Source organism: Methylorubrum sp. GM97 (assembly GCF_024347855.1).
GTDB classification, from domain to species: Bacteria; Pseudomonadota; Alphaproteobacteria; order Rhizobiales; family Beijerinckiaceae; genus Methylobacterium; species Methylobacterium extorquens.
Map to the genome: position 1 here is coordinate 4,822,013 of NZ_AP025942.1, position 57,195 is coordinate 4,879,207.

44 protein-coding genes and 8 pseudogenes (1 of these 52 running past the window's edge) are annotated in these 57,195 nt (G+C 66.3%); 21 read left to right on the top strand and 31 right to left on the bottom strand.

The window, feature by feature from the left end; genetic code table 11:
* Window positions 1-450 carry the start of a methyl-accepting chemotaxis protein gene (locus MSPGM_RS22460; RefSeq protein WP_261925986.1) on the bottom strand. The gene continues 1,191 nt to the left of window position 1, outside the view, so the window shows 450 of its 1,641 coding nt (coding positions 1-450); its start codon is at window positions 448-450; the stop codon falls past the left edge of the window.
* Window positions 451-654: 204 nt separating this feature from the next.
* On the opposite strand from MSPGM_RS22460, the gene MSPGM_RS22465 reads away from it, so the two are divergent.
* Window positions 655-1,107 (top strand): hypothetical protein, encoded by a 453-nt coding sequence (locus MSPGM_RS22465; RefSeq protein WP_261925987.1) that lies wholly within the window; start codon window positions 655-657, stop codon window positions 1,105-1,107.
* Between the two features lie 127 nt (window positions 1,108-1,234).
* On the opposite strand, the gene MSPGM_RS22470 is transcribed toward MSPGM_RS22465, so the two are convergent.
* The gene (locus MSPGM_RS22470) at window positions 1,235-2,776 is read right to left on the bottom strand and encodes a sensor domain-containing diguanylate cyclase (protein WP_261925988.1); all 1,542 of its coding nucleotides are present in this window, start codon (window positions 2,774-2,776) and stop codon (window positions 1,235-1,237) included.
* Window positions 2,777-4,075: 1,299 nt separating this feature from the next.
* Window positions 4,076-4,201 carry a hypothetical protein gene (locus MSPGM_RS22475; protein ID WP_261925989.1) on the bottom strand — a complete coding sequence of 42 codons (126 nt, stop codon included), beginning with the start codon at window positions 4,199-4,201 and terminating at the stop codon, window positions 4,076-4,078.
* A gap of 353 nt (window positions 4,202-4,554) precedes the next feature.
* Between MSPGM_RS22475 and MSPGM_RS22480 the strand changes: the two genes are divergently transcribed.
* Together MSPGM_RS22480 and MSPGM_RS22485 are read left to right on the top strand one after the other, a co-directional pair.
* Window positions 4,555-5,022: a hypothetical protein gene (locus MSPGM_RS22480; protein WP_261925990.1), complete on the top strand. Its 468-nt coding sequence runs from the start codon at window positions 4,555-4,557 to the stop codon at window positions 5,020-5,022.
* Window positions 5,023-5,101: 79 nt separating this feature from the next.
* On the top strand, window positions 5,102-5,341 hold the full coding sequence (locus tag MSPGM_RS22485) for a hypothetical protein (protein ID WP_056116401.1): 240 nt from the start codon (window positions 5,102-5,104) through the stop codon (window positions 5,339-5,341).
* Between the two features lie 295 nt (window positions 5,342-5,636).
* On the opposite strand, the gene MSPGM_RS22490 is transcribed toward MSPGM_RS22485, so the two are convergent.
* On the bottom strand, window positions 5,637-5,999 hold the full coding sequence (locus MSPGM_RS22490; RefSeq protein WP_261925991.1) for a response regulator: 363 nt from the start codon (window positions 5,997-5,999) through the stop codon (window positions 5,637-5,639).
* Window positions 5,996-7,858: a sensor histidine kinase gene (locus tag MSPGM_RS22495; protein WP_261925992.1), complete on the bottom strand. Its 1,863-nt coding sequence runs from the start codon at window positions 7,856-7,858 to the stop codon at window positions 5,996-5,998. Before MSPGM_RS22495 ends, MSPGM_RS22490 begins: the two co-directional genes overlap by 4 nt.
* Window positions 7,859-8,627: 769 nt before the next feature.
* On the opposite strand from MSPGM_RS22495, the gene MSPGM_RS22500 reads away from it, so the two are divergent.
* Window positions 8,628-8,900, top strand: a complete 273-nt coding sequence (locus tag MSPGM_RS22500) for a hypothetical protein (protein ID WP_261925993.1) — start codon at window positions 8,628-8,630, stop codon at window positions 8,898-8,900.
* Between the two features lie 563 nt (window positions 8,901-9,463).
* On the opposite strand, the gene MSPGM_RS22505 is transcribed toward MSPGM_RS22500, so the two are convergent.
* The 11 genes from MSPGM_RS22505 to MSPGM_RS22555 form a co-directional block, all read right to left on the bottom strand.
* Window positions 9,464-11,839 (bottom strand): PAS domain-containing protein, encoded by a 2,376-nt coding sequence (locus MSPGM_RS22505; RefSeq protein ID WP_261925994.1) that lies wholly within the window; start codon window positions 11,837-11,839, stop codon window positions 9,464-9,466.
* A gap of 71 nt (window positions 11,840-11,910) precedes the next feature.
* Window positions 11,911-12,453, bottom strand: coding sequence for a chemotaxis protein CheX (locus MSPGM_RS22510; protein ID WP_410007699.1), 543 nt, complete (start codon window positions 12,451-12,453; stop codon window positions 11,911-11,913).
* A 95-nt stretch (window positions 12,454-12,548) separates the two neighbouring features.
* The gene (locus MSPGM_RS22515) at window positions 12,549-12,932 is read right to left on the bottom strand and encodes a response regulator (RefSeq protein ID WP_261925995.1); all 384 of its coding nucleotides are present in this window, start codon (window positions 12,930-12,932) and stop codon (window positions 12,549-12,551) included.
* Between the two features lie 110 nt (window positions 12,933-13,042).
* On the bottom strand, window positions 13,043-13,246 hold the full coding sequence (locus tag MSPGM_RS22520) for a hypothetical protein (protein ID WP_261925996.1): 204 nt from the start codon (window positions 13,244-13,246) through the stop codon (window positions 13,043-13,045).
* Between the two features lie 47 nt (window positions 13,247-13,293).
* A complete protein-coding gene (locus MSPGM_RS22525) occupies window positions 13,294-15,567 on the bottom strand; it encodes a chemotaxis protein CheA (protein WP_261925997.1) in 2,274 nt (757 codons plus the stop codon).
* Entirely contained in the window at window positions 15,564-15,929 is a 366-nt protein-coding gene (locus MSPGM_RS22530) for a response regulator (RefSeq protein WP_261925998.1), read from the bottom strand. Before MSPGM_RS22530 ends, MSPGM_RS22525 begins: the two co-directional genes overlap by 4 nt.
* Window positions 15,930-15,959: 30 nt before the next feature.
* Window positions 15,960-16,823, bottom strand: coding sequence for a CheR family methyltransferase (locus tag MSPGM_RS22535; RefSeq protein ID WP_261925999.1), 864 nt, complete (start codon window positions 16,821-16,823; stop codon window positions 15,960-15,962).
* 4 nt (window positions 16,824-16,827) lie between these two features.
* Window positions 16,828-17,304 (bottom strand): HEAT repeat domain-containing protein, encoded by a 477-nt coding sequence (locus tag MSPGM_RS22540; RefSeq protein ID WP_261926000.1) that lies wholly within the window; start codon window positions 17,302-17,304, stop codon window positions 16,828-16,830.
* A 94-nt stretch (window positions 17,305-17,398) separates the two neighbouring features.
* Entirely contained in the window at window positions 17,399-18,505 is a 1,107-nt protein-coding gene (cheB, locus tag MSPGM_RS22545) for a chemotaxis-specific protein-glutamate methyltransferase CheB (protein ID WP_261926001.1), read from the bottom strand.
* Entirely contained in the window at window positions 18,502-19,977 is a 1,476-nt protein-coding gene (locus MSPGM_RS22550; RefSeq protein WP_261926002.1) for a chemotaxis protein CheW, read from the bottom strand. Before MSPGM_RS22550 ends, cheB begins: the two co-directional genes overlap by 4 nt.
* Window positions 19,970-21,901: a methyl-accepting chemotaxis protein gene (locus MSPGM_RS22555; protein WP_261926003.1), complete on the bottom strand. Its 1,932-nt coding sequence runs from the start codon at window positions 21,899-21,901 to the stop codon at window positions 19,970-19,972. Before MSPGM_RS22555 ends, MSPGM_RS22550 begins: the two co-directional genes overlap by 8 nt.
* 309 nt (window positions 21,902-22,210) lie before the next feature.
* On the opposite strand from MSPGM_RS22555, the pseudogene MSPGM_RS22560 reads away from it, so the two are divergent.
* Window positions 22,211-22,897 (top strand): annotated as a pseudogene (locus MSPGM_RS22560) (inorganic diphosphatase).
* 183 nt (window positions 22,898-23,080) lie between these two features.
* Here MSPGM_RS22560 and MSPGM_RS22565 read toward each other — a convergent pair.
* The 4 genes and pseudogenes from MSPGM_RS22565 to MSPGM_RS22585 form a co-directional block, all read right to left on the bottom strand.
* Window positions 23,081-23,398, bottom strand: a pseudogene (locus MSPGM_RS22565) (histidine kinase); the annotation flags it as partial.
* A 243-nt stretch (window positions 23,399-23,641) separates the two neighbouring features.
* Window positions 23,642-25,642 (bottom strand): PAS domain-containing sensor histidine kinase, encoded by a 2,001-nt coding sequence (locus MSPGM_RS22570; RefSeq protein ID WP_261926005.1) that lies wholly within the window; start codon window positions 25,640-25,642, stop codon window positions 23,642-23,644.
* 363 nt (window positions 25,643-26,005) lie between these two features.
* On the bottom strand, window positions 26,006-29,419 hold the full coding sequence (locus tag MSPGM_RS25415; RefSeq protein ID WP_315974096.1) for a PAS domain S-box protein: 3,414 nt from the start codon (window positions 29,417-29,419) through the stop codon (window positions 26,006-26,008).
* On the bottom strand, window positions 29,406-29,600 hold the full coding sequence (locus MSPGM_RS22585) for a type II toxin-antitoxin system ParD family antitoxin (protein ID WP_261926006.1): 195 nt from the start codon (window positions 29,598-29,600) through the stop codon (window positions 29,406-29,408). The genes MSPGM_RS25415 and MSPGM_RS22585 overlap by 14 nt, the downstream gene beginning before the upstream one ends.
* A 546-nt stretch (window positions 29,601-30,146) precedes the next feature.
* Here MSPGM_RS22585 and MSPGM_RS22590 point away from each other — a divergent pair.
* From MSPGM_RS22590 to MSPGM_RS25565, 3 genes and pseudogenes are all read left to right on the top strand, one after another.
* Window positions 30,147-30,353 (top strand): type II toxin-antitoxin system ParD family antitoxin, encoded by a 207-nt coding sequence (locus MSPGM_RS22590; protein ID WP_261926007.1) that lies wholly within the window; start codon window positions 30,147-30,149, stop codon window positions 30,351-30,353.
* An 83-nt stretch (window positions 30,354-30,436) separates the two neighbouring features.
* Window positions 30,437-31,624, top strand: a pseudogene (locus MSPGM_RS25560) (PAS domain-containing protein); the annotation flags it as partial.
* 75 nt (window positions 31,625-31,699) lie between these two features.
* Window positions 31,700-33,243 (top strand): annotated as a pseudogene (locus MSPGM_RS25565) (ATP-binding protein); the annotation flags it as partial.
* A gap of 134 nt (window positions 33,244-33,377) precedes the next feature.
* Here the strand turns inward: MSPGM_RS25565 and MSPGM_RS22600 are convergent.
* Window positions 33,378-34,328, bottom strand: coding sequence for an ATP-binding protein (locus tag MSPGM_RS22600; RefSeq protein WP_261926008.1), 951 nt, complete (start codon window positions 34,326-34,328; stop codon window positions 33,378-33,380).
* Here MSPGM_RS22600 and MSPGM_RS22605 point away from each other — a divergent pair.
* Together MSPGM_RS22605 and MSPGM_RS22610 are read left to right on the top strand one after the other, a co-directional pair.
* Window positions 34,284-34,631 (top strand): hypothetical protein, encoded by a 348-nt coding sequence (locus MSPGM_RS22605; RefSeq protein ID WP_261926009.1) that lies wholly within the window; start codon window positions 34,284-34,286, stop codon window positions 34,629-34,631. The two genes, MSPGM_RS22600 and MSPGM_RS22605, sit on opposite strands and share 45 nt — an antisense overlap.
* Window positions 34,632-34,897: 266 nt before the next feature.
* A pseudogene (locus MSPGM_RS22610) lies at window positions 34,898-35,086 on the top strand (integrase core domain-containing protein); the annotation flags it as partial.
* 544 nt (window positions 35,087-35,630) lie between these two features.
* Here the strand turns inward: MSPGM_RS22610 and MSPGM_RS22615 are convergent.
* Window positions 35,631-35,831 (bottom strand): hypothetical protein, encoded by a 201-nt coding sequence (locus MSPGM_RS22615; RefSeq protein ID WP_261926010.1) that lies wholly within the window; start codon window positions 35,829-35,831, stop codon window positions 35,631-35,633.
* A 274-nt stretch (window positions 35,832-36,105) separates the two neighbouring features.
* Window positions 36,106-36,948, bottom strand: a complete 843-nt coding sequence (locus MSPGM_RS22620; RefSeq protein ID WP_261926011.1) for a GGDEF domain-containing protein — start codon at window positions 36,946-36,948, stop codon at window positions 36,106-36,108.
* A gap of 625 nt (window positions 36,949-37,573) precedes the next feature.
* Here MSPGM_RS22620 and MSPGM_RS22625 point away from each other — a divergent pair.
* Window positions 37,574-37,705 carry a hypothetical protein gene (locus tag MSPGM_RS22625; RefSeq protein ID WP_261926012.1) on the top strand — a complete coding sequence of 44 codons (132 nt, stop codon included), beginning with the start codon at window positions 37,574-37,576 and terminating at the stop codon, window positions 37,703-37,705.
* A 381-nt stretch (window positions 37,706-38,086) separates the two neighbouring features.
* A complete protein-coding gene (locus MSPGM_RS22630) occupies window positions 38,087-39,472 on the top strand; it encodes a TadE/TadG family type IV pilus assembly protein (RefSeq protein ID WP_261926013.1) in 1,386 nt (461 codons plus the stop codon).
* Window positions 39,473-39,991: 519 nt separating this feature from the next.
* On the opposite strand, the gene MSPGM_RS22635 is transcribed toward MSPGM_RS22630, so the two are convergent.
* Window positions 39,992-40,492 (bottom strand): MucR family transcriptional regulator, encoded by a 501-nt coding sequence (locus tag MSPGM_RS22635; protein WP_261926014.1) that lies wholly within the window; start codon window positions 40,490-40,492, stop codon window positions 39,992-39,994.
* Between the two features lie 914 nt (window positions 40,493-41,406).
* On the opposite strand from MSPGM_RS22635, the gene MSPGM_RS25420 reads away from it, so the two are divergent.
* Window positions 41,407-41,733, top strand: coding sequence for a DUF6538 domain-containing protein (locus tag MSPGM_RS25420; RefSeq protein WP_003604550.1), 327 nt, complete (start codon window positions 41,407-41,409; stop codon window positions 41,731-41,733).
* 69 nt (window positions 41,734-41,802) lie between these two features.
* Window positions 41,803-42,048: a hypothetical protein gene (locus MSPGM_RS25425; protein WP_315974097.1), complete on the top strand. Its 246-nt coding sequence runs from the start codon at window positions 41,803-41,805 to the stop codon at window positions 42,046-42,048.
* A gap of 66 nt (window positions 42,049-42,114) precedes the next feature.
* Here the strand turns inward: MSPGM_RS25425 and MSPGM_RS22645 are convergent, their stop codons facing one another.
* Complete coding sequence (locus MSPGM_RS22645) at window positions 42,115-42,720, bottom strand: TetR/AcrR family transcriptional regulator (protein WP_003604554.1); 606 nt, start codon at window positions 42,718-42,720, stop codon at window positions 42,115-42,117.
* 88 nt (window positions 42,721-42,808) lie between these two features.
* On the opposite strand from MSPGM_RS22645, the gene MSPGM_RS22650 reads away from it, so the two are divergent.
* The 4 genes from MSPGM_RS22650 to MSPGM_RS22665 all read left to right on the top strand — a co-directional run bounded on the left by MSPGM_RS22650 (window position 42,809) and on the right by MSPGM_RS22665 (window position 49,291).
* Entirely contained in the window at window positions 42,809-44,074 is a 1,266-nt protein-coding gene (locus MSPGM_RS22650; RefSeq protein ID WP_015857510.1) for an efflux RND transporter periplasmic adaptor subunit, read from the top strand.
* Between the two features lie 99 nt (window positions 44,075-44,173).
* Window positions 44,174-47,368 carry an efflux RND transporter permease subunit gene (locus MSPGM_RS22655; RefSeq protein WP_261926015.1) on the top strand — a complete coding sequence of 1,065 codons (3,195 nt, stop codon included), beginning with the start codon at window positions 44,174-44,176 and terminating at the stop codon, window positions 47,366-47,368.
* A gap of 460 nt (window positions 47,369-47,828) precedes the next feature.
* Window positions 47,829-48,431: a TetR/AcrR family transcriptional regulator gene (locus tag MSPGM_RS22660; protein ID WP_015857511.1), complete on the top strand. Its 603-nt coding sequence runs from the start codon at window positions 47,829-47,831 to the stop codon at window positions 48,429-48,431.
* Between the two features lie 176 nt (window positions 48,432-48,607).
* Complete coding sequence (locus MSPGM_RS22665) at window positions 48,608-49,291, top strand: type 1 glutamine amidotransferase domain-containing protein (protein WP_261926016.1); 684 nt, start codon at window positions 48,608-48,610, stop codon at window positions 49,289-49,291.
* 19 nt (window positions 49,292-49,310) lie between these two features.
* Here the strand turns inward: MSPGM_RS22665 and MSPGM_RS22670 are convergent.
* Window positions 49,311-49,523: pseudogene (locus MSPGM_RS22670) on the bottom strand (amidase family protein); the annotation flags it as partial.
* On the opposite strand from MSPGM_RS22670, the pseudogene MSPGM_RS22675 reads away from it, so the two are divergent.
* Window positions 49,523-49,708: pseudogene (locus MSPGM_RS22675) on the top strand (amidase); the annotation flags it as partial. The pseudogenes MSPGM_RS22670 and MSPGM_RS22675 overlap by 1 nt on opposite strands.
* A 260-nt stretch (window positions 49,709-49,968) precedes the next feature.
* Here MSPGM_RS22675 and MSPGM_RS22680 read toward each other — a convergent pair.
* The 3 genes from MSPGM_RS22680 to MSPGM_RS22690 all read right to left on the bottom strand — a co-directional run bounded on the left by MSPGM_RS22680 (window position 49,969) and on the right by MSPGM_RS22690 (window position 53,795).
* A complete protein-coding gene (locus MSPGM_RS22680; protein ID WP_015857512.1) occupies window positions 49,969-50,655 on the bottom strand; it encodes a zinc metallopeptidase in 687 nt (228 codons plus the stop codon).
* Window positions 50,656-50,875: 220 nt separating this feature from the next.
* Window positions 50,876-52,492 carry an FAD-dependent oxidoreductase gene (locus MSPGM_RS22685; RefSeq protein WP_003604154.1) on the bottom strand — a complete coding sequence of 539 codons (1,617 nt, stop codon included), beginning with the start codon at window positions 52,490-52,492 and terminating at the stop codon, window positions 50,876-50,878.
* A 403-nt stretch (window positions 52,493-52,895) separates the two neighbouring features.
* On the bottom strand, window positions 52,896-53,795 hold the full coding sequence (locus MSPGM_RS22690; protein ID WP_015857515.1) for an AraC family transcriptional regulator: 900 nt from the start codon (window positions 53,793-53,795) through the stop codon (window positions 52,896-52,898).
* A 163-nt stretch (window positions 53,796-53,958) separates the two neighbouring features.
* On the opposite strand from MSPGM_RS22690, the gene MSPGM_RS22695 reads away from it, so the two are divergent.
* The gene (locus MSPGM_RS22695; protein WP_003596229.1) at window positions 53,959-54,537 is read left to right on the top strand and encodes a DUF308 domain-containing protein; all 579 of its coding nucleotides are present in this window, start codon (window positions 53,959-53,961) and stop codon (window positions 54,535-54,537) included.
* Window positions 54,538-54,581: 44 nt separating this feature from the next.
* Here MSPGM_RS22695 and MSPGM_RS25430 read toward each other — a convergent pair.
* Together MSPGM_RS25430 and MSPGM_RS22705 are read right to left on the bottom strand one after the other, a co-directional pair.
* Window positions 54,582-54,683: pseudogene (locus MSPGM_RS25430) on the bottom strand (LysR family transcriptional regulator); the annotation flags it as partial.
* Between the two features lie 42 nt (window positions 54,684-54,725).
* Window positions 54,726-55,988 (bottom strand): flavin monoamine oxidase family protein, encoded by a 1,263-nt coding sequence (locus MSPGM_RS22705; RefSeq protein ID WP_015857516.1) that lies wholly within the window; start codon window positions 55,986-55,988, stop codon window positions 54,726-54,728.
* Between the two features lie 326 nt (window positions 55,989-56,314).
* Between MSPGM_RS22705 and MSPGM_RS22710 the strand changes: the two genes are divergently transcribed.
* Window positions 56,315-57,022, top strand: coding sequence for a DJ-1/PfpI family protein (locus MSPGM_RS22710; RefSeq protein WP_003596236.1), 708 nt, complete (start codon window positions 56,315-56,317; stop codon window positions 57,020-57,022).
* Window positions 57,023-57,195: the final 173 nt, after the last annotated feature.

A 57,195-nucleotide genomic window follows, 5' to 3' on the forward strand; every position in this document is an offset into this window, starting at 1 on the left:
CTCGACGCGCTTCACAACGGACTCGACGACCTTCCGGCGCGCCGGACGAACCTCGGTGTTGGACACCTTGGAAGCCTCGGCGTTGTTGTTCTTGAGGCCGAGCGAGATCGACCGCTCCGCGGCAGCAAAGAACGCGTTCAATTCCTCCTTGATGCCGAGATTCGTCGTACGGCGAACGTCTGTGTCAGCGAGCCCGATGAGGCGATCGATGGCGGTGAGTGCCTGCTGCTTGGAGATCTTGTAGTTCTCGGCCTGAGCGGCCATCGCCGCATCTTCGGTCTCGATAATCGTGTTCTTCTCGCTGATGGACGCCTCGTCGAGGGCGACGTTCATCTGCAGGGACAGGACAGCACGTGCTGAATTGATGTCGACGATGCGCTGCGTGTTCTCGGACAGTGTCGCCAGTTTGTCGCGAGCCAGCACGATGATGCCGGCGGAGACGATGAGCATCACCGCGGCTGGTATGGCCAGTTTGCCGAGCAGCCGGAGATTAGTGAGTCAGGACATGGACGACTTCTGAGGGGCAAAGGCGCTGCATCCGCGAGCTGCCCTTTTGCCTACGGATGAGGCAGCATCACATTTCGTTGGCTAACAACCTATTAACATCAAGAGTATTGTCTTGCCGCCATAACATAAGTAGAGCAATCTCGATCATTGCGTGATATTCATCCATTTTACGCGTTCAGGGTTGTGCGCTGGAATGAAGTTTTCGCAAATTGCGATTCTCACTCTGTTCCTCAACCTGATGTCACACTCAACGATAACATACAGCCGTCCTGGCCTGAGAGCGTATTTGAAGTGTTTAATCCAGGCAGGATTGATGCGGGCGTTGGCGGCCATGAGACTGGCGATGCAGGCGAGCCTTCCGGTTGCGACGTCGCGGTGGATGGTGCGCTCACGGTGCAGGCCGCCTCAACGGCTGAGCGGGTATCAGTTTGGAGAAAGGAGTCTGGCGCGTACTCACCGCATCGCTATGCGCACGTCCAGCGACACGGCTTCGAAATCATGTCCGGGATCAATGACGTAAATCCCCGTCTGCGCACGGTCTTCATCAAGGGTCCAGACGGCGCCATCATCGAGCTGCTGCAGCGGTTGCCCCGTCCCTGAGGCAGGCCGCAGCTGTCCAATCCAAGACCGCTCGTCAGCGCAACTCGGAGTCGGACGGTTCAATCAGCCAGCACTGTACATCCCCGATTTGCACCGCACTTCCGGGGGTCTCGAAGCCTGCATCGGTCTATCGGGCCCTCACCAGACGAGGCTCGCGTGGCATGCTCTCGGCGTGACCCGTCGGGCCAGAGGCACACCGGGTTTGGTTGCGCCCGCCTGCCTTCGCCTCGTAGAGGGCCGCGTCCGCCGCCCGGTACAGCGCCTCCGCCGGCTCCCTGGGCGAGCCGGAGCCGGTCGCGAGGCCGATGCTCACCGTGACCGCGCCGGCTCCGATGCCGGCTGAGGGCAAGGTGAGCGCCGCAACCGCCTCGTGGACCTTACCGGCGATGCGCGAGGCACCTTCCTCGTCCGTGTCCGGCAGCAGCAGGACGAACTCCTCGCCGCCCACTCTGGCCACGAGGTCGTCGGGCCGGTTGACGCTCGCGGAAAGACAGCAGGCCACCGCCTTCAGCACCTCGTCGCCGACGGCGTGGCCGTAGCGGTCGTTGTAGCGCTTGAAGTGGTCGGCATCGACGACGAGCAGCGACAGCGGCTTGCCCTTATGCCACGCTGTCTTCCAGGCACGCTCCGACACCTCGTCGAAGCGGCGCCGGTTCGGCAAATCGGTCAGGGCATCGGTCCGCGACAGCCGGGCGAGTTCCGCCTGCAGCACAGCGCGGCGGCGAAGATCCTGTCCGTACAGCAGAGACAGGAACACGGTCAGGCCGCATAGAACCAGGACCACGCTGCTGATGACGAGGGCCTTGAGGCGCCAGCCGGCCTCGATGTCGCGAGTGGCGAGTGCAACGTTGAGGACAAGTGGCAGGTCGCCGACCCGGTTGAAGGTGTAGTGGCGCTCGACCCCGTCGCGCACCGAGGTGCCCACGAAGCTCCCGGAGCGCTCGGCCACAAACCGCCGGAAGGTCGAAGCACCGGCGATGTTCACGCCGATGTCCGCCTCCTCATAAGGCTGGCGCATAAGGCGCGTGCCGTCGCGCAGGTAGAGATTGATCGCGCCGTCCCGACCGAGGCCGATCTGGTCGAAAAGGCGACTGAAGTAGTCGAGCTTGAGGCCCGCCAGGACCACCCCGCTGAAGGAGCCATCGGGCTTGTCGATGCGGCGGCTCAGCACCACAATGCGCGAACCCGTTAGTCGGGAGAACAGCGGCTTGCTGATGTGCAGGCCCAGGTTCGGATCGGCCTTGTGGGCCCGGAAGTAGTCGCGGTCGGCGTTGTTCAGACGGCGCGCTGGGACCGCCCCGGCGTCCAGGACACTGTCGCCGTGCTCGTCGAGGACGAGCATCACGCCGAGGTCGCGCGCGGTCCCGGCACGGTCGAACAGGACGAGCTGGCGCATCTCAGGGCTCAACGCGTCGAGGCCGGGGACCCGGAGATTGTCGACGACCGCCTGCAGGGAGAGATCGATGATCTCGACGTTGCGGGCGATGTCGCGCTCGATGACCTGGAGCAGGTTCTTCGAGGTCTGCTCGGCCTTGTCCCAAGCGTCCTGCCGCAGGTCGAGCAGCATCAGCCCGGAGACGACGAGCATGCCGACAGGGGCCAGCACGCCCAGCGCGATCCAGGTGCGGGCGGAGCGGAGCCGTCGCGCGAGGCGTGGCGGCAGGACCATCGGCGGGCTCTCCCAAGCTTCTTCGTCGTTGCTTGGTATCTGGAGCCTGCCGCCTAACCGGCGATTTCTCCGGACGCCGCTCCTGGCCCTTCAACGTTGTCGTGACTAACGCCGCGTTGAGGAGGCCACGAGGATTCTCATCGTCCGCGGGACTCGGTTGCGCGGTGTTCGAGGCGGACACCGGGCGGTCGTCGACCCGCGGTCGCTGCCCGCTTCTACCCGGGGGGGCGTGGCCGAGACAGGAACGCTGGTATGGGCGACCCAGCGCAGGCCGACGCACGACGAGTTGGTCTGGGCCTGGCCCGCGCGGGAGGGAGCGGGTCCAGCCGAAATTGCACGCGGCTGGTGGCAGCCGGCCATCGATATATTGCGCGAGGAGCGCCGCCGGACGGCATCCCTGGAACGCGCCTGTGCATCGCGTCGGTCCGGAGCGATGCGATCATTCTTATCGGACCGCGAACCGCTTAGCTTCACTGGCAGCGAACCTCATGATGATGTCGGCGAACCCACGTTTGAGAAGGGGCTGGTGGCCGGCCGGCCGAACGTCGCCTGCGCGGGGGCGGAAGCGGGAGGATTCAGGCGACTTGCTCCGAGTTGAAGGCTTTGTTGCCGGGCCAGCAGCCGTCCCCAAGTCTGAGCGCTCTGAAGCCACGCCTCCACATCCGAGTCTGCTCACGCACCCACAGCGGACCTGCCGCCGCACGAGGGCGAATGTCTGCAAGTGGCGCGGAGCTGAATAAGGCGGGGGCGAACTCCTGACCCCAAGCGGATTTCGAGCGTGTGTCAGCCGAAGTTCTGCATAGGGGCAGAAAGCGGACGCGGCGCGAAGCGGCTTAGCGCAAGCCGCAGGCTGGAGTGGCTGCGGCAGCGGACCGAGTTAACGCTGTTCTGAACGAACCTCCGGCTCTTCGGAGACAAAATTGCAAGCGCGAGGTTCCTTCTACGGCCACGCCTAGAGCGTGGGCGAGAAGGGAGTGAGAGCGCTGAATCACACCTTGCGACATGGGGACGAGCCCGTGCTCAGTCCCATTGCCTGGGCGCTGATCGAGCTGGACGAGATCGGCTATGTGGTGACTTGCACTTCGGCCGCCCCGACACCGCGGTGGCGCGTCGACACGGGCTCCGTGATGACATCTCGCCAGATTATCAGCTTCGCAATCGAGGCAACCGCGCACGCATCGAGCCGGCTTCAGCCCTCGTCGGCGAGGTCGCCCGCGAAATAGGCACGAGGGACGACGACCGCATGGCCGAGATGCGGAAGCGGATGCTCGCGGCGGCCAGGTGAAGCGCAGCCGGACTTCACTCTGCGGCCTTGCGGGCGCTCTGCAAGACAGCGGTGAGCGCGGCGCCCGCGTGCTCGACGCTCATCTTTGCGAAATCGCCCAGCTCGGCCGGGATCGCGAAGCTTGGCTCCGTGGTGGCCATGATGCCCCTCCAAACTTTGCGCCGCCGAGCAGTTGCTGTGGTGCCAGACCTGCATGGTGCCTCGCGACGTAACCGTCAAGCTGAATGAAGCGGCTCATACCGTTATAGCAGTTCGGCTTTCACGCTTGAGATTTCAGGGTACCATTTTGCTGCCGTCGTATACTTTATGCGAATTGATGCTCATTGTGCGCAATCATGATGTGCCGGATCGAATTGCGTAAACTGCGAAAGTTGTCACTTAATATTTGTTTGTTCTGCAAGAAGCTGCGCGCATAAGCTTGTAAATTGTACCTTGGTATGAAATGAAAGCTGCAAGCCTAGCGAGATAAAGAAGTCGCAGGCGGGGGCGTCAAATGTTTATCGATGAGTGCGATCTCTCGCCGCCTGACCGTGGCTGGAACTACGAACCTTCGCGTGCTGAGCTGCTCCAGAAGATATCCGCTCCTCTGTACACAACCGATGCCGAGGGTTGGCTGACGTACTACAACGATGCCGCAGCCGAGCTGTGGGGCCGTCACCCTGTCATCGGTGAGGAGCGCTGGTGCGGCTCTTGGCGCATCTACGATACTGACGGCAAGCTACTGGCGCGCGAGCAGTGGCCATTGGCAGTCGCCTTCCAACAGAGCCGTGCTGTGCACGGTCTGCAAGCTGTTCTCGAACAACCTGATGGTACTCGCGTGCCAGTAATGCCGCATCCGACCCTGCTGCGCGACAGATCAGGGATTGTGGTCGCTGGCTCAAACATCCTTCTGAAGGTCGCACAACCGTCAGCTCTTCACAGCCAATTCAGTGACCCATCAAACACGGAGCTATGGGTATAACCCGTTCTTAAGAGAGCACTCGCTCCAAGCTGAGATCAAGCCAATGTTAAGGGCGTTGTTTAGGGGGACTGAGGTGCAGATGTTGGACGTGACCCGGACAGCTGTGGCGCAGGAGTTCGTTGAGATCCTCATACGTCGCGCCCAGCGCAGCGGAGACTGCCCTGCACAGATGCTGCGCGAGCACGGCCGGCGTTTAGCCCTGCTGGTGAAGCTAGCGACAGACACGCAGTTCCAAGCAGTTCTTGCTGAGCTGGATCGCCAGGCAACGAGGCTGGAGCTGAGCGCGGGGATAGAGATACGAGAAACAGTCTGCGCGTGACCTTTTCCATTCGCAGATGCTGCGGGGCGGCATTGGTTTCCTGATGAGCCTAGCAAACAGATCATCCTGCTACCCAGATGGAATCGCTAGCAGGCTTTGTAGGGACAGCTGGAAAGCATAGGCGCATTCGGCGCCCTGGTCTCATTTAGCTTCGACACGACAACAATCTTTTCTTCAGCGAACCTGATTGTTCACGGCTCTAGTTCTATACACAATGTAACGCACCGCTAAAAAGCCGCACATAAGCTAGATTAAAGCGTTGGGCAGGACGTCAATTTAGAACATCGGACGACAGTCAGACGAACAGCGCTCGAGCAAGCTGGGATGGTTCAACCGGCTTTTCACAGTGTGGCACGTGTGCGTAGCGCTCTGGTAGCGCAGCCTTGTTGTAGCCGGTAGCGAATACGAACGGAACGCCGCGCGCCAGCAAGGCTTCGGCGACCGGGTAGCTCATCACCTTATGTAAATTGATGTCGAGCACCGCGGCATCGAGTTCATGGGCGGCAATCAGCTCCAGTACCGTTTTAACGCTCGCGGCCGGACCAACCACCTCAGCCCCGAGCGCTTCGAACTCGGCATCCATCGCGTTTGCGATGAGGTAATCATCCTCCACTAAGAGCACACGGCATCCCACCCATTGGTTGGCTGCAGAGGTCATTGGGCCCTTGTCCCAGCAAGCTCAGTGAGTGGCAGGTCAATGGAGCAACGCAGCTCATTCTCGCCAAGTTCATAGTCTGTGTGTGCCTTTAGCGTGTAGGGTAGCGCCTTCTCGATCAGCTCGCGCCCATAGCCCCGCCGGATCGGGTTGCTCTGTTGCGAACGGCAGATTCCCTCCTCCAGCCATGTCAGGGTGAGGCGCTGCTCTCCGGCTTCGGCGGTGTAGGTGTCCCAGCTGACCCAGAGTTCGGCCTGCTCACGGGACAAGGCACCGTACTTGCGCGCATTGGTGGCAAGTTCGTGCAGAGCCAGAGCCAACGTCTGCACACTGCCCTTTCGCAGCACCACCCGAGGCCCCTCTACCGCGATATGCTCCCGCATGTCTGTCGCTCCGAGCGCATCAAGCTCCATCTCGACAAGGGCCCGAATGGTAATTGGCTCCTGGTCAGAGCGGGAGAGCAGGCCCTGCACGCGAGAGAGTGCTGCAAGGCGGTCGTTGAAGTGCTCGCGGAACAACTCAGTCGGGCCGGTCTGAGCCATCGTTTGCTGCGCGATGGCGCGCACCACAGTGAGCAGGTTGCGGGTGCGGTGCTGCAGTTCATCCACCATGACGGCTTGTCGCTGCTGCAGTTCGTGCAGCTCGTGGATGTCCATGGCCGCGCCGAACCACTCCGTTACCTGCCCCTCTCCGCCAAAGATTGGCACCTGCCGTGCGAGGAACCACCGGTATTGTGCATCGCGCCTACGCAGTCGAAACTGCGCGTCGATTGGCTGCTTGGTCTCGATTCCATGCACAAATGCCTCCTGCACGCCCCTACGGTCATGGGGATGCATTGGGGCGAGCCAGCCGAAGTCCTGCACCTCCTCTGCCGTTTGGCCGGTGTAATCGAGGAAGGATTGGTTCTCTGAGAAGGTGAGCCCGCTCGCGTCCGAGCGCCATAGAATGACCGGCACAAGGTTCGCTAACGCCCGGAACCGCTCCTCGCTCTCGCGCAGGCGCTCCTCGGTGTGACGGCGCTCGCTCAAGTCAGCCGTGACAGCCAATAGCGTACTCGGCTCGCCCTCATGGTGCAGCGGTTGCACACGGCTGTTGGCCCACACGTGATTACCGTCAGGGCGCAGGTAGCGCTTGTCCAGCGAGGCGGGCTGGTTTGTTCGAAGCGCCTCCGCGACAGCGATCAGGCTGGAGGGGACGTCGTCAGGATACGTCACGTCCATCACGGTGAGACGCAGCACCTCCTCACGGGTGCGCCCCAGGATACGGCAGAGCTCGTCGTTGGCACGTAGGAAGCGGCCATCCTGCGCAAGCTCGGACAGCCCGACTGCGGCGCTGCCGAAGATAGCGGCGAGTTGCTCGTCACTCTGACGTGCGATGGTTTCGGCTCGAGCCCGCCCGCCATTCTCAGTGCAGATCATATGGACGTAAGCGACTCGTCCGTCCTCGTCGCGCACAGGCATGAGGATGGCATCGGACACGTCTGCGTTCGCCTGACCCTCACAGCACATACTGAGTGCTTGGCTGTGGACCTGTATCACCTCACCTGCGAAGGCACGCTGGTAGAACGGCTCGGCCGCCGCCCAGCCAGCCGGGAAGGTATGAGGCAGTGTTTGGCCGAGAGCCGCGGGATGGTGCTCGCCTAGAAAGGTAGCAGCCGCATCGTTGTAGATCAGGAGGCGTTCTGGCCCGCATACGAGGCTGGTGGCAAGAGGGTTGGCCAGCGCCATCTCGACAGCAAGTTTCAGGCGTGGTGACCAGTGCTCGGCTGATCCGAGCGGCGATCCTGACCAGTCATGCGCGCGGATGCGCTCCACCATTTCACTACTGCCAGGCGGCCACTCGAGCGAGTTGCGACTGCCCATGGGGCCTCTCCTACATGCCCTAACCCTAATCTTATCACGAATCGGAGCGAGTTGATCGGCCTCCAGTACGGCAATTTGCTCTTAATCCGGGTCGCTCAGAACGACGACCACGTGGGCAGACAGAGCCGCTGACAACAGATCGAGCCCAAGCATGGTATACTGCGGCCTCGGAAGCTCTCTGAACCAGATAGCAAGCAAAGGGGCAGGGACTAGAAGCCAGCCCTGGTAGTCGGCTTCAAAGGCGGGGCTAGGCGGAAAGTCATGGGCAGATGAGGCCGCGCGTCCGGCCTAGCGTCAGACCTATGCCAGCGCTAGGAGGTTATGAGCGGTGAAGATCATAGCCTATTCGATCCTGCCCTTGATCTTGCTTAAAACAGGCAGGATCAGCAGGCGGCGCGGGATACCGATACCCTAGCCTTCAAGGGGCTTCAGCACGACAATATCGAGGTCCTAGCGTATCACCACTTCCGACACTGCTATGCAGATCGGCCGCAGGCAATAGGCGTCGCCGTCGAAGATGTCCTATGCGGGGTGAGCTCGGAGGGTTGGCAAATCGACTGTGGGTTGAGTCTCAGCCACCCTCTAGCCTCATTTAGTGCGAGCGTCTTCGGTCGCTGATACACGTCAGCCGGCCATAACAGGTACTTACGCAACCGCAGGCGGGTCAATTTGGCAAAAATCTGTACAAAAATGCCCAAACCCTGCAATCACAGCCTTCCCATCTGATCACGCGTCTGTGATCTTAACTCTCGGCCTTGGGGAGGACCCTATGACTTTGAGCGAGCGCCCCTTTCTACAAGCGATGCGCATGCGCCATGAGGCTTGGATCAACCGGCGCTCTCCTCATGTGGCCGCCGCAATTCGCCGCGCCAAGCTCAAGACATCTTGTGCTAAGTCAAAGAACAAGTCTTTGCCTCACAACGACAATGTGATTGAGTTAGCATTGCTTGACAGAACGGGACGATCGCTCTGCGGCAGCGGCGCCGCGCCTCAGCCCCCCAAGCTTGGTGCTCAGCTCTCCACGGCAAGTTTACAAAAGTAATTATTGATGCCATGGCGAGTCGTATACAGACTTGCCAATCGGCTAGATCAGTGTCAGGATGATAATGTCTACATGCATTGATTGGCCACAACCTTAGACGTGCCGCTGCCGCCCTACGTGACTTGCTCAAAGCTAACAATCTGGCAGATGCTGCTCCCCTTGTTGCTGCCGATCGGGGTACATTGCCGGACCGCACATATGAAGCCCGCAGCATAAGCGTTTTGGTCCCAATCTTACGCCGAGGGGATGTGCGCGGACATGAGCGCGGCCAGCATGCCAAGGCCGCTACAAGCCTCGCGGCTGCGGCTGCCTGAGCACGATGTTGAGCCGGCCACCGGGCGGACGACCCGGCAAGGTGCTGGGCGGCCCGCTCATCAGCACCTGGAGAGGCATCGACCTGCCGGCGAGCGAACACCTGACCCCTTGCAGACCCTCAAGCCTGCCGGCCGAGACGTCCGCTTGGTCGGAAGAAGCGGACCTTTAAGCGGCGGTCACGACATCAGCATGTCATGGCCCATTAGCATTGGGCTCGTGTGCTGCTCGGCGCGTGCACAGACTGACGATCAAGATTCTATGATCGAGCGGATCTTGCTGGCCAATACCTCCACCGGGAAGGGCTTGGTGATCATTTGCATACCCGGTTCGAGATGGCCGGCCCCGAAGGCGGCGTTCTCCGCGTAGCCGGTCATGAACAGCACCTTGAGACCGGGCCGGCCGATGCGGGCCTGATCGGCGAGCTGGCGCCCGTTCAGGCCGGGCAGCCCGACGTCCGTGACGAGGAGGTCAATCCGTGCGTCCGACTGCAGGATGCGCAGGCCAGACGGACCGTCGGGCGCCTCCCGCGTGGCGTAGCCGAGTTCGCCCAGGACCTCGACGACCAGGCTGCGCACGGTATCGTCATCCTCGACCACGAGGACCGTCTCGCCATGTTCAGCACGCGGCGTCTCGCGCCCGGTCGTGCCGGGTTCCTCCGCCTCGCCGTAATAGCGGGGGAGGTAGAGCTTCACCGAGGTGCCCTTGCCGGTCTCGGAGTAGATCTTAACGTTGCCCTCGGACTGCTTGGCGAAGCCGTAGATCATGCTCAGGCCAAGCCCGGTGCCCTGGCCAATGGGCTTCGTCGTGAAGAACGGGTCAAACGCCCGCGCAATAACCTCCGGCGGCATCCCGCTGCCGGTGTCGGTGACGCAGACGCAGACGTACTGCCCAGCCCGCACCCCGACCTCGCGAGCAACGTAGGCGTCGTCCAGGAATGAATTAGCCGTCTCGATGATAAGCCGCCCTCCATCCGGCATCGCGTCGCGCGCGTTGATGGCCAGGTTGAGTATGGCGTTCTCCAACTGGTTCGGGTCGCACAGCGTCAGCCAAAGGCCACCCGCCACGACCACTTCCAAGCGGACGCGCTCGCCCAGCGTGCGGCGCAGCAGGTCGTCCATCGAGCCTACCAGCCGGTTCACGTCCACGGCCTTCGCCTCCAGCGGCTGCTGGCGCGAGAACGCCAGCAGGCGATGGGTGAGCGCCGCCGCACGCTGCGCCGAGGCCATGGCGAGGCCGGCGTACCGGGTCAGGTTCTCGGTCCGCCCCTCGTTGATGCGGGTCTGCATCAGGTCGAGCGATCCAACGATGCCGGTGAGCAGGTTGTTGAAATCGTGCGCAATGCCGCCGGTGAGTTGCCCGACAGCCTCCATCTTCTGAGATTGGCGCAGTTGCTCCTCGGCCTGCTCGCGTTCCGCGATGGCCTCGCGGACGCGGGCCTCCAGCGTATCGTTCATCTCGCGCAGGGCGACCTCGGACGCCTTGGTGGCCGTGACGTCATAGACCACGCCGACGTGACGCATCTCCGCCGAGGCGTCCTCGCGCACCGCCTCGCCGCGGCGGGCGAGCCAGCGCATCTCACCAGTGTCCGCCATCCGGACGTGCATCTCCGCGTAGGGCAGCTCACCGACCTCCCGCACGCCCGGATCGAGCAAGGGGCCGCCCTCGAAGACGAGGGTGTTGACCGCGCTCACCGCCAGCGTCTCGGCCGGCACGACGCCGAGCAGACTGCAGAACTGGGGCGAGACCTCGACGGTGGCGAAGCCCGGCACGTACTCGAAGGTGCCGATGCGGCCGGCGGTCTGAGCGATGCGCAGCCGTTCCTCGACACGCTTCTGTTCGGTGATCTCGACCAGGGCGCCGGTAAAGCGCATAGGTTCGCCGTCCGCGCCGTATGCGCAGCGTCCACGGGCATGGACCCAGCGGATCGCGCCGTCCGGCGCCTGCAGGCGGTATTCCCGGTCGAAGACCTCGGCGCCATTCAGGATGCCGCTGACCGCGAGGCGCACTCGCGGACGGTCCTGAGGGTGGACGCGATTGAAGAAGGCGCCGGTGGGCACTCCGACTGCGCCGACGTCCTGCTCGATGCCGTTGAGGAGCGCGAAGCGGTCGTCGACGTGGAGGCGCTTGCCCGGGATGTCCCAATCCCAGGTCCCTGCGACCCCCGCGGCCGTGAGGGTGATCTTCAATTGCCGCTGGGCGTCGGCAAGACGCCGCTCGATGCCGGCCTGACGTTCGGCCGCGACCTGTCCCTGACGCGCGGGCGTGACGTCGACCTGAGAGGCGAAAAAGTTCAAGAGTTCGCCGGCCTCATCGAAGACCGGGCTGAGGTAGAGCTCGTTCCAGAATGTCGAGCCGTCCTTGCGGTAGTTGAGGAGTTGAACTTTCACCTCCTTCCGACCGGCAATCGCGCCCCGGACCTCGGCCAGGGCGGCAGGGTCGGTATCGGGGCCCTGGAGGAACCGGCAGTTGCGCCCGAGCACCTCGCCGGCCGAGTAGCCGGTCAAGGCGAGGAAGGCAGGATTGGCGAAGACGATGGGGTTATCGGGGAGGCGCGGATCGGTCATGACCATCGGCTGGGGGGTGCGTTCGAGCGCGGCGATGAATGGCCCCGCTGAGCCACGCATCTCCTCGGCCGCTCCGCTCAGGGAAGCGGACGTACGTCCCGGCCCGCGACCCTCGTCGTCGGTCGGATGGGTCACGACTCGGTCTCACCGATGGCCCGCTCGACGAACTCGTCGATCAGGACCTTCAGGCTTTCCAGGGACGGCAGGTCCATCAGCATGGCGATGTACCCTCGGATGTCGCGCTCGCGCACCGCGAAGTTGATGTACAGGAACAAGACTAGAGAATCGGTTCCCTCTTCGCCGACCGGCCGGAAGATCCGCGGACCGTCGCCCCTCATGACCTCCGGCAGCGACATCGTCAGGGTCCGCTGCAGCAGGTTAGCCATCGTCGCGAGGCAGCCGTTCAGGATGACGTTTCCGGTCTCGGTGAGCGCCTCGTCCTCCAGCTCCGCCACCTCGTCCGCGGACAGTTCCTCGCCGGCCACTGCCCGGACGAGCTCGCGCCCGTTTTCCTGCGGGAAGATCAGGAGGGCGCGGCCGGCGAAGGCGCCGGTGAAATCCTGCTGAATGACGACGAGCTCGGACGCCTCCCGCTCCCCGATCATGCGCGCGGCCTGGGCCCGGGACACGATCTCCACGGCCGGCACCGACAGCAGCACCTGAACGCCGATCATCTTGCGTAGGCTGGCGGCAGCCTTGCTGACGCCGATGTTGACGAGCTCGGTGAAGGCGTCGCGCTGCAGTTCGGTGAGATCGACTGTGGCTGCCGTCACGAGGCCGCCCTGCGCAGCCTGAGGGCGGCACCCGATAGGAAGCCGGCGAGCGCCTCCTCGGTGAGCGGCTTCGCGAGGAAGGTGGCGTCGACGCTGCGGGCGCGCGCGATGATCTCGTCCTGGATGTTGGCCGAAACCACGGCGATGGGCATGTTGGGTTTTGCAGCACGTAAGTCTGCGGCGAGTTCGAGGCCGTCCTTTCCGGGCATGTTGAAGTCGAGGAGCGCCACGTCGACCTGACGCTCGCCCATGATGGACTGCGCCGCGTCGGCGTTAGCCGCCTCCGCCACCTCCCAGTCCGGCCTGAGCTGGCGCAGGAGCTTGGCGACCACGAGGCGCGCGAGCTTACTGTCGTCGACGATGAGGACGGTGATCGGCATGGAGGGCGATGCTGCTTGAATTGCGCGCGATACGCTCGGATGCGTGGCGGGAGGTCCCTTATGCGCTGGGGTCGTCGTGGGGCAAAGCCGTAAGTGTCAGGGACGCCGCGTTATCCTGGCTGGAAGGGGGTCAGCCAGCGGCCGACGAACGGGTCGCCGCAGGTCCCTAGCACGTTGGGCCGCAGCCGGAGCAGGACTTGGTACACCGCGGTGTGCATGCGGGTGCAGGCGGTCCAGTCCACCGAGGCGGCGCGGTTTTCGAGGATGAGCAGGGCGAGCGTCTCGGCGTCCTCGACCGGGCAGACCCCTTCCAAGCATATTGGCGCTCCCGACCCGGCGTCGGTTCGGCGTACGACGGCCATCACCTTTGCTCCCGAGCTATCTGGTCCACCGTCGGTTCGGCCGCGAGCAGGGAGGCAGGGTCGAGCACGAGCAACACGCGGCCGTCGCCGAGAAGGGTCGTGCCTGCCACCCCCGGCAGGGCCGCCACGAGGCCGGATGGCGGCCGGACCACCGCTTCGATGCGGTCCTCGACGCGGTCAACTTCCAGGGCGGCGGTCTCCGGACCCGCTCGGATGGCCAGGAGCAAGGCCTCCGGGGCTGCGATGGAATCGTGCCCATGCCCCGACAGGTCGACGAGCCGAAACACCGCAACGGTTCGGTCCCGCAGGACCGTCGCACTCCCGCCGGCGACGGCATGAATGGCCGTCCGCGGCCTGCGAACGACCTCCACGACGGCGTCCATCGCGATGCCGTACGACTCCCCGCCCGCTTCGACCACCATGATGCGAGCCAGGGCGACGGTCCGGGGCAGGTGCAGGCGGACCGTGGTGCCAAGGCCGACTTGGCTCTCGACCGAGACGCGGCCGCCCATGCGCACCGCCGCCGCACGCACCGCGTCCATGCCGACGCCCCGACCCGACAGGGCGCCGACGCTCTCCGCCGTCGAAAAACCCGGCGCGAAGATCAGGTCGATGAGCGCTTCGTCATCGAGTGTCGCGGCCGCCTCGGCCGAGCATAAGCCGCGCTCGACTGCCCGGCTGCGGATGAAGGCCGGGTCGATCCCGCGCCCGTCGTCGGAGACCGACACGACGATGCCGTTCTCGTCCTGCCCAGCTGCCATGCGGATGCGCCCGGCTCCGGGCTTGCCGCCCCGTCGCCGCGTTGCCGCATCCTCCAAGCCGTGGTCGACCGCATTGCGTACGACGTGCAGCAGCGGCTCGAACAGGTTCTCGACGATGCTCCTGTCCGCCTCCGTATCCTCGCCTTCGACGTCAAGGACGACCTCCTTCCCAAGGCTGCGCGCGGCCTCGCGCACCAGGCGCGTGAAGCGGCGGAACACCCCTGAGAGCGGCGTGAGGCGGAGCGAGACGGCGCTCCGATGCAACGTCGTCGAGAGGCGCCCGATGTTCGCATCGGCCTCGCGGATCGCGCGGGCCAGCGTGCCCGCATCCTCGCCGGCCTCGGCCCGGGCGGCGAGATGGCCCAGCGTGTTGCGGGCCACGACGAGTTCGCCGACCAGCGCGACGAGGCCGTCGACCCGGGCGGCCTCGACCCGCAGGGTACGGGCCGCGTCCCCAACGGGGAACTCGGTTGCTCCCCTAGCCTCATCGGCACCGATTAGGGAAGCGGTGTCCGGCCGACCGGTCAGGACGGCATCGATGGCCGCTCGGAGGGCATCCGACCCGCGTTCGAGCGCCCGCGCGCACTGCTCCGCGTCGACGGAACGGCCAATCGACCGAAGTGTGTTCGCCGCCGCTCGGGCGCAAGCTTCCGAACGACCCGCGTCGGTGACCCCATCGTGCGCAGCGGCCAGAACGCGGACCTGTTCCGCAAGGATTGCGGCGACGACCGGCGGCAACGTGGGCGCGACCCCGGTCTGAACCTCGCCGACCACGGTCTGTGCGCCGGCCACGGGCATATCAATGACCGTTATTTGGTCGCCGACGAGCCGGAAGGCCGTGTCCACCTCCGAGCGCGGGGCCTCGGTCAGCAGGGTGATGACGAGGTTGCAGGCATAGGCGTCAAACTCCTCGCCCGGTTCCCACGGCGTGGCCGGTTCGACCGAGACGGCCCGCAGGCCGGGTACCTTCCGGACCAGCGCGAGCGGGTCGTCCCCTGTGAAGAAGCAATCGTTCCGGGGCAGGTACCGCACCGCGGTCAGCGCTTTGCCACTGACGTCGGCGGGGTCGGCGAGACGGATGGCCCATCCAGGTAACGCTGCCGCCTCAGCCGCCTGGACCTTCGCTTTGCGCCCGATGAGAGAACGGTGCCGCTCGGCCAGATCGGCCGCCTCGGTCGCGGCGGTGGCCGGCAACCGCTCCGTCGCCTCGACCGCGTCGGTCCATCGCGCCGTGGCATCGAGGGTTTCCAGCGAGAGGTCGATCAGCTTGGCATCCACCGCGACGGTCCCGACCCGCGCCGCGGAGAGGCCATCCTCGGCGGCGTGCAGGAGCGCGAACCACGGCGGATAATCGAACAGACCGACGGAGCCCTTGAGCGTGTGGAAGGCGCGGAACACCCGGTTCACCGCCTCTGCGTCGCCCGGTGCCGCCTCAAGCGCGAGCAGGTCCTCCGTGGCCGATTGGACGAGCTCGCGCATCTCGGCGAGGAATTGTTCGAGAAGCTCGTTCACGGGCGCCGTCCCGCGAGCGCCCGGGCATGCGCGGCAAGCGCGTCCTCGGAGAGCGGCTTCACCAGATAGAAGTTCGCGCCCGCAGCTCGCGCCGCCTCCCGGTCGCCGTCGCCGGCCTCGGTGCTTGTCATAAGGGCGGGGATGGATCGGATCGGGAGCTCGCGACCTCGCAGGGCGCGGAGGAAGCTGAAGCCGTCCATCTTCGGCATGTTCACGTCCACGACGAGAAGGTCGTAGGTCGTGCTCAGTACGCGTTCCAGCCCCTCTATGCCGTTGAGCGCCTCGTCGACGACGAAGCCCGCCTTCTCCAGGACACCGCGATAGTACATCCGCACCAGGCTCGCGTCGTCGACGACGAGCACACGGGGGGCTCGAAGGGTGCGGTCGCGGTCTCAGACATGCTCGCCCTCGCGCGGCCGCCTATAGACGATGGCGTCATCGTAGCGGCAGACCCTGAACAAAGGGGAGATCCGGCTCATGCTCTCGGTGTGGCCTAAGCAGACGAACCCGCCCGGGACGAGGGCATCGAAGATGTTGTCCGCCGCGACGCGTCGAGAGGCGTCGTCGAAGTAGATCAGGACGTTGCGGCAGAACACGACGTCGAACCGACCCTGCGTGGCCATCGCCGCCGCCTCCGTGAGGTTGCAGGGAGTGAAACGCACTGAGCCGCGCAAGTCCGCAAGGATGCGCCAGGCCGGGCCGAGGCGGGTCTCCTCGCGCACGAAATAGCGGGCGACGAGATCCGGGCCCAGCCGCATCAGCGCGCGCTCGCCATACCGGCCTTCCTCCGCGGCGCCGAGCGCGCGGGTGTCAATGTCCGAGCCGACGATCTCGACGTCGTAGCGGTCGACCTCCGGCCAGTTCTCCAGGAGCCAGATTGCCACCGAATAGGGCTCTTCGCCGGTCGAGCAGGGCATCGACCAGATCCGCACGGTTGCCCCTGACGGCTTGCCGGCGACGCGCTCCGGCAGAAGCGCGGAGGTCAGGCAGCGGAGCTGGTGGTCCTCACGGTAGAAATAGGTCTCGTTGATGGTGAAGGCGTTGATGAGGTTCTCGACCTCACCGTCCGTGTCGGCGCGCAGGCGGGCGAGGTAGACCGCGAACGAGCGGGACGCGGTGGCCTGCATGCGTTCGGCGAGGCGCCGGTCGACGAAATAGCGCTTGGCCGGCGTGAACAGGATGCCGGTGCGCCGGTACAGGAACTCGCAGAAGCGCGCGAAGTCGGCATCGGTAACCAGCGATGTGGGTTCGGACACGCGCTCAACGCCCCAATCCGAGGCGCGCGAGCACGGTGTCGATGGCCTGGGGCAGGAAGGCCTCCGATGAGAACCGGGTCCGGGCGGCACTCAACGACGGCACCGCATCGGACGTCCCGACCTCCGCCAGCACCTCCACAGCTGCACCGCAGACGTTCGGGTGGGTCTCGCGCTCAAGCAGGCTCGCGAGCATGCCATTTGCGGCCTCGGTCGGCTGCGTCCGCACGATCTCGGTGGCGAGCAGCCGGACGTCGGCGTCCGCGTCGGCGAGCAGGCTGGGCAGCACCGAGGAAGCCGCGGCGGGCATCGCCTGGAGCGCCTCGATGCAGGCGTTGCGCAGCGACGCATCTTCCGAGCGCAGGTGCCGGGCGAGCGCGGCGGCGGCGGATGGATCGGCTATGGTCAGAAGCGCCGCGAGAATAGCTTCACGAGCGCGCGGGTCCTTCTCCGCTTCAAGCGCATTCCCTAGATCGTCCGCCATCCCGGTGCGGCAGGTGAGGTCGCGTGGGGCGGGAACGGCTGCAGACACGCCCGTGCTTTCGGGCGGACGGGGGGGGCGCGGCGTACGAGCGGCATCAGGGCACCATGTCCAGCAGCGCGTCGGCGATGTCGTCGAGCGGCGAGACTACGGTGGCGCCCCCTGCCCGGACCAGCTCTCCCGGCATGCCCCACACCACCGCCGTCTGCTCGCACTCTGCGATGGTGCGGCCGCCCTTCGCCCGCAACTCTGTCATCGTCGCGGCGCCGTCGCGGCCCATGCCGGTCATCAACACGCCGATCAGGCGCGAAGGCTGGACCAGTTCGAGGGCGCTCGCGACGAGGCGGTCGACGCTCGGGTGCCAAAGATAATCGGCATGAACCGGCACCGGCTGCACGACCAGTCCGGAGGGGCGGCGCGCGAGCGTCACGTCCGCGTCCCCCCTGCCGACGTAGACGTTGCCCGAAGCCAGCGGCATCGGCCGCGTGGCTTCCTGCACCCGCAGGGCGCACAAGCCGTCGAGCCGGCGTGCCAGAGGCCCGGTGAAGCTGCCGGGCATGTGCTGTGCGACCACGACCGGCCACGGAAAATCGGCCGGCAATCGCGACAGCAAGGCATCGAGCGCGGGCGGTCCGCCTGTGGATGTCCCGACCAGCACGACGCCCTCGACCGGCCCAGGTGTTGGCGACGACGTGGGCGGTGTCGCAGGCGAAGGCATGGTCGCTCGTCTCGATGGCGATCCCTCCGCGCCGCGGGCCGAAGAGGCGCTCCTGGCACGGATGCGCTCTGCCAGGCGGAGGGTCGGACGCAGGCGGGCGCGGGCGGCCGCCCGGACCTTCTGCACGATCAGCGGACCGAGGCGGTCGATGTCCAGGGAGACGGCGCCGCCAGGCTTGGCGACGAAGTCGACGGCGCCGCGCTCCATCGCGTCGAGCGTGACCTCCGCGCCATCCGCGGTCAGGGACGACACCATCACCACCGGCGTCGGCCGATCCAGCATGATGCGGTCGAGGCATGCGAGGCCGTCGAGGCCCGGCATGTTGACGTCGAGGGTGATCACGTCCGGGCGGAACCGGGCATGCTCTGCCAGCGCCTGATCGCCATCCCGCGCGAAGGCCAACTCGAAGTCCGGTTCCTGCGCGAACACGCCGCCGAGTAGCTTGCGCATCAGCGCCGAGTCATCGACGACCAGGAGGCGGATCATGCCGCGGGTTCCGCGCCGGCGTCCTGCCGCCGCGGCCGCTTCGTCGAAGCGCGCACGCTGCGGTCCGTGCCGGCGAGGAGGGCGGAGGCGTTGACGATGGGCAGGAGGCTGCCATCGTCGAGGGTTGCGACCCGGTCGACGGCGTTCTCCACGTCCTCGGGGAAGCCGGGCGTCGGCCGGATCGCGGCCGCGTCAAGGCGCAGCATGCGCGAGACGCCGTCGACGAGCAGGCCGGCGACGCTGCCACCGGCTTCGAGCACGACGATGCGCCGGCGCGGGCTGGCCTGGCCGGGCGGCAAGCCGAAGCGTCGTCGCTGGTCCACCACGGCCAGCACGGTACCCCGCACGTCTATGGCTCCGACGACCAGGTCCGGCGACCGGGGCAAGCGCGCCATGGTCTCCGGGACGCGGAGAACCTCCCGCACCGCGCCGACCGCTACGCCGTAGCTTTCGCCTCCGACGTCAAAGACCACGACCTGCTCAGTCGCATCTCTCGCCATCACATCCGAGGTCTTGGCGTTATGGGATCGTACGGTCGAGGTGGTCACGGACGTCCCTTCCAACAGGCGGTCGGCGGACAGCACGGAGACGAGCATCCCGGCCGCACCGACCCGGCAGATCGCGTCGACGGCGGTCGCGCCGCCCCGGTTCAACGCCGACGGCACCGGATCGACGGCATCAGGCGCGAGCCGCAGGATCGGACCCAGGGCATCGACGACGAGGCCGGTCTCCGTTCCTCCGAGGCGCGCGACGACGATGCGCGCTTCCGATCCCGGCAGGGGCGCGGCGAGGCCAAGCAGCGCCGGCAAGTTCAGCAGCGGAAGCACCCGGCCCCGCAGCGCGATGACGCCCAGGGCGGCGGCCCCGGCCCGCGGCACCGGCACGACGTCTGGCGGCAGCGCGAGCACCTCCGCAACCCGCTCCAGCGGCAAGGCGTAGGATCGCCCGGCGGCCGTGAAGGAAACCAGCGCGACGCGCTCCGCATCCGCCACGTTGGCAACCTCTACCCGTTCATGCCGGACGCCTGCGGACGCGCCCGCACGCCCACGGGGAAACGCTTCCGCGACCAAGGCCGGGAGATCGAGCACGCGAGCCTGCCCCGACCCGGCCGCGATGGTGAGACGCCGGACTTTCGATGGGCCTTCTTCCTCGAATGATTCCGCGCCTGCCGAGAACGCGACGACGCGGTCGACTAACAGCCCGACCGCCTCGGCCGCCTCTGCCACGACGACCCGAGTCGGTTCCGTGGCGGGCTCCAATCCGGGACGTACGACGCGGCGCAAGTCGAGCACCGGTAGGGCCGTACCGTGAAGGTTGGTGAGCCCGGCCAGCGCGGCCGGTGCGCCAGGCACCCGCGTCAGTCTGGGCGGCCGGAGAAGCTCGCGGACGATGCCCGCATCGAGGGCGAAGTCGTCCGAGCCCAGCGTGAAGACGAGGTAGCGTCGGTCGCGCGTGCCGTCGGCCTCAGGCATCCGCAGCCTGCAACTCGTCGGCGAGCGACGCGATCTCCTCGACGCTCGCCGCGAGGTCCTCGGCACCCTTCGACTGCTGGCGCGCCGCAGTTGCGGCCTCGCTTGAGGCGCGGTCAGCCTGCTCGGCCGCAGCCGCGATCTGTTGCGAGCCCTTCAGGCCCTCGCGGGCGGCGACGACGATGGCGTCCGCCCCGGTCAGGACGTCGGCATTGCCAGCCTCCAGTCGGGCAATGTCTTCCTCGACGCCGGCCAGCGTGGTGACCAGAGCCCGATTGCGCTGCGCCTCCGTCTCGGACGCAGCGACGACCATCTCAAGCGCGCGTCGAACGGCGGCAACACCATCTTGTATGGCGCGCACGGTGTCGAGGATGCGGTCCGCGTTCGCCGCCGCGTCGCGGGCTAGCGCGCGGATGTCGTTCGACACCACGGCGAAACCCCGACCGCCCTCGCCGGCGCGGGCCGCCTCGATGGCGCCGCTGACCGCGAGCATGTTCACCTGCACGGCGACGAGGGCGATGGACCCGACGGTCTTCTCGATGCGGCGATTGCTGCCCTCCAGTTCGCCGATGCGGGCGAGGCAGGCGCGGGTCTCGCCGAGGGAGCGCTCGACGCCATCGGCGAGGAAGCCGACCGCCGAGCGCACGTCCCGCAAGGTCGCGCCGATGCCGGCGACGCTCTCTCGGGCGGCCGTCGCATTCGAGCTGAATACCGCGGCGCTACGCTCGACCTGGGCCATCGCGGCGCTGGACTGCTGCGCGGCGGCGCTCTGGATGGCGGTCCCGCGGCTAATCTGGTCGATGGCGGCGAGGATCTCGCCTGCCGCCCCAGCCAATTCCTGGACCGTAGCCGAGAGTTCCTCGGCCGCCGAGGCGACCTCCTCGGCTCGATCCCGGACCGAGCCGCTTCCGGTCAGGTCGTCGGCGAGGCCCGCCAACGCCTGCGCGGTCGTTTGAGCCTGGTCGAGGGATTGCGTCTGCTGCGCCACGGCCTGTTGGGCCTGCCCTGCGGCGGCGGCCTGCTCCTCCGCCGCGGAGGCGATCTGCTCCGCGCCGCGTTGCGCCTCTCGGATGGCGGTCTCGGCCTCGACCGCTGCGGCCAGGATGTCCTGCGCGCCCTCCGACAACGTGCCGAGTTCCGACCGGACTGCCTCCAATCTCTCAGTCACGCGGCTGCCGGCCTCCGCTTCGGCCGTCGCCGTCCGGGCCGCGGCGCGTATGATGTCGCCGACGCCGCGGACCTCGGTGCGGATCGCCTCGGCTAGCGTTCGGACCTCGGCGGCGCTCGTTTCGGACGTCTCGGCGAGCGCCCGCACCTCGTCGGCGACGACCGCGAAGCCGCGCCCGTGCTCGCCGGCACGAGCCGCTTCGATGGCGGCGTTCAGGGCGAGCAGATTAGTCTGGTCGGAGATGTGCTCGACCGTACCGGTGATCTCGCCGATGCTGGCGGCCCCGCGGTCGAGCTCCTGGATCAAAGTGACCGTGTCGGACTGTCGGTGGGAATTGGCCTGCACGGCTGCGACCGACGTGGTAATTTGAACTCCGTTCTCCGCCAACAGCGTCTGGAACGCCGTGGTCGACTGGCGCGAGGCGTCAGCCCGTTCCCGGGCCTCTGACAGGCGGGCGGCGATGCCCTCGATAGCGCCGATGGACTCCTGCGCAGCCCCGGCGGCTTCCTCGGCGCCGGAGGCGATCTGCTCCATCGACCGGCGCAATTCCTCGGCGGCCGCCGACGCCTCGGCCATCCCCGCCGCGAGTTCCTCCGTCGCGGCGGCGAGCCGCTCGGCGGCCTTCTCCCGCCTCGCACGGGACCGTTCGCGCGAGCGTCCGGCTGGGACGGGCGTGACCGGGGAAGGGTTCGGAACACTCGCGCCGGCATCGGCGGGTCCTTCCTGCGGCGCAAGCCGCGTCCTCTTCACCAGCGCCATGGACGGTTCACCCGCGTTCGACCGTCCCTCCTGCCGAACGCAAGGGTGAGGAGGGTTCGGAAGTAGAATCCGCGGTTCTAAGCCTGAGGGCGCTCCGGTCAAGGATAACCCGGCAGTATCGTACGGTTGCGTGTGGATGCTCTGCGCGCCAATGCGCCCCCCGCGCGGATGATGAGCGGCCGCCGCCCCTGTGGGATCACGATGTCTGGCATCAGAGGTGATCCAGCCTGACCTGCCCGAGCGACAGCGCATCGTCATGGAGCGCGCGACTGCGTCCGCATCCACCTCGGGACCGACTGACGCGAGCAGGTGCCGGCGCCAAAATGGCAAGCCCAATCACTACAGGTCGTACGGTCTCGCCCGGCTACCGCACGGGAGCTCCCGCGGACCCGGCGGCACCCTCCCGGGTTCCACAACCCATGGCGCCATCCGGGCGCCGCGCTGGAGCGCCGCTTTGCCCCACCGCCGCTCAGCCGCCTCCCGACATTCGGCGAGGCAGGCCACGTCCACGTCGTCGAGACGCCCAAGGGTAGCCCGAACAAGTATGCCTTCTCGGACGCGTTCGGCGCCTTCGTATTCGAGATGGTCATGCCGGAGGGCACGAACTTCCCTTACGACTTCGGCATGATCCCCTCGACTAAAGGCGCCGACGGCAACCCGCTCGACATCCTGCTGTAGCTCGATGCGCCCGCCTTCTCGGGCTGCATGCTGGAGGCGCGGCTGGTGGGCGTCATCGAGGCCGAGCAGCGAGAGCGCGACGGCGCTTTGGAGCGCAACGACCGTCTGATCGGCGTAGCGGTGAAAGCCCGCACGCATGCGCACGTCCATACCCTGTCCGACCTGCGACCCGGCCCTCTCGACGAGGTCGAGGTATTCTTCGGCCACTACAACCAGCTCGCCGGCAAGGACCTCCGGGTGCACCGGCGCGGCGACGCGGAGGTGGCGCTCGCCCTAGTTCGGGACGGCGTCGGGGCTTTCGGTCGGGCGAACGGCTGACCATCAGGTACGGGCACATTAGCGACAGCGGATACTTCCGGCGCCGGTCAGGGCAGAGCACGACGGCTTGGGCGGGACGCCGGCTCCCAACGCCGTGAGCCGGCGTCCCGCCCGACGCCTATCGGCGGGGAGGCGGCCCGCCCTCGGCGCCCAGTCGAAGCATGCAGGCGTGATAGATTTCGGCAGCGGATTGGCTCGGGTGCGCGGGTCCGCGGTCAGGTCCGGGATGACCAGCACCTCGTCCGGCTGGGCGAGAGCATGGGCGCAGACCGAGCTGTTGAGGTCGGTCTCGCAGGACGGGAAATTGACCCGCGCCTTGAACCATTGCCGGTCGCCGCCCACGAGGCTGACGAGGGACACCGGGACCTGGCAGAGTTGGCAGGCCAATCGGACGATGTCGTCGAAGCACCGCTCGTTCGGGGTATCGAGGATCGCGTAGCTCGCCAGGGCGTCGAGGCGGGCATCGTCCTCGACGAGGGACGGAAGGTGTTGCAGGACCATCGGTTCCTGTCTCGTCTCACCCCTGCGAACGCCGGTCGTCGGGTCGTCGTCACATTCTGCCCGACCGAAACCCAGGAACACCACGGGGGCTTCGTCGGGCAAGCAAAACCTTTCGGCTGCGCCGGTCCGTCCGCCCCCCGTGTCGTTGACGGCCTACCTCGTGCCGATGCGACGGCGGGGTGGTGTCATCGGCTAAGTCCCCGTCCCGGACGGGACGCGGGATTCCCCCCCTTGCGGACCTGGTCAGGCTCGACCGTCACCCAGGATGCGCCTTCGGCGCTGCCAGGTGGCGACCTTGCGCAGGAGTCGGGAAAGGTCCTCGACCGAGTACGGCTTATGCAGGAGTTCGAAGCCGTAGGTGCCGTTCTTCGCCAGCACGTGGCTGTAGCCCGAGGCGAGCAGCACCGGCAGGTCGTGGTGGTTCTCGCGGATGTGGTGGGCGAGGTCGATGCCGCTCATGCCGGGCATCACGATGTCGGAGAAGACGACGTCGAAACGGTCCGCGTCCCGGGCCAGCTCGGCCAACGCCTCCTCTGCGTTGTTGGCCAGCACCGTGACGTAGCCGAGGTCGGTCAGCGTCTGCACCGCGAAGGTGCCGACGTCAGCGTTGTCCTCGACGACCAGCACGCAGGTGCCGTGGCCGTCCACCAGCGGCGCGGGCTCGGCCTCGTCGACCCGCCGCGCCGCGCCGTCCACGCGCGGCAGGTACAGGGTGAAGGTGGTGCCCTCGCCGACGACGCTCTCGACCGTGACCTCGCCGCCGGACTGCTTCGCGAAGCCGAAGACCTGACTGAGCCCGAGGCCGGTGCCCTGGCCCACCTCCTTCGTGGTGAAGAACGGCTCGAAGATGTGCGCGATCCGGTCGGATGGAATGCCGATGCCGGTGTCGATGACGGACACCGCCACGAACGAGCCGACAACGGACGGGTGGGCCCGCACCGCGGGCATCCGTTCGGCTGTGCGCACCGCGATGGTCAGCGTGCCCTCTCCGTCCATGGCGTCCCGGGCGTTGACCGCCATGTTCACCAGCGCCGTGTCGAACTGGCTCGGGTCCGCGTTCAGGAAGCAGGTCCGGTCCGAGAGCCTGGTCTCGATGCGGATGCGCGAGCCGGTCAGCGTGCCCATCATGTCGCCGAGGGCCCGCACGCTCTCGTTGGCGTCGAACACCTCGGGCTTGAGCGACTGGCGGCGGGCGAATGCCAGGAGCTGCGACGTGAGCTTGGCGGCGCGATCCACGGTATCCGAGATCGCGCCGACGTAACGGGTGCGCCTCTCATCGGAAAGCCCCGGGCGCTTGAGCAGGTCGGTCGAGGACTTGATCACGGTCAGCAGGTTGTTGAAGTCGTGCGCGACGCCACCGGTCAATTGCCCGACGGCCTCCATCTTCTGGGAGTGGCGCAGGGCGTCCTGCGCGGCGGCGAGTTCCGCCTGCGCCGAGACCCTCGCGGTCACGTCCCGACCGGTCGCGTATGTCAGGCCGCCGTTGGGCGCGGCCACCCAGGAGATCCAGCGGATCGAGCCGTCCTTGTGCCGGTAGCGGTTCTCGACGACTGGCAGGCCGCCGCCGGCCGCCAACTCGTACGCGTCCCGGGTGAGGGCGTCGTCCTCGGGCAGGACGAATTCGGACACGTGCCGGCCGACGAGTTCCTCCGGCGCGTAGCCGAGCAACGTCGTCCAGGCCGGGTTGACCTTGCGGAACACACCCTCGAAATCGATGACCAGCAACAGGTCGGGAGACGTGTCCCAGAGGTGCTTGAGCTCATGGGAACGCTCCAGCACCTGCCGTTCCAGGTCGACGTTGAGGCTGGCGAGCTCGGAGCTGGATCGCACCGCCTCGGTGGTCTCGACGCAGGCGCAAAACATCCCCTTAACGGTTCCGTCAACGTCGCGGATGGGCGAGTACGAGAAGGTCCACCACGTGTCCTCCTCGAAGCCCTTGCGCAGCATGCGCAGGGGGAGGTCCTCCTGGTAGGTCGCCTCGCCCCTCATGGCGCGCTCGATGAACGGGAGGATCTCGTCCCAGATCTCCGGCCAGACGTCGCGGAAGGGCCTGCCGAGGGCGTCGGGGTGCCTCGCGCCGAGCATGACGGAGTAGGCGTCGTTGTAGAGGTAGCCGAGGGACGGCCCCCAGGCGGCGAACATCGGAAATGCCGACCCCAGCATCAGGCCGACGACCGTGCCCAGCGGGGCCGGCCAGGTCTCCGGGGCACCCAGCGGCGAGGCCGACCAGTCGTGGGCGCGCATGCGGGCCCCCATCCCGCCGCCGGTCAGGAACGGTGGTGCGCCGGACACGCGATCAGGCCCCGCCGAAAACGGTGTGCGAAGATGTCACGCGCGGTCTCCCCGCGAGGATGGGCCCCCCGGCAACCGACGGGAGAAGCGGGCCTCTTTTAGGCCACCGGACCAGGAGGTTCGGATGTTCGAGGCGGCGTGCAGCGTGGTGCTTGCGAGCATGGGCTTCGTTTGTGGGGGCATCCGCCAATCATCGGTTACGAGCGGAGCGACGGTGCGGTCCGGGGAAACGGCACGGCTCAACGCTGCGCCTTCCGATAGGTCCCATCGGATGCCCGGCATCGGTCGGCGGACACGGGCCATCGCCGTTCCCACCTAACCGACCACCCGCCTGCGACTCCGGGGCTTCGAGGCCGCGCGACGCAGGATGCGCGACAGCGCCTCGACCGAGTAGGGTTTCTGCAGCAGCTCGAATCCGTGGTCGCTCTCCTGCGCCAGGACGTGGCTGTAGCCGCTGGTCAGAACCACCGGCAGTCCGGGATACAAGCGCCGGACCTCCCGCCCGAGCTCGACCCCGTTCATGCCGGGCATGACCACGTCCGAGAACACCACGTCGTAACCGTTCGGCTTCTCCGCGAGCGCCGCCAGTGCCTCGTCGGCGTTCGCGACCCAGTGCGTGCCGTAGCCGAGCTCCTCCAACGTCTGGGTCGAGAAGGCGCCGACCTCCCGGTTGTCCTCGACCACCAGGACGCAGGTGCCTATCCCGTCGACGACCGCGTCAACCGCCACCGGCTCCTCGACCCGGCCGGCGCCTGCGTCCGCGCGCGGGAGGTAGAGGGCGAAGGTGGTACCACGCCCGACCTCGCTGTCGACCACCACCTCGCCGCCGGATTGCTTGGCGAAGCCGAAGACCTGGGAGAGGCCGAGCCCGGTGCCCTGGCCGACCCCCTTGGTGGTGAAGAACGGCTCGAAGATCCGGTCCACCTGATCGTCCGGGATGCCCGATCCCGTGTCGGTCAGCGCGATCCGGACGAAGTCCCCGACCTGCACGGGATGCGACCGCATCGCCGGCACCACGCCCACCGCCTCGACGGAGATGTCGAGCCGACCCTCGCCGTCCATGGCGTCGCGGGCGTTGACCGCCATGTTCACCAGCGCGGTGTCGAACTGGCTTGGGTCGGCGCTGACGTGGCAGGCTTCGTCGCCGACATGGATCGAAACCGCGATCCGGGCGCCGGTAAGGGTCCCGACCATCTCGCCGATGGCCCTGACGCTCCGGCCGACGTCGAACACCTCCGGCCTCAGCGCCTGTCGCCTCGCGAAGGCGAGGAGCTGCCCGGTGAGCTTGGCGGCCCGGTCGACCGTGTCGGAGATGGCGGCGATGTAGCGAACCCGGCGCTCCTCGGCGAGGTCCGGGCGTTTCAGGAGGTCGGTCGACGACTTGATGACCGTCAGCAGGTTGTTGAAGTCGTGCGCGACGCCCCCGGTCAATTGGCCGACAGCCTCCAGCTTCTGCGATTGCCTTAGCGCCTCCTCGGCCTGCAGCAGGGTCGCCGCGCGCTCCTTCTCCAGGGTGACGTCGCGCGAGACGCAATAGAGCATCCCCTCGACCGGCACGGCCGTCCACGACAGCGTGCGGTAGCTGCCGTCGCGGGCACGGAAGCGGTTCTCGAAGGCGAGCGTCAGGCCGCCGCCGGCGAGGTGGGCTACCTCGGCCCGGGTCCTCTCCCGGTCGTCCGGGTGTTCGAGCCACTCCGAGGTCTTGCCGATGATCTCGTTGGCCTCCCATCCGAGGATGCGCCGCCAGGCCGGGTTGATGCTGACCCAGACGCCTGTCGCGTCGGCGACGCCGAGCATGTCCTGGCTCACCTGCCAGATCCGGTCGCGCTCCTTGGTGCGCTCGGCGACCTGGGCCGCCAGCGTATCGTTCAACGCCCGCAACGCGCCCTGGGCGCGGACGCGCTCCACGGCGTCCCAGATCCGGGCCGCGACCTCCTCGACCAGCGAGACCTCGTCGTGCGTCCAGACCCGCGGCTCACGCTGGTTCACGTAGACGACCGAGCGCAGCCGGCCCTCGTGGACCTGCGGTACGGCGACGAGGGCGGCGATGCCGAAGGCGCCCATCCCGAGGCCGGCGGTGTCCGGATCGGCCTCGACATCCGCGTAGACGGATGTCCGGCCCTGCCTGAGGTTGGCGATGTTGCCGGGCCCGAACGCGTCGAGCGGGTAGGTGTTGGCCAGCGCCGCGACGCCGTCAACGTACTCGGTGCCCAGGACGGCGGTCAGGCCGTCGGTCCCGATCATCCCGTAGCCGACCCGGCTCGCCCGGAGATAGGCCCCCAACGCATCGACGGCCGCCTGCATCCGGCCGCGGGGACCGCCTTGTTCGCGAAGCGTGTCCGTCAGGTTGAGGAGGAAGCGCTGCCGCGCCTCGGCCGCGTGCCGCTCGGCGACGCGCAGCTCAAGCTCGGCGTTGACCTCCCGCAGGCGGCGCTCGTCCCGTCGGCGGCCGGTGACGTCGGAGACCGTGAGCACGGCCCCGACGACAGTGCCGCCCTGCAAGACGGGAGCGTTCGAGCACACCACCTCGACGGGGGCGCCGTCCCGGTCGAAGAAGGTCGCGTCGCGCTGGCGAAGGGTCTGCCCCTCGCGGATGGCCGCGACGAAGCCGCATTCGGAGGCCGGGAACGGGCGCCCGTCGGGATGGTGGTGGTGGGCGGCCTCGTGCAGGTTCTGCCCGACTAGGGTATCCGGTTCCCAGCCGAGCAGGACGTGGGCGGCGCGGTTGGCGAAGGTGACGACGCCGTCGAGGTCGAGCTGGAACACCGCCTCGCTGACGTGGTCGGTGACGGTCTGCAGCAGGTCGGTCTGGCGCTGGAGCTCCTCGGCCGCGAGGCGCTGTCCGGTGCGGTCACGCAGGATCTTGAGGTAGCCGACGTGGCTGCCGTCCTCGGCGTGCAGCGGCATCATCTCGCCGAGCGCGAAGAAACGGGAGCCGTCCTTGCGCTGGTGCCAGCGCTCGTCGTTGCCGCGCCCCTGCTCCCTGGCGCCTTTTAATTCGCGCTCGGGGATGCCGGCGGCGACGTCCTCCTCGGTGAAGAAGACATGGGCAGGCTCGCCGCACATCTCCTTCTCGGACCATCCGAGGATGGCCTCGGCGCCGGCGTTCCAGCTCGTGACCCGCGCGTCGAGATCCATCGTCACGATGGCGTAGTCGACGGCGCTGTCGAGGATCTGGCGGTGGCGGGTGTCCGCCTCGCGGACCCGCCGCACGGCGTCGTCGCGGGCGACCATCGAGCGGCGCAGTTCCATCTGCGCCATGACCTGACGGGCGAGCGCTTCGAGGGATTCGGCCTGCTCCGGCGTCAGCCCCTCGGGCCGGGGCTTGCCGTCGATCACGCACAAGGTCCCGAGCGGCTTGCCCTCGGGGGTCTCAAGCCGGGCACCGGCATAGAACCTGAGCCTGGGCTCCTCCGTGACGAGCGGGTTGTCCCGGGTCCGCGGGTCGGCGGTCAGGTCCGGGATGACGAGCAGGCCCGGCTGCTGCAAGGCATGCGCGCAAACCGACTGCGACAGCGGCGTTTCGCAGGGGTCGAAGCCCACCCGGGCCTTGAACCACTGCCGGTCGCCGGCGACGAGGCTCACCAGCGCGACCGGCGTGCCGCAGATGCGGGAGGCGAGCAGCACGATGTCGTCGAAGCCCTGCTCGCCGCGCGTGTCGAGGATGCCGTAGCGGTCGAGGGCGGCGAGCCTGGCCGGATCGCGCGCGGCGTCCTCAGGCGCGGTCACTGGTGGCCTCCGGGCTGGTGAGTCCACGGGCGGCCTTCGCCTCGTCGCGCTCGATCATCTGACGGAGCGCCGTTCTGACGACCTCGCTGATGCAGGTGTACTCGCCCTTGGCGACCTGGGCCTCGACGTAGGCGATCAACGGTTCGGTCAGGGCGATGTGTCGGGAATGTTTCGCGGCCATCGGCGAGCGGTACCAGCTCCGTCATCCGGTGTCGCAGTCGCGACACCTAAGATCACGCCGACGTGTGCGGACACGGTGCCGCGCCAGCGCCAAGAGGCGACCCCGGCGGAAAGGCGGACAGCGTCGCTAGCCAGGACCACGGTCGAGACCGAGGTGAGCTTCTCAAGTGTCGGTCCGCGCCGGCGTACGACTATCGCCGGGGACGTTCGGCGACGTCGCGCGTTGTGGTTCGCTCCCGCCGCCGGGAGCCGTGAATGGGGGGATATCATGCATTCGGACACGCCCAGGCCAGGGGACGAGCCGCTTCCGCCCATCGGCGATCCGCCGCCGGACCCGGCTCCACCGGAAGGTGACCCGCCGAGCGAGCCACCGGCGCCCCAGCCCCCGGCCCGATCAACGGACGCTAGGGCCAAAGCCAAATCAGCTTGACCATGTCAGGGGCTGCTTCCGACCCGTTGCAGACGGTCGGAAGGTCCGCTCTCAGGCTTTGCCAACGCGAAGAATGCGTGACTTATGAGGGACCTCCTCACAGTGCACACCCCGAGCATGGCCGCGCGCAGAAGCATCACCGTCTCGATCACCCCGGAACAGGACGACCTCATTCGGTCGTGCCTGCAATCCGGCCGCTTCGCGAGCACCAGCGAGGTGGTGCGGGCGGCCCTGCGCCTTCTCGATCAAGATGAGGGGCGGCGGCGACCCATGGCAGGCAAGGCAGCGGGGACGGCCTTGTCGAGCCCGTCTCAGAACCCATGACCCAGACTGCCGACAGCCTGCCTGCACCGTCGTCCGCTACTCAATCGTCATGGGAAACACCGGCTGTGATCGGCGGTGGCCAAATGGGGCAGCGCGTTCGCGACACGAATTGGTCGGTCACGCCGCTCGGGGCATACGATACGTGGCCGCAGTCGCTCCGCACGTCTCTGTCGCTGGTGCTGAACGCCAAGGGGATCGCCGCCCTCTACTGGGAGCCGCAGCAATGGCTCCTCTACAACGACGCCTACGGCGAAGCGCTTGGTGATCGGCACCCGTGGGCGTTCGGCCGGCCGATGCCCGAGGTCCTGATCGACATCGCACCGGTGCTATCGCCGCAGGTCGCCGAAGTTCTCCGCACCGGTGAGGGCTTCTCGGTCGAGAATCTGTCGATGACGATGCGCCGGCACGGACGCGACGAGGAGACTGTCTGGACCTACAGCTTCTCGCCTGTGCAGGGCGAGGACGGTGGCTTCGCCGGCGTGCTGTTGCTCGCCACCGAGATGACGGGCCAGAAAAAGGCCGAGCGAGCCCAGGGCCGGGCCACGGCGCGGCTGGAAACCGCGCTCAAGGTCGCGCAACTCGGCACCTACGAGTGGCGACCCTACGCCGGGCTGATAGAGCTGGACGCGCGAGCGAGTGCGATCTTCGGTCTGCCCGGCGCGGGCGTGTATCCGCACGAGGATGCCTTCGCCCGTGTCGCGCCCGACCATCTGGACCGGCAACGGGCGGGGGCATTGGGTGTAATGGGGATCGAACGTCCGTTCGACCCCGGCGATCTCGGACGCACGGTCGACTTTGACTATGACCTCGTCCACGGCGACGGAACGCGTCGCTCGATCCTGAGCACTGGCGTCATCATCCAGGATCCCGACGGCACGCGACGAATGGTGGGCGCCTTCAACGACGTGACCGACCTGAGGCGGGCGGAAGCACAGTTGCGCAAACAGAACGCCACGTTGGAACAACGTGTCGAGGAGCGCACCGCCGAGCGCAACCGGATCTGGCAAGTCAGCCAGGACATGCTGCTGGTCAGCGACCTTACGGGCGTGTTCCAGACCGTCAATCCGGCCTGGACCCGCGTGCTCGGCTGGACCGAGGCGGAACTGGTCGGCCGTACCTCCGAGTGGTTAGAGCACCCGGAGGATCAGGAGAGGACCCGCGCCGAGATCACTCGTCTCGCCGAGAGTGGTGCCGCGACGCCCGCCTTCGAGAACCGGTTCAGGACGCGCTCGGGCGACTACCGCTATCTATCATGGACGGCTGTGCCGGAAGGTGACCGGTTTTACTGCGTGGCGCGCGACGTCACGGAGGAGAAGATCCACGACGAGGCGCTGCGCCGATACGAGAACATCATCCAGTCCGACACTGCGCCGATCTGCGCCTTCGACACCGAGTATCGGCAGATCGCCTTCAATCAGGCCCACAGCGACGATTTCTTCCGAACCTACGGCCATCGTGTACGGCTCGGTGAGGTGTTCCCGGACTTGCTGCTGCCTGAGCAGGCGTCGATGATCCGGGGTTTCATCGATCGGGCGCTCGATGGTGAGATGTTCACGGTCACCGCCGAGGTCGGCGATCCGGACCTGACCGTTCCGCATTGGGAGTTGTCATACGGTCCGCTCAAGGCTGCCGATGGCAGCATCGTCGGGGCATTCCATCATGCCAAGGACGTCTCGGCACGGGTGCACATGCAGACCGAGCTTCTCCAGACGCAGGAGGCTCTACGGCAGGCCCAGAAGATGGAGGCGGTGGGCCAACTCACCGGCGGGCTCGCGCACGACTTCAACAACCTGCTCGCGGGCATCTCCGGCTCCCTGGAGATGATGCAGAACCGCATGCAGCAGGGCCGCTTCCAAGATGTCGAACGCTACATGGCGGTCGCGCAGGGAGCCTCGAAGCGCGCCGCCGCCCTGACGCACCGATTGCTCGCTTTCTCGCGGCGTCAGACTCTCGATCCGAAGCCCACCGACGTGAACCGGCTGGCCCTCGGCATGCAGGAGATGATCCAGCGCACGGTCGGGCCATCCATACCAATCGAGGTGGTCGGGGCGGCCGGTCTCTGGCCCGCGCTGGTGGACCCATCCCAGCTTGAAAACGCACTCCTGAACCTGTGCATCAACGCCCGCGACGCGATGCCGGACGGCGGGCGCATTACCGTCGAGACCGCGAACAGGTGGCTAGACGAACGGGCCTCGCGCAAGCTCGACATCCCGGAAGGCCAGTACCTCTCGTTGTGCGTGACCGACACCGGCACCGGCATGCCACCGGAGGTGGTGGCGCGGGTCTTCGAGCCGTTCTTCACCACCAAACCCATCGGCGAGGGCACCGGCCTCGGCCTGTCGATGATCTACGGGTTCGCCCAGCAGTCCGGCGGACAAGTGCGGATCTACTCGGAAGTCGACAGGGCACGACGGTATGCATCTATCTGCCTCGCCACTTCGGTGAGATCGAGGATGTCGAACAGTCGGCCAAGGTCGACGCGCCACCCCGTTCCGAGCAGGGGGAGACCGTGTTGGTGGTTGATGACGAACCGTCAGTGCGGATGCTCGTCACCGACATCCTGGAAGACCTCGGTTATACGGCCATCGAGGCGGGCGATAGCGCGGCGGGCCTCAAGCTGTTGCAATCGAACGTGCGCATCGATCTGCTGGTGACGGATGTCGGCCTACCTGGTGGCATGAACGGGCGGCAGATGGCCGACGCGGCTCGCGTGTCGCTTCCGAACCTCAAGGTGCTGTTCATCACCGGCTACGCCGAGAACGCGATCCTCGGCAACGGGCATCTCGCCCCCGGCATGGCGGTGCTGACCAAGCCGTTCCCGATTGAGACCATGGCTGCGCGCATCCGCTTGATGATTGAAGGCAGCAAGAAGCAGGCGCGCCGCTCTTGACCCCCGGCTGGAATGGAGTTGGACGGAGGGGGAACGTCCGCTCCCGGATCAACGACCAAGGCCCGAGTACCATCCCTAGCAGCCCTTCACATGGTCAAGCTGTTTGGATTTTGACCCTAGAGGGACCATGGAAGTCATGGCGCGGCGTCCCTGGCGGGTCGCAGCGCCACGACGTTCGAGGCCTCGGGGATCGTCGATGCGGCGGTCCCCAGGACCTCGGCGACCTTGCGGGCGAGCTGTTCGCGCTTGAATGGCTTGCCTACGAGATGCACGCCGTCGTCCGACCGGCCGTGGTGCACGATGGAGTTCTCGGTGTAGCCGGACATGAACACGACCCGCACCTCCGGTCGCAGGGCCTGCACGCGCTCCGCGAGTTCGCGCCCCCGGACCTTGCCGGGCAGGACCACGTCGGTCAGCAGCAGGTCGACGGTCGCCGCGTTAGCCCCGAACACCCTGAGCGCCTCCTCGCCGTCGGGCGCTTCCAAAACCTGGTAGCCGAGGTCGGCTAGGATCGCGCAGGCGATCTCACGGACCGCGGCCTCGTCCTCCACCACCAGCACCGTTGCCGAGCCGCGGGGAAGCTCGACGGGCGCGCTCGTGCGCTGGGCGACGGTCGCGGCGCCGGCTGCACGCGGCAAGTAGATCTTCACGGTCGTCCCCTCGCCAGGCTCCGAGTAAATCTTCACGTGACCGCCCGACTGCTTGACGAAGCCGAAGACCATGGCGAGGCCGAGACCCGTGCCCTTGCCGTCGGGCTTGGTCGTGAAGAACGGCTCGAAGACACGCTTTATCACCTCCGGCGTCATGCCGTGGCCGGTGTCGGAGACCGCCACCATGGCGTAGTCGACGGGTACGACCTGGGCGTAGTGGCGAGCGTACTCGTGGTCCAGCACCTTGTTGCCGAGCTCGATGGTGAGCCGCCCGCCGCCCGGCATGGCGTCGCGCGCGTTCAGGGCCAGGTTCAGGACCGCGCTCTCAAGCTGCGCCGGGTCTGCCATCGCCGGCCACAGGCCAGCGGTCTCGACGTAACGGACCTCGATGTGCTCCCCGAGGGTCCGCCGCAGCAGCGGGATGAGGTCCGGCATCGTCGCGGCGAGGTCGATGACGGCCGGCGCGAGCGGCTGCTTTCGGGCGAAGGCGAGGAGCTGGCCGGTAAGCGTTGCCCCGCGCTGCGCCGCCCAGGCCGCGCGCTCGATCCGCTGCGGCGGGCGGGCGTCGCCGTCGAGCTTGGCCCGGACGAATTCAAGGTTCCGAGGATGACCTGCAACAGGTTGTTGAAGTCATGCGCGATGCCCCCGGTCAGTTGCCCGATGGCTTGCATCTTCTGGGCCTCGCGCAGCACGCCCTCGGCCTGGGCGCGCTTAGTCATGTCCGAGACCGAAGGCTAAGCGGCCATTCCAGCAGCTCGGTTAGAAGGGCCGCTTATGGCGCGAAGCCGAACAAGGCGGGGCGAACTCCTGACCCCTTGACCTGACCGGCTGGCTTTGGACCGGGCTGATTGAGAGGATCAGCCAGGACCGAAGGAGTCGGACATGCGGCGAGGACAGAAGACGAGCGCGGAGCAGGTCGTTTTGAAGCTGCGCCAGATCGAGGTGCAGACAGCTCAGGGCAAGAGTTTGGCGTTGGCGTGCAAGGAGGCGGAGATCTCCGAGCAGAGCTGCGGGACGAGTGCCTGCGCCAAGAAATCTTTTACTCGCTCAAGGAAGCCCAGGCCGTGATCGCCCTTTGGCAGAACACCTACAACCGCGTCCGGCCGCACTCGTCCCTGGGCTACCGGCCACCCGCGCCCGTCAGCTTCCCCCACCTGGCCTTCCGGCTACCCATGGCAGCCGCCATGCAGTAGCCTCTCACTCGGCTCGGTCCAAAATATCGGTCAGGTCACGGCCGCTCGCCGGGCGTCACGACCACCGGGCTGATGCACGTGCTCGGCCCGATGAACAGATAGGCGCGGGCACCGTTGGCCGGCTTCCCGCCCGTAATGCCGAAGCTTCGCGCTAAACTCCTGCCGAACCTCGAACGGCAGCGTCGGCGGGCGTCGGCCGATGCTGTTCCGGAGGAAGACGCCCAGCGACATGTGCCGCGGCCTCCACCCCTTCCCGCTTTGGTGGCAACCTCGACCCGTTGCGGCCGTTATCGTCTGTGATGAATTCGAGCCCTGATCCACTTTCGCGCACGGCTACTGAAGCCGATGCTGAACCGATTCTCGACGCCCGCACACGGCTCCGGCTGGGGCGACAGCTGCAGGCTTTGTACGAGCCGATGCTTGACGAAGTGCTGGATCCACGCTTGGCTGAGCTGATGGCTCAACTTGAAGTCGATAGAGGGCAGTGGCAGCAAGGCTAAACTATCGCGAAAGGAGGGCTCCTATCGAAGCCCTCCAGAGCGCCTTACATGCGGTTCATCATCCGGCGGTCCATGCGCCGTTCCATCATTCGCCGCTCCATCCGCGTCATCTGAACTTGAGTGACGATGCCTGGGTCAGCCTGAAGGCTGTTGAGCGACAATGGTGCGGCCGACGCTGAGCCGGCACTTAGGGCAAGGCCACTCAGAAACACCGCTGCTGCGAGGGTAAGAGCACCATTGCTCATGAATTTTCTCCTGCGGAGACCAGCGTTGCCAGCCTGACCATAAAAGTAAAAGTTTTATAGTTTAAGTTCGTAAAAACAGAAGTAAATTTCTGGTTGGGTGCGTCTAGAGCACAGTCGATCGATCGCTCAGGATGTATCCCGGCGCCGGCTCGTTTCGCTTTCTCGGAGGCTTGTACGATAGCATGATGAGAAAAGTTTCATAGTGCCACTGCACTAGCCTGTTCCATTCGAAATGGCATGCTGTCTCAATGAGTAGCCTTGCCGCCCGATTTGCTCATCGCCCGGCGGCTTCGCACTGTGCTATTGCCCTCTCCGTTCTACCGTCATCGTCTCTGAAGAATCGGACCCGATGGAAGGTACCCTTGCCACGCTTTTTCGCTTTGTACAGAGCTCGATCCGCGTGCACGAGGAGCACATGATTGTCGGAGATGCATGAGTCGCACTCCGCGATACCAATGCTGACCCCGATGCTGGCGAGCGTCCCTTGGCCTAAGTAATAGGGCAGACTCACGGCTGCGATGATCGCGCCTGCTACCCTTTCAGCAGAGGCTGCCCGCCGCCCAGTTAACAATACCGCGAACTCGTCCCCTCCTAGACGGGCGATCACGTCGGTGACCATGATCACGTCGCGCAAGCGGATCGCGACCTGCTGCAAGAGAACGTCACCTGCCGCGTGCCCATAGGTATCATTCACGAGCTTGAAGCCGTCCAAGTCGAGGTAAAGTAGGGCTACCGCATGCTTCCGACCATCCTTTCGGCCGGCCGATACAGCGGTTAGGACTTGATTGAAGTAGGTACGATTGGGCAGGCCGGTGAGCCCACAATGGAGTGCTTGGTGACGCAGAGCCCGCTCAGTGCACAGTAGCGTCACGTAGTCGGCGTGCAGCCGTCGGCTCACAGCCGCAACCGCCACTAGGTAGAGCGGCGCCATCGCGCAGAGGGGCAGGAACCATGGCTGACCGTCCGAAAATGCACCGGCCGTGAAGGGCACGACAACGCTGATCATCTGGACCAGGGTTGTGCGCGGTGCGCCGGGATTGCGGGCCGACAACCCACCTACCAGGCCGGTCGTAACAAGGCAGGCGAACGGAACCAGCACCGGGTCGGCCGAGGCCATGCAGAGGCCGACCCCGCAGCCAATCTGAGCGCACCAGAGCAAGGAGCTGAGCACGTACAGGTCCGTCAGCGGGAGCCACCCGCCCGACCGCTGACCTGAGTTGTGAAGGGTGCGCCTCATCACCAGCATGGTCGTGAGGCGCACGAGGGTGAGGGCTAGGTCAGCGCAGAACCACGCGAGCATGGCTGGCGTGGGAACGCGAAGGACGGCGAGACTGGCCAACGCAGCGCCCACGACGGCCGCCACGATCAGGGGGCGACCCCGACGATGAGGCGCCCGCGCAGGATGGTGAGCACGTCCGGAGGAACCTGCTCGGGCGAGCTAGTTAGCCAAGCCGTGAGACTCCAAACCGGCGGCGGTGGGTCGGTGGGGACGAACGCCATGAAGCTACCAGCGCATGGTAAGGCTTGAGGCATTGTTTAAGGATCTGATCGGCCCCCACGCGTTGGTCTGGGTGCGAGTTTGTGCACGTGGGCTTGAGGATCCCCCGGACTGAGGGTCAAAGGCAAGGCAGGCGCCTCCTCGTGCGGGACAGGCCCTAGTCCGAGTGCGCGTCGGCCCACTGCCGGAACCGCATTACTGGACACCGCGTTAGGGAGCCCATTCTTAACCCGGAGATGAATTCATGCAGCCGCAAGTCGATGCTCAGAGCCGCGCCGAAGCCGTGATGCCTTCCCTGCCAATGGCATTGCTCGGCTTTGCCACGTCGACCCTTGGCGTCGTCGGGATCATGACCTTGCTCGGGTCCCTCGTCTGAGGCGCCGGGATCTCACCGATCGGCGGGCGGTCTTCGGAAGAGCCAACGGAAGGTGCGAACGGCATGTGGCAACCCCTCGGAGGCCGTCTCCAGATGGACGCTCGCGTCGATGTGCGGAACCGCCCACCGGCGGCATCCCAGGGATGAATGAGCGGCGATAGCCATGCGTCTTCGCCACATTGGTGGGGCGCAATCAGATCGTACGTCAAATAGCGCAAGCCATGAAAGCCTTCAGCATTTATTGTCAAAGATTTAATTCAATGGAGTTCGAACAGCAGACAACTGAAAGTATTTCGTTAAGTCGCCGATGCTAGAACGGAGATGAAAGACGGCTTTTGGTAGGTGGCTTTGGTTCGCGCTTCCGGACGGCTAAGGAGCAGCATGGCGCCGTTCGTTGGCTTGGCCGCTGGTTTCCATCGGGATAGCGGGGGCACGGTTACCGTCATCGTTGCGCTCGCCGCAACGACCCTGATGGGACTCGTGGGCGGAGCGATCGACTATGCCCGGCTGGTCTCGGCCCAGAGGCACATTCAGCAGGCCACCGACGCCGGTGTGATGGCCGGTGGCAACGCCCTCAAGCTCGTCGTCTCCAATACCGCCTCGGTTATCGGCCTGACCACCCAGACCATCCAGGACGAGATCAAGGACAGCGTCAAAAACCCCGTCACAATCCAGGTTGACGTCGCCAGCGACAAAACCAGCGTGACGGCCGTAGTCGAACAAACCATCCACCTCACCTTCGGGCCGTTCGTCGGCATGTCGGTGTCCAAGGTGTCGGCCAAAGCCAAGGCCAGCGTCGTCGGCAAGATGCGCCTGTGCATGCTCGCGCTCGACGCGGCTGCGGCCGGTGCGTTCAACCTCGAAAAGAGTGCGCAGGTCACGGCCTACGATTGTGCGCTCTACGCCAACTCCAGCAACTCAAGCGGGATGGTCGGGCGCAACAACTCGATGGCGCGGGCGCAGACCATCTGCTCGGCCGGTGGCTTCAAGGACGACCGGGCCAACTTCACGCCCAATCCGCAGACCAACTGCCCCGTCATCACCGATCCGCTGGCCGATCGTCCGGCGCCGCCTGTCGGCAGTTGCGTGAACTTGCCTAACCTTATGCAGACCCTCGATGCCATGACCGGCAAGAGCAAGGGTAAGAACCCAGTCCCGACGAACTACACGCTCAGCCCCGGCACCTACTGCGGCGGCCTGAAGATCACCAAGGACTCCGTGGTGACTCTGCAGCCGGGCATCTACGTGATGAAGGACGGTCCGCTGATCGTGGACAAAAAGGCCACGCTGACTGGCACCGGCGTGGCGTTCTACTTCACCGGCAACAATTCGGGGCTCCTGTTCGACAAGAAGACCACCATCAGCCTGTCGGCGCCGACCACCGGGGTCATGGCCGGGCTGCTGATGAGTGAGGAGCGGACGGTGTCGGCTCCGACCGACCCGGCCGACCAAGTCGATACCCTGCTCGGTGACGTGATCACGCCGACCCCTCCGCCCTTGGCCGCGACCAAGCCGATGCGCATCTACCGCATCATCAGCGACAATGCCCGCACCGTGCTTGGCACCATCTACCTACCGAGCGGGCGCTTGGTGATCGATGCAAGCCGCCCGGTGGCCGATATGTCGGCCTACACCGTCGTTGTGGCCCAGCAGATCAACCTCTACGAGGGGCCGAACCTCGTTCTCAACGCCAACTACGGCAATACCAGCGTGCCGGTGCCAAAGGGAGTTGGCCCTGTTTCGGGGCGACTTCTGCTCAGCCAGTGAAATGGACCGTAGAGCGCCACCATCTCGGCAGTGCTCTCTAAGGCTTGTCGAATTGTGGGAGGCAGGGCGAAATGCCGTATCGTCTGCTTCGACCTGCGATCCCGGCATTGAGCTCGCGATCAATGTATGACTACTATTCAGCCATTGCGGACCTGTAGCTGCACGGGGGGAGGCGTGACCTAGGAAATGTTGGGGTTCTGCGTACGCATCATCACGTGGATGTCCGCAAAGGTCGCTTCCCACTCGGCTGCTGATATCGGCATCAAGCCGAAGACCCCAGGAAGAAGGCCCCCTCCGTAGCCAGAAATGCCAACCGGGCACGTCGCGCAGCTGAGTCCTCGTGACCTGAGCGGCTGGCTTCGGACCGGGCTGATTGAGAGGATCAGCCGGGACCGAAGGAGTTGGATATGTGGCGAGGTCAGAAGACGAGCGCGGAGTAGGTGGTGCTCAAGCTGCGCCAGATCGAGGTGCAGAGGCTCGGCGTTTCGTCATGCGCCGAGCTCCGTTTCAACCTTACTTTCAAGCAGGTTTGGCAGCCTTGCGAGGCCGACCAATGCGCTTCGGCTTGGAGGCTGCAGTCGGTTCGGGGGCCGGCTCAGGCTCTGGCACCACATTTTTGCGCGGATTGCCCAGCCCAAGTTGCTTGGCCAGCGCCGAGCGCGCGGCCGAGTAGTTCGGGGCGACGGACGGGTAGTCGCTCGGCAGCCCGTAGCGGGTGCGGTACTCGTTGACAGAGAGCCCGTGTACGCTGAGATGCCGCTTCAAGGTGCGATACGGCTTGCCATCGACGAACGAGATCAGCGCGTCCGGCGTGATGGACTTCCGGATCTGCGCCGGCGTCGGCTTCTCGACCTCACTACTAGCTTCGACTGACGGTGCAATCGATAGGCTTGTAAACGCACCATGCACCTGCACCAGCAGGTTCGGCAGTTCGCTTGCCCGAATGGAATTCCTGCTGACATAAGCGGTGACGATATCCGCCGTTATGATCAGCAGATCGGGCGATGTGTTGTCTTCCATAGTGATTTGCTCCTTTCGAGGGCAGCACAATCACGAGAGAGTCCGCGGCGCAACAGAACTGCGCCACATAGCTGTGTGGAAGCGTTTAATTCATTTGGCGGGTGGCTTGACGGGCGGCAGCGGAAGGGCTGCCACCCACTTGGAAACGTCAGGCTGAGCTTGCGAGCGCGAACTCTGCTTCGGGCGCACCACCGTGGTCCGGGTGTCATCGCCAAGTAGGCTGAGGTGACTGAATCGTCCGATGAGACTCGAACGCCCTACACCAAGGCTTCAGGGTGCGGAGATGGCGTTCCGTTGAAGTGGCGCGGCACGAGGGGGCAGCCGCTATGCAGCTTGCGGTGCTGTAGGCTTATCCGGGGTTCGCTTGTGTAACTGCCAGCTGTGATTACCGGGCCGTGACAGCGGGGGCACCGCTTTGATTTATCCCGGTGGGCTTTGTGCGCCTCATCTGCTGGTACGCATACCCATGCGCCATCGATCTTGACCTCGCAGGGCGGGGAGACATGCTTAACCATTCGTTACCCTGCCACGTGGAGGTGGCGGCACCAAGGTCGAGCCGTCCGTTGACGGGCGAGAGAAAAGGTCGCGCAGCTCGCACACGTTCGGCTGCGACGGCATCCCGAGCAAGTCGCGAGCAAAGCAACTATGGGTGCCTTTCAACGGGGCACACAACGTGGTACACATCGTACATAACGTGCTGGCGTAAGTGTATGATTTTGCTCAAGCAAAATCTTTGCGGGCCCAATCCTTTCCTGGGCACCATCAGCTGGCTAAGCCGCTGAGCCGAAAAAACAATCAGTGAAAACAGAGACTTAGGGCAGCCCGGGTGGTACATACGGGTGGTACAAATGTCGTTGATGACGACGCGTCCCTGAAAGCATCTCAAAACCGGCATCTACTATCTGCGGCGGGCCGTGCCAGCCGACCTTCTCGCGTGCATCGGCAAGCGTGAGGAGAAGATCAGCCTTGGCACGAAGGATCCGGTTCGCGCCAAGAGCCTCCATGCCCGTGCCCTCCTTGAGCTGGACGAGCGGTGGACGAACCTCCGCGCAGGCCCAAAGCTGCTGAGTGAGCGCGAGGCACACGAGATGGTTGCCCCGCCCTACGCTTGGTGGATCGACCAATATCGCGACGAGCCGAGTCAGCAGGCGTTCTGGCGGACTGATCTCGGCGATAACCTTTGGCCCCGCCGCCCGCCTGGCTTGTCGCTTCAACCGAACCTGGGTGCTGCGCTCATCTAAGAGGCGGCAGATCCAACGGTCGGTGCTCAGCGAGACATGGAGGAGTGGTGCACCGACCAAGCTGATGCCGTGCTGAAGCAGCGCGGCATTGTTGTCGATAAGTCGGACCGTCGAAAACTCGCCTGGGCTGTCACGGCGGTGACGCAGCGGGCAAGTCTCACCCGCAAGGCCGCGGCACAGGGCGAATCCCTCGACGTCGGCCAACACCCGATTGCGCCTCAAACCTTTCCGTCGTCGGCGATGGCTGCCCAGCCGTACGGCACAGCGCCGACCACGTTACAGCCGGAAAAGCTGAGTGCCCTGGTCGAGGCTTGATGGCTCGAAGCCGAACGGACCGGCAAGTCGGTCTCGACCCGCGCGGCGTACGCTCACGCCTTCCGCTTATTGATCGCCTTTCTCGGGCCCCGGGAAGGCGCTGAGCGAGACGCGCGCGACCTCCCGCAAGGCGCCCCGATCGGCTCCGGACGACGCGAGGACGCCCATGCCCGAGGCAACCGTCGAGAGAAACCGCGCCAGTGCCGCGGGATCGGCGGTCTCGGCAAGGTCGCCGTCCTGCTGAGCCTGAACGAAACGCTCGCGCAGTTCCGTCTCGGACAGCGCGCGCCGGGACGCCAACTCGAACGGGATGTTCTCCGAGCCTTCGCCGCAGGCGAGCCCGCCCTGGACCAGCAGGCAGCCGGGCGGGTTGGCCGGATCGGTGTGGCTCTCCACGATGCTGAACAGGAAGCGCTCGGCCACGTCGCGCGCGGTGGGGCCCGCAAGCACGTAGCGCATGTGCTCGGACCGGCGCTGGGCATAGCGGTCGAGGGCCGCCTTGAGCAGACCCTCCTTGCTGCCAAAGGCCGCGTAGAGGCTCGGCGGCTTGATACCCATCGCCTTGGTCAACATCGCGAGGCTCGCGCCGTCGTAGCCATGGCGCCAGAACACCTCCATCGCATCATCAAGGGCCTTGTCCGTGTCGAACGACCGGGGCCGCCCCATCGCCATTGTCCGCAAGCTCCAAGTTTTGTATCGAGTGGTAGATAAGTCTCTTGACGTGCCGCGTCCATGCCGACATGTGTATCACACGATACAGATGTCGGAGCCGGCCGTGCACCCCCATCGCGACACGTCCCTAGGCCATTTTCTCTTCCGGCGCAGCGCCGGGGTCGGCCTCGTTCTCGCCTTGCTGGCGGGTGCTTCCTATCAGTTCATCTCGGCACCGCTCTTCAAGGGGGATGCGGCGGTCGCCGCAACGCCGCAAGCCGAGCAGGCCGCACCGGCTTCGGTCGCCACCGTCGAGCCGCGGGACGTCGTCCTCTGGGACGCGTTTTCGGGCCGGCTCGAAGCCGTCGACCGAATCGACGTGCGGGCCCGCGTCGGCGGCGCGATCCAGTCCACGCACTTCGTGGAAGGCGAGCTTGTCGAGGCCGGCGATCTCCTCGTGACCATCGATCCGGCGCCCTACGCGGCGGAGGTCCAGCGTCTGGAGGCCCAGGTGGCCGGCGCCGAGGCGCGCGTCGCCCTGACGTCGAGCGATCTGGAGCGCGGGCGCAGACTCTCCGACCAGCAGATCGTCACGGCGCGCGACCTCGACGTGCGCGCCAACGCCTTCAAGGAGGCGAAGGCGAGCCTCGACGCGGCGAAGGCGGCGCTGGAGGCGGCGCGCCTGAACCTCAGCTATACCCAGGTGCGGGCAGCGGTGGGCGGACGCGTCGGACGCCGGGAGATCACGCCGGGCAACCTCGTGGCGACGGGAGCGGGGGCCGCGGTGCTCACCACCCTCGTCTCGGTCGATCCGGTCTACGCGAGCTTTGACGCGGACGAGACCGTTGTTGTGAAGGCCCTGGCCTCGATCGCCGGCCCCGCGGGCGGGCGCGGCAGGCTCGACCGCATCCCCGTCGAGATGGTGACGGCGGATGGGGTTCGCGCCCGCGGGCATCTGCAGTTCATCGATAACAAGGTCGATGCCCGCAGCGGCACGGTTCGGGTGCGCGCCACCTTCGCCAATGGCGACGGCCACCTCATTCCCGGTCAGTTCGCGCGGATGCGGCTCGGTCAGGCCACGCCCGAGCGGTTGCTCCTCGTCGATGAACGGGCCGTCGGCACCGATCAGGACAAGAAGTTCGTGCTCGTGGTCGGGGCAAACGACCGCGCCGAATTTCGCGCCGTCACCCTCGGCCGGGCGGTCGAGGGCCTGCGCGTCGTGACCGCGGGCCTCTCCGGCGGCGAGCGCATCGTCGTCAACGGATTGCAGCGCATCCGCCCCGGCACGCTCCTGCGCCCTGAGCCGGTGGCGATGGGCGTGCGTGCGCCCGGTGCCGCCGGAGCGCGCGAGCTCGCCAGCGCCGAGGCCCCGTAGCTTTCAGCCCCTTCGACCATTCCCGACCCGACACGTGCGGCCGCCCTCTCGGCGGCCGCCTGACGCCTTGCGCCTGATGCCCGACCCCGGAGGGCGAACATGAACCTGTCCAAGTTCTTCATCGACCGCCCGATCTTCGCGGGCGTGCTCTCGGTGCTCATCTTCATCGGCGGCCTCATCTCGCTCTTCGCGATGCCGATCTCCGAGTATCCGGACGTTGTGCCGCCCTCGGTGGTGGTGCGGGCGACCTTCCCGGGCGCCAACCCCAAGGTCATCGTCGAAACGGTGGCGACACCGATCGAGGAGCAGATCAACGGTGTCGAGGGCATGCTCTACATGTCGAGCCAAGCCACGACGGACGGCGTCATGACCCTGACCGTCACGTTCCGTCTCGGCACCGATCCGGACAAGGCGCAGCAGCTCGTTCAGAATCGTGTCTCGCAGGCCGAACCGCGCCTGCCGGCCATCGTGCGCCAGCTCGGCATCGTCACGGTGAAGTCCTCGCCCGACCTGACCATGGTCGTGCACCTCGTCTCGCCCAATGGGCGCTACGACATGACCTATCTGCGCAACTATGCCGCGCTGAACATCAAGGACCGCCTCGCCCGCATCGACGGCGTGGGACAGGTGCAGCTGTTCGGCTCCGGCGACTACGCGATGCGGATCTGGCTCGATCCTCAGAAGGTGGCCGAGCACGGCCTATCGGCGGGCGACGTGGTAAGGGAGATTCAGGCGCAGAACGTGGAGGCGGCGGCGGGCGTCATCGGCGCTTCACCGGCCGTTCCCGGCCTCGACCTGCAACTCTCGCTCAACGCGGAAGGGCGCCTCACCAGCGAAGAGCAGTTCAGCGACATCGTCGTGAAGACCGGGGAGAACGGCGAAATCACGCGGCTTCGCGACATCGCCCGGATCGAACTCGGCGCCTCGGACTATGCGCTCCGCTCGCTCCTCGACAACAAATCGGCGGTGGCGATTCCGATCTCTCAGTCGCCGGGATCGAATGCGATCCAGATTTCGGACGAGGTCCGCCGGACCATGGCCGAGATCAAGAAGAATATGCCGGAAGGCGTCGACTACCAGATCGTCTACGATCCGACGCAGTTCGTGCGCGCCTCGATCGAGGCCGTCATTCACACGCTGCTGGAGGCGATCGCCCTCGTCGTTCTCGTGGTGATCCTGTTCCTGCAGACCTGGCGAGCCTCGATCATCCCGCTCTTGGCCGTGCCGGTCTCCATCATCGGCACCTTCGCCGTGATGCATGCCTTCGGCTTCTCGATCAACGCGCTGAGCCTGTTCGGTCTGGTGCTCGCGATCGGCATCGTCGTCGACGACGCCATCGTCGTGGTCGAGAATGTCGAGCGCAACATCGAGGCGGGGCTGTCGCCGCGGGACGCCAGCTACCAGGCCATGCGCGAGGTCTCGGGGCCGATCATCGCCATCGCGCTGGTGCTCGTCGCGGTGTTCGTGCCGCTCGCCTTCATCAGCGGCCTCACCGGCCAGTTCTACAAGCAATTCGCCCTGACCATCGCGATCTCGACCGTCATCTCGGCGATCAACTCGCTGACCCTGTCGCCCGCCCTCTCGGCGCTCCTACTCCGAGACCATCACGCGCCGAAGGACCGGCTGACCCGCGCGCTCGACACGCTGCTCGGCTGGTTCTTCCGCCGGTTCAACCGCGCCTTCGGGCGGGCCTCCGACGGCTACGGACGCGGCGTCGGCTCGGTCGTGTCGCGAAAAGGCGCGATGATGGTCCTCTACCTCGTGCTCGTCGGCGTGACCGTGGTGCTGTTCCGCCAGATCCCCGGCGGTTTCGTGCCGGGTCAGGACAAGCAGTACCTCGTCGGCTTCGCGCAGCTGCCCGACGGCGCCACCCTCGACCGGACCGAGGAGGTGATCCGCACGATGAGCGAGATCGCCTTGAAGGAGCCGGGCGTCGAGAGTGCCGTCGCCTTCCCAGGGCTCTCGATCAACGGCTTCACCAACAGCTCGAACTCGGGAATCGTATTCTCGACGCTCAAGCCCTTCGCGGAGCGCAAGGATCCCGCGCTGAGCGGGGCCGCCATCGCGCAGTCCTTGAACAAGAAGTTCGCCGCGATCCCGGAAGCTTTCATCGCGATGTTCCCGCCCCCGCCCGTCAATGGCTTGGGCACCATCGGCGGCTTCAAGCTGCAGATCGAGGACCGCGCCGGCCTCGGCTATGAGGCGCTGAACGAAGCGACCAAGGCGTTCATGGCGAAAGCCGCACAGGCGCCCGAACTCACCGGCCTGTTCTCCAGCTTTCAGATGAACGTGCCGCAACTCTTCGCCGATATCGACCGGACCAAGGCGCGCCAGCTCCGTATCCCGGTCACCGACGTGTTCGACACGCTGCAGATCTATCTGGGTTCCCTCTACGTCAACGACTTCAACCGGTTCGGCCGCACCTACTCGGTGCGCGTCCAGGCCGACGCGCCGTTCCGCGCTCGTCAGGACGATGTCGGGCTGCTGAAGGTCCGCGCCGGATCGGGCGAGATGGTGCCGCTCTCGGCCTTGCTGCGTGTCCGCCAGACCGCGGGACCGGAGCGGGCCATGCGCTACAACGGCTTTCTCTCCGCCGATATCAACGCGGGGGCCGCCCCCGGCTTTTCGTCGGGCCAAGCGCAAGCGGCGGCGGCGCGCATCGCCGCCGAGACGCTGCCGCGCGGCTTCGCCTTCGAATGGACCGACCTCACCTACCAGGAATTCATCGCCGGCAATTCCGGGAGTTGGGTTTTCCCGCTGGCGCTGCTGCTCGTCTTCCTCGTGCTGGCGGCGCAGTACGAGAGCCTCGCCCTACCGCTCGCCATCCTGCTGATCGTGCCGATGGGATTGCTCGCGGCCATGTTCGGGGTCTGGCTATCGGCGGGCGACAACAACGTCTTCACGCAGATCGGACTGATCGTCCTGGTCGGACTCTCGGCCAAGAACGCGATCCTGATCGTGGAATTCGCCCGCGAGCTTGAGTTCGCCGGTCGCAGCCCGATCCAAGCGGCGATCGAGGCGAGCCGCCTGCGCCTGCGCCCGATCCTGATGACCTCGATGGCCTTCATCATGGGCGTCCTGCCGCTCGTGATGGCGACCGGGGCCGGAGCGGAGATGCGCAGCGCCATGGGCGTCGCCGTGTTCTCCGGCATGATCGGCGTGACCGCCTTCGGCCTGTTCCTGACGCCGGTCTTCTACGTCCTGCTGCGCAGCCTCTCCGGCAACGCGCGGCTCAAGCAGCACGCTGCAAGCGCGCCGATGACCGGCCCAGGCGACATCGAGCAAGCTGCGTAGCGGCTTCGACCTCCTGTTTCGAGCAATCGAGCTAGGCGGTCGAGGCCGCTGTGAATGGCCCTTCGAGGGCGTCGCTCGCACAGGTCGCATGGCGGCAGTGACCACGAAGCCGAAGGTCCACCTCCCGAAGCTGGTCCAAGGATCGCTACTGGCGCAACGTCGAACTATTGGCGTGCGAACTCCTGAGCCCCTCGCGGACATTCAAGACGCTGCTGCCGAAGGTCCGGATTGGTCGGAAACCGGACTTTCGCCTTTCGCCTGAAGGCAGACGTTCCGCTTCCGACCGGATTGGGTCGAAGCAGTCGACGCGCCCGCTTCCTGAAAGCGGACACCACCCATAAGACGTTCCGCGGTGACGTCCGCAGGCTGCGAAAACGGCTCGGCCAACTTCCGTGATCACTCCGACAAAAAATGCAAAACACCTCTAGACGACCGGTCTAATTCGGTCTATCTCATCCTCATGGCACGCCTCGCTGCACATACCGACACCCGACAGGAAATCCTCGATTCAGCCTACGGCCTAGTCGGCGCGAAGGGGTTCTCTGGCGTCGGGCTCAGCGAGATCCTAACCTCGGCTGGTGTGCCAAAGGGGTCATTCTACCACTACTTCGGCTCCAAGGAGGCTTTCGGCGAGGCCCTCTTGGCGGACTACTTCGAGAGCTATCTCGCCGACCTCGACACGACACTCGCCGAGCCTGGGCTGAGCCATGCCGAGCGCCTGATGAACTACTGGCGCAAATGGCAGGCCACGCAGGGGGGCATCGACGACCAGCGCAAATGCCTTGCGGTGAAGCTTGCGGCGGAGGTCTCGGACCTGTCCGAGCCTATGCGGCTCGCCCTTAAGAGCGGCACTGCCGCGATCATAGAACGGCTGGCGCGATCCATCGCGGCGGGCGTGGCGGAGGGCTCGCTCACGGTCGAGAGCGAGCCACATACGACCGCCGAGAATCTGTATCACGTCTGGCTCGGTGCGAGCTTAATGGCCAAGATCGTCCGGACCGACGCCCCATTCGAGGCTGCCATAGGGACAACCCGGCGCAATCTCGGCCTCACGTCACACTGATCCGCCGCGTTCCAACGTTGCCGAAAACCCAACTTATCACGGACAAATTCGAGACGACCGGTCTACTGTGAGCTGAAGCCAATTACCTTCCCTGAGCCGGCGCAAGCGCGACCCGCGCGAACGGCTCAGAAATCAAGACTGTCCCCTCACCCAAGCGAAAAACTCGGAGAGCAATGATGAAGATCCTGATGGTGCTGACCTCGCACGACCGACTCGGCGACACCGGCCGGAAGACCGGCTTCTGGCTGGAGGAACTCGCGGCCCCCTACTACGTGTTCAAGGATGCAGGTGCGGAGGTGGTCCTGGTGTCACCGGAGGGTGGCCGCCCGCCGCTCGATCCGAAGAGTGCCGAGCCGAGCTTCCAGACTGACACGACGCGCCGCTTCGAAGCCGACGCTGCGGCTATGGCGGTGCTGGCCGAGACGGGCCGGCTCGATGCCGTCGGGCACGAGGGCTTCGATGCCGTCTTCTATCCCGGCGGGCACGGCCCCCTCTGGGATCTCGCCGAGGACCGGGCTTCGATCAGGCTGACCGAGACGACGCTCGGCGCCGGCAAGCCCCTTGCCCTGGTTTGTCACGCCCCCGGCGTCCTCCGCCATGCCAAGGCTCCTGACGGGAAGCCCCTTGTCGAAGGCCGGAAGGTCACCGGCTTCACCAACACCGAGGAGGAGGCCGTGGGCCTGACCGAGGTGGTTCCCTTCCTGGTCGAGGATGAGCTGAAGCGAAACGGAGGCCTCTACGCCAAGGGTGCGGATTGGGAGCCCTTCGTCATGACGGACGGCCTGCTCATCACCGGCCAGAACCCGGCCTCCTCCGGTCCCGCCGCCGAGCGTCTCGTCGCACACCTCGCGAACCGCTGAGGACGCAGGCGCCCCCCGGGATCGGGCCGACGTGCCATAAGCGGCGGGGCGCCCGCGGCCAGATGCCGGTCATCGGCACACGCCTGTGGGTGGCCTTCAGTGAGACGATGCCAGTCTGCGCGGCCGGACCGCGCACAGAGATGGCGAGGTCGGTGCCGAGGCCCAGCGGCGACATGCCCGCCGCGATGGCCGCCGACTCACCGCCGCTCGATCCGCCCGGCGTGCGGGTAAGGTGCGACCGTGCCCCTCAACGTGACCGGCCTGCCGGGCCTGTCGATGCGCTTCGGGACGAGCCGCGAGGGTCTGCCGATCAACGTGCAGCTGGTGGGCAGCTGGCAGGCGGAGACCACGATCCTTCACGCGGCCTCGGTCCTGGAGGGTGTGAGCCCGGTCCGCGGCCTGCACGCGAGCCTCTGACAGGAGGGAGCCTGCCGGGGAGCGCCACCCGTGCCCGGCCATGAGCGGACGTCGAACCGCTGAAACGGGAGCATAGCGGCCAACCTCCGCTCCCCGAGCAAACGTCCGCTTCTTGTGTTTTGCGTCCCGGGACCGGACAGGCAGGAAACCATCCATCTGAGACGCTGAGGCGATCGCTGCGTGTTGGCCGGTGCTGGCCGATCAGAGACGGTCCGCCTGCATGGAGCGCAGCAGGAAATCGGACGCGCGCCCCATCGGTCTCAGAACGGCAGGAGCCGCCGAAAGCGGGCGATGTTCACGAGCGACACGAGGGACGAAGCGACGTAGGTGAGGGCCGCAGCGCGCAGTACGGTGCGGGCGCCAAGCATATCGTCAGCCTCGAGGAAGCGACCCGTTTCCAGGATGGGCAGAGCCCGGCGAAAGCTCGCGTCGAGCTCGACGGGCAGCGTTAAGAGGTGGAACAGGAGGCGAGCACCGAGGAGCGCGATGCCGACACCCACCTGCAGGGCGAGCAGGACAGGCGACTTGAGGATGGCGAGCATCAAGGGCGCGGTCATCGTCACCACGGCCGCGGCGAACTCGAAGCCCTGCACGACCGGGGCGAACCTCACCCGCGCCGCGAGCAGCCGGTCCCCCGCCGCGTGCTGGAGTGCGTGGGAGACCTCGTGCGCCGCGACCGCGACCGCCGTGATCGAGCGGCCGTCATGGTTCTGCGGCGACAAGCGCACGACGTTCGCGACCGGGTCAAAGTGGTCGGCCGGCGCGATCTCGACGGGAACGTGCTCGAGTCGTGCTTGGTCGAGCAGATGGCGTGCGAGCTCTCCCCCGGTCCCGGGTAAGTCCGGCCGCTCGGTGGCGTGTTGCTGCATCGCCCGGCGCACCCACCACTGAGGGCCGAATACGAGGCAGAACAGGAGGGCGGCTCCGAGCGCTACGAGGACCGGCATGCCGGGTATGTAGGCGCGTGGCCCGAGTCGGTGAAGCAGGCCAGGACCGGCACCCATGAATACGCCGCCTTGGCGATCTCCGCGATGCGCTTGGCCATCGCGGGATCGTCGAGACAGATCCGGATCGCCCAAGCCGTCGCAGCGCCGGCTGAAACGGCAGGAGCGCGGGCCCGGTCGACGATAGATCGAGCCCCCCGGTCGGACGCGGTAGGGGGGCGATCTAAGTCCGAACGTGCTCCCACACCTTGGAGATGACGACCGAACCCTCGCCGACCGAGGCTGCGACACGCTTGACGGAGTTGGCCCGCACGTCGCCGACCGCGAAGATTCCCGGATGCGACGTCGCATAGGGTGAACGCGCGCCGATCGCGTCCCCGGTCAGGACGAAGCCGTGGCCATCGAGTTCGACGAGCCCCGAGAGCCAGCCGGTGTTGGGGGCAGCACCCACCATGACGAAAACGGCACAGGTCGAGATCGTGCGCATCGTGCCGTCGGCCACGTTGCGGATCGTCACCGCATCGAGGTGATCGTCGCCGTGAAGGGCGGTGATTTCGGCCCCGTACTCGATCGTGATCCCCGGGTCGGCCTCCAGCCGGCTCGACAGGTACTTCGACATGGACGTCGCAAGCGATTGCCCGCGCACGAGAAGGCGAACGTGTCGGGCTGAGCGGCTGAGATACATCGCCGCCTGGCCGGCTGAGTTGCCGCCGCCGATGATGATCGTCTCGGCATTCCTGCAGTAGCGTGCCTCGATCTCCGTCGCAGCGTAATAGATGCCTGCACCCTCGAACGCCTCGAGGCGTTCGATCGGCAATCTTCGGTACTGGACGCCGGTCGCGACAACGACGGCCTGTCCCCGAACGCGCCGGCCGTTGTCGAACGTTGCACAGAACGATCCGTCCTCAAGCCGTTCCAGCTTCGCCACGCGCCGCGGCATCGCGAACCGCGTGCCGAACTTCATCGCCTGGACCTCGCCGCGCCAGACGAGGTCGGCGCCCGAGATCCCAGTCGGGAAGCCCATATAGTTCTCGATCCGGCTCGATGTGCCGGCCTGACCGCCGATCGCCACATCCTCGATGACGAGCGCGCGAAGCCCCTCCGCGCCCGCATAGACGCCCGCCGCCACCCCGGCCGGTCCGCCGCCCACGATAAGGACGTCGAAGGCCTCGTCGTCGACGAGGTTGTAGTCGAGGCCGAGCAGCCGCGCGACCTTGGCGGGTGTCGGTTCGGTCACGACGATATCCCGTCCGAAGATCACAGTCGGCCGTTCGGACGAGATCGAGCAACTCCTGGCGACGCTCGCCGCCTCCGGGCTGCCCAGCGGATAGGACCTGTAAGGAAGGCGGTTCCGGCTCGCGAACTCGGCAATCCGCCGGACGCTCCGGTCGTCGTCCTCGCCGAGGAGCACCAGGGTGCCGTCGTGCGAGTCGAGCTGCCGCCGCCGTCGTGCGGCCAGGACCGTGATGATGATGTCCGACATCTCCGGGACCTCGGACATCAGTCGCAGCATCTCCGGGCGTGGCACTTCGGTGACGATGGTATCGGCACTTGCCCGCATGGGCATCGACCAGACCCCGCCGTTCAGGAACGAGATCTCGCCCATGAACTGGGTCGGTCCGAGGGTAGACGGCAGATGGCGCTCATTTGTGAAAGGGTTGACCACCTCGATCTCGCCAGCCTCGACATAGACGAAGCGGTCGGCTGGATCACCGGCATGGACGAGAAAGGTACCGGCCGGGTAGTGCTTCTCGGCTCCGATCGCCCGAAGCGCGGCGACATGCGATTCGGCCAAGGGGATGCGCTGCATCTCGCGCAGATCACGGCCGATCGTTTCCATGGGTCGCCCCCTCGCAGGTCATCCGCTTTGGCGCAGCATCAGTGGCTGAGCTTCGGTAGGCAAGTCCTGCGCGCGAGCGTATGCATGGTCGAAGCTGCAGGTCTGGGGTGGTGCTCCTAGAACGTGCAACCCGGCCTGAGCCGACCTCTGCTTCGGTGATGCCCGCGACTGTTGCCGAATGACCGAGACGGGCGCAAAGTCGAAGGCCCGCTTCTGGACCGAAGGCCACGGTCCGGTGGTGGCGCACAGCAGAACCATCGGCGTGCGAACTCCTGACCCCTTGCAGACCTTCAAGCCTACCGGCCGAGACGTCCGCTCGGTAGAAAGAAGCGGACCTTTGAGCGGCGGTCACGACATCAGCAGATCGTGGTTCATTACGCCCCTGCCGTTCAAAGCAAACGGCTCACTTTTGCAATCTCTTCTCACTCGGCAGTGCCGGCTCATCCCTCGGTGGATGGCCGAACATCGCCTTGTAAGCACGGCTGAACGCTGCTTCGGACTCATAGCCGACCCGTAGTGCGACCTCGCCGACACGTGCCTCGCGGGCGACGAGCATGTTCCGGGCGAGCGTGAGCCGCCACTCGTTCTGGTAGCGAAGTGGCGAGCGCCCGACGAGCGCGGCGAAACGTTCGCAGAAGCTCGACCGGGACATGCCGGCCGCGTCGGCCAGGGTGTCGACGCTCCAGCGCTGCAGTGGTCGCTCGTGTATGACCTTCAACGCTCGGGCGATGCGGGCGTCGGACAACCCTCCCAGCCATCCGGTGGTGTGCCCGCGCTGCACCCAGGTCCGCAAGGTGCGGATGACGATGACGTCGATGATCCGTGAGATCATCAGGGCCGCGCCGGGCTCGTCGTCAGTCACCTCGACCATCAGGAAGGGTACGATGCCGTCAAGCCACCCGGCTCCTTCGGCGCGCCGGATGTGGATGCGCCCGGGCAGGGCCGAGATCATGCCGCGAAGGCTGTGGGGATCGAACGAGAACCGGCAGACGATCACCGATGCGTGCGAGGCGGACGCCACCAGCCTGGACCCTCCGAGCCCGCGGGGCAGAAGCACGAGATCGCCCGTGTCGATCACGACGCGCTCCCCGCCATCGTCCTCGACGTCGAGCGAGCCGTCGGCGACCACCAGGACATGGGCGGCATCGGCTTCCAGCTCCAAGACCTTCGACCACGCGACTTCGTGTGATCGGACATGGTCCCCGGTGAGCCGGATCTGCGCCAGTACGTGCGAGAGCAGGTCGCCGGAGACGCCCGGTCCGGCGTCCGGAAGAACGGTCAAGTTTTCCAGTGATCCGGTCATGGGTGCCATCAGCGTCCGATTGTAAACGTACCTTCCGAAGCGACGCGTATCTCTCTGAAAAAACGCCGCTTTCACGAAGCCTGGCGTTTCGGGCGCCGAGGCTGCCGCGTGATTGCCCGTCGTCCCGATCCTCCGCTGCGCCGCGCACCCGAAGGGAACGTCAATGACAACCGTCCAACAACCCGGCCGTGACACTTCCGGCTGGCTGAGCTCCTATTACTTCCTCCGTGCCGGAGTGTCCGTCGGTTGGGTTGCGGCCGCCTTCACCATCGGAAGGGCCATGCCGCCGGCCGCGGCGGCGCTCCTGGTCGCCTATCCCGCCTGGGACGCCGTCGCCAACGTTATCGACGCGCGGCGCAGTGGCGGCTTGGCCGCCAATCCCAGCCAGGTCCTCAACGCGGCTGCTAGCACCGTCGTCGCCCTCGGGGTCGCCGTCGCACTGGGGTGGAGCCAGCACGCGGTGCTGGCGGTGTTCGGGGTCTGGGCTATCCTCTCCGGCCTGCTGCAGCTTGCGACCGGCGTGCGGCGCTGGAATGCAGGTGCTCAGTGGGCGATGGCGCTGAGCGGAGCCCAGTCGGCCCTCGCGGGCGCCCACTTCATCTTCAAGGCGAATGGTGCCTCGACGCCCGGGATCACGGACATCGCCCCCTACGCCGCGTTCGGCGCCTTCTACTTCCTGGTCTCGGCCGTGTGGTTGACTGTGGCGCAGGCCCGGAAGGGAGCGACAGAACGGACCGCATGACTCTGCGCGGCGCCCGTGGAACACTCGAACCCCCGTCGTTGGCCGCGCGCGACCAGTTTGGAATCGGCGAGATGCCCGGCCCGGATTGCGCAATCGAAACCCTCCGCGACGAGGTCGACGAAGTGGTCGCCGTAGGTCCCGTGGACGCCTTGCGGTACGACGCCCGCCGTTCGCCCGCGTGACGGCTCTCACGAAAGCAGGGCGCGCCGGAAGGCAGGACGTTTCGCCCGAAGCGCGGCCAACGCCTCGTCGGCGGCGCGCACCCCACTATCGTGGGCTCCATGGGCGGTGGTGAAGTCGAACGGGTGCGTCGCCTCACCGGCGAAGAACAGCCGGTCCTCGAACGGCTGGGCCAGCCGCGCCCTCGCGTACGACTGCCCCGGCAGGGCGCAGCTATAGGCGCCGCCGATGAACGCCATACGGCTCCACGACTTGGCCGCGAGCGGGCGAAGGGCCGATGCCACGTCGCTGCCGAACAGGGCGACCAACTCGGTGGACACATGGGCGAAGCCGGCGGCTGGGCCCTCCTCCTCCAAAATGCGGGCCCCCTCGCCGCCGAGGAACGCCTCGATGACCGGCCAGCCGTTAGGCCGGATCGAGTACGCGGCTGATCTCGCGTCGCGCAGGTTGCCGTAGGCGTGCGAGTCCGGCTCGAAAGCGGTATCGCGCCCGATCTCTAGGAAGACCTTCTCGTTGCGCCCGAGCGGCAGGGCGGCGGCCGCTTCGCGCCAGGCTTCGGTCCCGGAGGGTAGGCGGATTGCGTCGCCGGCCAGGACTGCGGTCGAGACCGTGAGGATGGCGATCCCGGCGCGGACAGTGCCGGCCCGCGTTGTAACAGCGACGCCCTCCGCCGTCAGGTCAATCCGCTCAGCAGGGGTCGCTAGGCGCAGCGCCACCGCGGACGGTAGGCTGGCGGCAACGAGCGTGCCGTATCCGAGTGGTACGCTCCAGTTCCGACCGGTCGAGGCCGTGTCGTAGGCCATGTAGTCGGCGGCAGATATTCGCTCGGGCGCTACTCCGCTCATGAAGCCGGCGATGGCCCGCACGTAGGCGTTCCACTGCCCCCCGGGCTCAAGGGCATCGCTCGCGTGGTCGCTGCCCTGCGCGACGTGAGGAAGCCGCTCGTTCCAGTCCCGGAACGCCCTTTGCGCCGCCTCCTGCTCGTCCTGGACGATGCCGGGATGCGCTTTGGCCCATGGCGGTTCGCTTCGGTCGACCGAGAAGCCGGACGCTTCGGCGATGGCGACCCAGGCGTTGCGTTCACCCGAATGGAGCCACTCGCAACCGAGGTCGAGCGGATAACCACCAAGATCCTGCGTGAATGCGCGCCCCCCGAGCCGCGAGGACGCCTCAAGCACCAGCACAGTCAGCCCGTGTGCTGCCAGCCGTCGCGCGGCGCCGATGCCGGCGGCGCCTCCCCCTACGATGATGACGTCGAACGCACTTTCCATGAGAGGGAGGTGAGGTCGGGCATCGGGCGGGACAAGCGTCGTGGCCTTCTCGTCTGAGCACCGGCCGCGATGGCCGCAAGCGCGGCTACCTCCCGCGTCAACGTTGGCCGTTACGTGACAAGCGGCCATTCCGTTGCCTTGGAACGAAGGTCCCGAAATGGCGCTTTTCGGACGAAAGAACCGCAACTTGAGGGCCGAAAGCTGTGGCGAACCGGCGTGAGATCGGGGCGGCTGCGCTGGCCGCCGCAGCCCTCCTGGCGGCTCGACCGTCACAGGCGCTTGATGCAGCCAGGCCATCCGTGAGGGTGCCACCAGTCCGCATCGCCATGCTGCTCTATCCCGGTATGACGGCCCTCGATGTGGTTGGCCCACAGGGGCTGCTGGCGGGACTTGCGCCGGACACCCTTCACCTCGTCGCGCGGTCCGTCGGACCCGTCTTAAGCGACACCGGCCTCAGCCTCATCGCCACAACGAGCTTTGCCGACTGTCCCACCGAACTGGATGTGCTCTTCGTGCCGGGAGGCGATGGCACAGCCGCTCAAATGCGCGACGCTGCTACGCTGGCCTTTCTGCGGGATCGGGCCAGCCGGGCGCGCTGGGTGACGAGTGTCTGTACCGGATCACTGATCCTCGGAGCAGCCGGGCTCTTGAAGGGCTATCGCGCGACCTCACACTGGTGTGCTCGCGATACTGTTCTTCCGCTCCTCGGGGCGATCCCGGTTGATGATCGAGTCGTCTTCGACGGCAACCGGGTGACCGCCGCCGGCGTCTCGGCTGGGCTCGACTTCGCCCTGGCACTCGCCGCCCGCCTGCGCGATGAGGATTATGCACGAACGGCACAACTCGTCGCCGAATATGCGCCCAAACCGCCGTTCGAGGCAGGAAGTCCGGCCGCGGCCGGGCCGATCATCACCCGGACGGCGCAAGCGATCCTCGACACGCTTGTGACTGAAGCGCGAAAGGCCGCTGCCCCGCTTCAACTGCCAGAACCCGGGCCCGGTGATGCGCCTTCGCCTGCTTCCCGCGAGGACTGATCGGTCCTGTTTGCTGCACTCAGCCGCTGCAGCTTCAGATCGACATTGTCGAATGACCAGCGACCCTACCGGCAAATGAATTCTGCGTCTACGGTGGTACAAACGCTGCCGAGGCGCGCAGTCTAAGTTTCTGCTTTTGCTAGCTTTTGTTGGGAAAGTGGGCAATCCTCTCC

What these genes read in the sequence shown, in the direction of transcription:
- MSPGM_RS22470 (WP_261925988.1), bottom strand. Translation starts at nt 2,776, where the DNA reads ATGGTCCTGCCGCCACGCCTCGCGCGACGGCTCCGCTCCGCCCGCACC.
- MSPGM_RS22475 (WP_261925989.1), bottom strand. Translation starts at nt 4,201, where the DNA reads ATGGCCACCACGGAGCCAAGCTTCGCGATCCCGGCCGAGCTGGGCGAT.
- MSPGM_RS22480 (WP_261925990.1), top strand. Translation starts at nt 4,555, where the DNA reads ATGTTTATCGATGAGTGCGATCTCTCGCCGCCTGACCGTGGCTGGAAC.
- MSPGM_RS22485 (WP_056116401.1), top strand. Translation starts at nt 5,102, where the DNA reads ATGTTGGACGTGACCCGGACAGCTGTGGCGCAGGAGTTCGTTGAGATC.
- MSPGM_RS22490 (WP_261925991.1), bottom strand. Translation starts at nt 5,999, where the DNA reads ATGACCTCTGCAGCCAACCAATGGGTGGGATGCCGTGTGCTCTTAGTG.
- MSPGM_RS22495 (WP_261925992.1), bottom strand. Translation starts at nt 7,858, where the DNA reads ATGGGCAGTCGCAACTCGCTCGAGTGGCCGCCTGGCAGTAGTGAAATG.
- MSPGM_RS22500 (WP_261925993.1), top strand. Translation starts at nt 8,628, where the DNA reads ATGACTTTGAGCGAGCGCCCCTTTCTACAAGCGATGCGCATGCGCCAT.
- MSPGM_RS22505 (WP_261925994.1), bottom strand. Translation starts at nt 11,839, where the DNA reads ATGCGTGGCTCAGCGGGGCCATTCATCGCCGCGCTCGAACGCACCCCC.
- MSPGM_RS22510 (WP_410007699.1), bottom strand. Translation starts at nt 12,453, where the DNA reads ATGATCGGCGTTCAGGTGCTGCTGTCGGTGCCGGCCGTGGAGATCGTG.
- MSPGM_RS22515 (WP_261925995.1), bottom strand. Translation starts at nt 12,932, where the DNA reads ATGCCGATCACCGTCCTCATCGTCGACGACAGTAAGCTCGCGCGCCTC.
- MSPGM_RS22540 (WP_261926000.1), bottom strand. Translation starts at nt 17,304, where the DNA reads ATGGCGGACGATCTAGGGAATGCGCTTGAAGCGGAGAAGGACCCGCGC.
- cheB (WP_261926001.1), bottom strand. Translation starts at nt 18,505, where the DNA reads ATGATCCGCCTCCTGGTCGTCGATGACTCGGCGCTGATGCGCAAGCTA.
- MSPGM_RS22550 (WP_261926002.1), bottom strand. Translation starts at nt 19,977, where the DNA reads ATGCCTGAGGCCGACGGCACGCGCGACCGACGCTACCTCGTCTTCACG.
- MSPGM_RS22555 (WP_261926003.1), bottom strand. Translation starts at nt 21,901, where the DNA reads ATGGCGCTGGTGAAGAGGACGCGGCTTGCGCCGCAGGAAGGACCCGCC.
- MSPGM_RS22570 (WP_261926005.1), bottom strand. Translation starts at nt 25,642, where the DNA reads ATGCGCGCCCACGACTGGTCGGCCTCGCCGCTGGGTGCCCCGGAGACC.
- MSPGM_RS22585 (WP_261926006.1), bottom strand. Translation starts at nt 29,600, where the DNA reads ATGGCCGCGAAACATTCCCGACACATCGCCCTGACCGAACCGTTGATC.
- MSPGM_RS22590 (WP_261926007.1), top strand. Translation starts at nt 30,147, where the DNA reads ATGGCCGCGCGCAGAAGCATCACCGTCTCGATCACCCCGGAACAGGAC.
- MSPGM_RS22600 (WP_261926008.1), bottom strand. Translation starts at nt 34,328, where the DNA reads ATGCCGGACCTCATCCCGCTGCTGCGGCGGACCCTCGGGGAGCACATC.
- MSPGM_RS22615 (WP_261926010.1), bottom strand. Translation starts at nt 35,831, where the DNA reads ATGAGCAATGGTGCTCTTACCCTCGCAGCAGCGGTGTTTCTGAGTGGC.
- MSPGM_RS22620 (WP_261926011.1), bottom strand. Translation starts at nt 36,948, where the DNA reads ATGGCCTCGGCCGACCCGGTGCTGGTTCCGTTCGCCTGCCTTGTTACG.
- MSPGM_RS22625 (WP_261926012.1), top strand. Translation starts at nt 37,574, where the DNA reads ATGCAGCCGCAAGTCGATGCTCAGAGCCGCGCCGAAGCCGTGATGCCT.
- MSPGM_RS22630 (WP_261926013.1), top strand. Translation starts at nt 38,087, where the DNA reads ATGGCGCCGTTCGTTGGCTTGGCCGCTGGTTTCCATCGGGATAGCGGG.
- MSPGM_RS22635 (WP_261926014.1), bottom strand. Translation starts at nt 40,492, where the DNA reads ATGGAAGACAACACATCGCCCGATCTGCTGATCATAACGGCGGATATC.
- MSPGM_RS22645 (WP_003604554.1), bottom strand. Translation starts at nt 42,720, where the DNA reads ATGGCGATGGGGCGGCCCCGGTCGTTCGACACGGACAAGGCCCTTGAT.
- MSPGM_RS22650 (WP_015857510.1), top strand. Translation starts at nt 42,809, where the DNA reads ATGTCGGAGCCGGCCGTGCACCCCCATCGCGACACGTCCCTAGGCCAT.
- MSPGM_RS22655 (WP_261926015.1), top strand. Translation starts at nt 44,174, where the DNA reads ATGAACCTGTCCAAGTTCTTCATCGACCGCCCGATCTTCGCGGGCGTG.
- MSPGM_RS22660 (WP_015857511.1), top strand. Translation starts at nt 47,829, where the DNA reads ATGGCACGCCTCGCTGCACATACCGACACCCGACAGGAAATCCTCGAT.
- MSPGM_RS22665 (WP_261926016.1), top strand. Translation starts at nt 48,608, where the DNA reads ATGAAGATCCTGATGGTGCTGACCTCGCACGACCGACTCGGCGACACC.
- MSPGM_RS22680 (WP_015857512.1), bottom strand. Translation starts at nt 50,655, where the DNA reads ATGCCGGTCCTCGTAGCGCTCGGAGCCGCCCTCCTGTTCTGCCTCGTA.
- MSPGM_RS22685 (WP_003604154.1), bottom strand. Translation starts at nt 52,492, where the DNA reads ATGGAAACGATCGGCCGTGATCTGCGCGAGATGCAGCGCATCCCCTTG.
- MSPGM_RS22690 (WP_015857515.1), bottom strand. Translation starts at nt 53,795, where the DNA reads ATGACCGGATCACTGGAAAACTTGACCGTTCTTCCGGACGCCGGACCG.
- MSPGM_RS22695 (WP_003596229.1), top strand. Translation starts at nt 53,959, where the DNA reads ATGACAACCGTCCAACAACCCGGCCGTGACACTTCCGGCTGGCTGAGC.
- MSPGM_RS22705 (WP_015857516.1), bottom strand. Translation starts at nt 55,988, where the DNA reads ATGGAAAGTGCGTTCGACGTCATCATCGTAGGGGGAGGCGCCGCCGGC.
- MSPGM_RS22710 (WP_003596236.1), top strand. Translation starts at nt 56,315, where the DNA reads ATGCTGCTCTATCCCGGTATGACGGCCCTCGATGTGGTTGGCCCACAG.